Annotated in this window: 42 protein-coding genes, 4 tRNA genes, 3 rRNA genes, 1 pseudogene and 1 CRISPR repeat array (2 of these 51 running past the window's edge); of the genes and pseudogenes, 8 read left to right on the top strand and 42 right to left on the bottom strand. The window is 37.9% G+C overall.

The genetic code is table 11. The annotated features are described in order from the left end of the window. Both OZY43_RS01700 and OZY43_RS01695 read right to left on the bottom strand, forming a co-directional pair. Positions 1–736, bottom strand: partial view of a DeoR/GlpR family DNA-binding transcription regulator gene (locus OZY43_RS01700; RefSeq protein WP_277165383.1) — the 5' portion only. Its footprint begins 20 nt before the window's first position; only the first 736 of its 756 coding nucleotides appear in the window; the start codon lies at positions 734–736; its stop codon lies off the left edge, out of view. A gap of 249 nt (positions 737–985) precedes the next feature. After that, a complete protein-coding gene (locus OZY43_RS01695) occupies positions 986–3,730 on the bottom strand; it encodes a TIM-barrel domain-containing protein (protein ID WP_277165382.1) in 2,745 nt (914 codons plus the stop codon). 242 nt (positions 3,731–3,972) lie between these two features. Between OZY43_RS01695 and OZY43_RS01690 the strand changes: the two genes are divergently transcribed. Together OZY43_RS01690 and OZY43_RS01685 are read left to right on the top strand one after the other, a co-directional pair. Beyond that, a complete protein-coding gene (locus tag OZY43_RS01690; protein ID WP_277165380.1) occupies positions 3,973–5,742 on the top strand; it encodes an oligopeptide ABC transporter substrate-binding protein in 1,770 nt (589 codons plus the stop codon). 19 nt (positions 5,743–5,761) lie between these two features. Next, the gene (locus OZY43_RS01685; RefSeq protein WP_277165378.1) at positions 5,762–6,844 is read left to right on the top strand and encodes a PTS sugar transporter subunit IIC; all 1,083 of its coding nucleotides are present in this window, start codon (positions 5,762–5,764) and stop codon (positions 6,842–6,844) included. A gap of 54 nt (positions 6,845–6,898) precedes the next feature. Here the strand turns inward: OZY43_RS01685 and OZY43_RS01680 are convergent, their stop codons facing one another. The 3 genes from OZY43_RS01680 to OZY43_RS01670 form a co-directional block, all read right to left on the bottom strand. Next, the gene (locus OZY43_RS01680) at positions 6,899–8,665 is read right to left on the bottom strand and encodes an oligopeptide ABC transporter substrate-binding protein (protein WP_277165376.1); all 1,767 of its coding nucleotides are present in this window, start codon (positions 8,663–8,665) and stop codon (positions 6,899–6,901) included. 675 nt (positions 8,666–9,340) lie between these two features. Further along, positions 9,341–9,413: transfer RNA gene (locus OZY43_RS01675), tRNA-Thr, on the bottom strand. 58 nt (positions 9,414–9,471) lie between these two features. After that, complete coding sequence (locus OZY43_RS01670) at positions 9,472–10,230, bottom strand: NADPH-dependent oxidoreductase (protein WP_277165374.1); 759 nt, start codon at positions 10,228–10,230, stop codon at positions 9,472–9,474. A gap of 156 nt (positions 10,231–10,386) precedes the next feature. Between OZY43_RS01670 and galE the strand changes: the two genes are divergently transcribed. Beyond that, positions 10,387–11,379, top strand: coding sequence for a UDP-glucose 4-epimerase GalE (gene galE / locus OZY43_RS01665; RefSeq protein WP_277165372.1), 993 nt, complete (start codon positions 10,387–10,389; stop codon positions 11,377–11,379). Between the two features lie 42 nt (positions 11,380–11,421). On the opposite strand, the gene OZY43_RS01660 is transcribed toward galE, so the two are convergent. After that, the gene (locus tag OZY43_RS01660; protein WP_277165370.1) at positions 11,422–11,967 is read right to left on the bottom strand and encodes a GNAT family protein; all 546 of its coding nucleotides are present in this window, start codon (positions 11,965–11,967) and stop codon (positions 11,422–11,424) included. Positions 11,968–12,174: 207 nt separating this feature from the next. Here OZY43_RS01660 and OZY43_RS01655 point away from each other — a divergent pair, with 207 nt between their 5' ends. Next, positions 12,175–13,545, top strand: a complete 1,371-nt coding sequence (locus OZY43_RS01655) for an amino acid permease (RefSeq protein WP_277165368.1) — start codon at positions 12,175–12,177, stop codon at positions 13,543–13,545. 63 nt (positions 13,546–13,608) lie between these two features. Further along, complete coding sequence (locus OZY43_RS01650) at positions 13,609–14,970, top strand: amino acid permease (RefSeq protein WP_277165366.1); 1,362 nt, start codon at positions 13,609–13,611, stop codon at positions 14,968–14,970. A gap of 45 nt (positions 14,971–15,015) precedes the next feature. On the opposite strand, the gene OZY43_RS01645 is transcribed toward OZY43_RS01650, so the two are convergent. The 13 genes from OZY43_RS01645 to OZY43_RS01585 all read right to left on the bottom strand — a co-directional run bounded on the left by OZY43_RS01645 (position 15,016) and on the right by OZY43_RS01585 (position 26,759). After that, positions 15,016–15,375, bottom strand: coding sequence for a DUF956 family protein (locus OZY43_RS01645; protein ID WP_277165364.1), 360 nt, complete (start codon positions 15,373–15,375; stop codon positions 15,016–15,018). 6 nt (positions 15,376–15,381) lie between these two features. After that, a complete protein-coding gene (locus OZY43_RS01640; RefSeq protein WP_277165362.1) occupies positions 15,382–16,296 on the bottom strand; it encodes a PTS system mannose/fructose/sorbose family transporter subunit IID in 915 nt (304 codons plus the stop codon). 26 nt (positions 16,297–16,322) lie between these two features. Next, on the bottom strand, positions 16,323–17,129 hold the full coding sequence (locus OZY43_RS01635; protein ID WP_277165360.1) for a PTS mannose/fructose/sorbose transporter subunit IIC: 807 nt from the start codon (positions 17,127–17,129) through the stop codon (positions 16,323–16,325). Positions 17,130–17,146: 17 nt separating this feature from the next. Beyond that, complete coding sequence (locus tag OZY43_RS01630; protein WP_277165358.1) at positions 17,147–18,151, bottom strand: mannose/fructose/sorbose PTS transporter subunit IIA; 1,005 nt, start codon at positions 18,149–18,151, stop codon at positions 17,147–17,149. A gap of 117 nt (positions 18,152–18,268) precedes the next feature. Beyond that, a tRNA-Asn gene (locus OZY43_RS01625) sits at positions 18,269–18,341 on the bottom strand. 11 nt (positions 18,342–18,352) lie between these two features. Continuing rightward, positions 18,353–18,469, bottom strand: a 5S ribosomal RNA gene (gene rrf / locus OZY43_RS01620). An 83-nt stretch (positions 18,470–18,552) separates the two neighbouring features. Beyond that, positions 18,553–21,462: ribosomal RNA gene (locus OZY43_RS01615) — 23S ribosomal RNA — on the bottom strand. Positions 21,463–21,589: 127 nt separating this feature from the next. Further along, positions 21,590–21,662 (bottom strand) — tRNA-Ala (locus OZY43_RS01610). 41 nt (positions 21,663–21,703) lie between these two features. Next, positions 21,704–21,777: transfer RNA gene (locus OZY43_RS01605), tRNA-Ile, on the bottom strand. A gap of 138 nt (positions 21,778–21,915) precedes the next feature. Beyond that, a 16S ribosomal RNA gene (locus OZY43_RS01600) occupies positions 21,916–23,483 on the bottom strand. The 16S, 23S and 5S rRNA genes sit together here with 3 tRNA genes alongside, the layout of an rRNA operon. Positions 23,484–24,074: 591 nt before the next feature. Further along, complete coding sequence (serS, locus tag OZY43_RS01595) at positions 24,075–25,382, bottom strand: serine--tRNA ligase (protein WP_277165356.1); 1,308 nt, start codon at positions 25,380–25,382, stop codon at positions 24,075–24,077. Between the two features lie 232 nt (positions 25,383–25,614). Continuing rightward, positions 25,615–26,154 carry a GNAT family N-acetyltransferase gene (locus tag OZY43_RS01590; protein ID WP_277165354.1) on the bottom strand — a complete coding sequence of 180 codons (540 nt, stop codon included), beginning with the start codon at positions 26,152–26,154 and terminating at the stop codon, positions 25,615–25,617. Continuing rightward, positions 26,154–26,759 carry a TVP38/TMEM64 family protein gene (locus OZY43_RS01585; RefSeq protein WP_277165352.1) on the bottom strand — a complete coding sequence of 202 codons (606 nt, stop codon included), beginning with the start codon at positions 26,757–26,759 and terminating at the stop codon, positions 26,154–26,156. Before OZY43_RS01585 ends, OZY43_RS01590 begins: the two co-directional genes overlap by 1 nt. Before the next feature lie 444 nt (positions 26,760–27,203). On the opposite strand from OZY43_RS01585, the gene OZY43_RS01575 reads away from it, so the two are divergent. Next, complete coding sequence (locus OZY43_RS01575; protein ID WP_277165350.1) at positions 27,204–27,983, top strand: alpha/beta hydrolase; 780 nt, start codon at positions 27,204–27,206, stop codon at positions 27,981–27,983. 165 nt (positions 27,984–28,148) lie between these two features. Further along, on the top strand, positions 28,149–29,522 hold the full coding sequence (locus tag OZY43_RS01570; RefSeq protein ID WP_277165348.1) for an NAD-dependent succinate-semialdehyde dehydrogenase: 1,374 nt from the start codon (positions 28,149–28,151) through the stop codon (positions 29,520–29,522). A 58-nt stretch (positions 29,523–29,580) separates the two neighbouring features. Here OZY43_RS01570 and OZY43_RS01565 read toward each other — a convergent pair whose 3' ends face one another. The 18 genes from OZY43_RS01565 to OZY43_RS01480 form a co-directional block, all read right to left on the bottom strand. Beyond that, on the bottom strand, positions 29,581–30,597 hold the full coding sequence (locus tag OZY43_RS01565; RefSeq protein WP_277165346.1) for a zinc ribbon domain-containing protein: 1,017 nt from the start codon (positions 30,595–30,597) through the stop codon (positions 29,581–29,583). A 143-nt stretch (positions 30,598–30,740) separates the two neighbouring features. Next, complete coding sequence (locus tag OZY43_RS01560; protein ID WP_277165344.1) at positions 30,741–33,608, bottom strand: MMPL family transporter; 2,868 nt, start codon at positions 33,606–33,608, stop codon at positions 30,741–30,743. 15 nt (positions 33,609–33,623) lie between these two features. Continuing rightward, complete coding sequence (locus OZY43_RS01555; RefSeq protein ID WP_277165342.1) at positions 33,624–34,184, bottom strand: TetR/AcrR family transcriptional regulator; 561 nt, start codon at positions 34,182–34,184, stop codon at positions 33,624–33,626. Between the two features lie 124 nt (positions 34,185–34,308). Further along, positions 34,309–35,229, bottom strand: coding sequence for a serine hydrolase (locus OZY43_RS01550; RefSeq protein ID WP_277165340.1), 921 nt, complete (start codon positions 35,227–35,229; stop codon positions 34,309–34,311). Between the two features lie 12 nt (positions 35,230–35,241). Next, positions 35,242–36,159, bottom strand: coding sequence for a magnesium transporter CorA family protein (locus OZY43_RS01545; protein WP_277165338.1), 918 nt, complete (start codon positions 36,157–36,159; stop codon positions 35,242–35,244). 133 nt (positions 36,160–36,292) lie between these two features. Next, entirely contained in the window at positions 36,293–37,591 is a 1,299-nt protein-coding gene (locus OZY43_RS01540; protein ID WP_277165336.1) for an extracellular solute-binding protein, read from the bottom strand. Positions 37,592–37,860: 269 nt separating this feature from the next. Next, positions 37,861–39,366 carry a hypothetical protein gene (locus tag OZY43_RS01535; protein ID WP_277165334.1) on the bottom strand — a complete coding sequence of 502 codons (1,506 nt, stop codon included), beginning with the start codon at positions 39,364–39,366 and terminating at the stop codon, positions 37,861–37,863. 153 nt (positions 39,367–39,519) lie between these two features. Continuing rightward, positions 39,520–40,821, bottom strand: a complete 1,302-nt coding sequence (locus OZY43_RS01530) for an extracellular solute-binding protein (protein ID WP_277165331.1) — start codon at positions 40,819–40,821, stop codon at positions 39,520–39,522. 47 nt (positions 40,822–40,868) lie between these two features. Beyond that, on the bottom strand, positions 40,869–42,164 hold the full coding sequence (locus tag OZY43_RS01525) for an MBL fold metallo-hydrolase (protein ID WP_277165329.1): 1,296 nt from the start codon (positions 42,162–42,164) through the stop codon (positions 40,869–40,871). Next, on the bottom strand, positions 42,148–42,972 hold the full coding sequence (locus OZY43_RS01520) for a carbohydrate ABC transporter permease (protein WP_277165327.1): 825 nt from the start codon (positions 42,970–42,972) through the stop codon (positions 42,148–42,150). The genes OZY43_RS01525 and OZY43_RS01520 overlap by 17 nt, the downstream gene beginning before the upstream one ends. Beyond that, positions 42,973–43,839: a sugar ABC transporter permease gene (locus OZY43_RS01515; protein WP_277165325.1), complete on the bottom strand. Its 867-nt coding sequence runs from the start codon at positions 43,837–43,839 to the stop codon at positions 42,973–42,975. Continuing rightward, the gene (locus tag OZY43_RS01510) at positions 43,839–44,924 is read right to left on the bottom strand and encodes an ABC transporter ATP-binding protein (RefSeq protein ID WP_277165323.1); all 1,086 of its coding nucleotides are present in this window, start codon (positions 44,922–44,924) and stop codon (positions 43,839–43,841) included. The genes OZY43_RS01515 and OZY43_RS01510 overlap by 1 nt, the downstream gene beginning before the upstream one ends. Before the next feature lie 1,074 nt (positions 44,925–45,998). Further along, positions 45,999–46,862, bottom strand: coding sequence for a DNA/RNA non-specific endonuclease (locus OZY43_RS01505; protein WP_277165321.1), 864 nt, complete (start codon positions 46,860–46,862; stop codon positions 45,999–46,001). A 109-nt stretch (positions 46,863–46,971) separates the two neighbouring features. After that, positions 46,972–47,925, bottom strand: a complete 954-nt coding sequence (locus tag OZY43_RS01500) for an exonuclease domain-containing protein (protein WP_277165319.1) — start codon at positions 47,923–47,925, stop codon at positions 46,972–46,974. After that, positions 47,926–48,753, bottom strand: a complete 828-nt coding sequence (locus OZY43_RS01495; RefSeq protein WP_277165317.1) for a Sir2 family NAD-dependent protein deacetylase — start codon at positions 48,751–48,753, stop codon at positions 47,926–47,928. Between the two features lie 14 nt (positions 48,754–48,767). Then, positions 48,768–49,403: a DUF421 domain-containing protein gene (locus OZY43_RS01490; protein WP_277165315.1), complete on the bottom strand. Its 636-nt coding sequence runs from the start codon at positions 49,401–49,403 to the stop codon at positions 48,768–48,770. Between the two features lie 12 nt (positions 49,404–49,415). Continuing rightward, positions 49,416–49,865, bottom strand: coding sequence for a DUF3290 domain-containing protein (locus tag OZY43_RS01485; RefSeq protein WP_277165314.1), 450 nt, complete (start codon positions 49,863–49,865; stop codon positions 49,416–49,418). 98 nt (positions 49,866–49,963) lie between these two features. Next, complete coding sequence (locus OZY43_RS01480) at positions 49,964–50,710, bottom strand: PAS domain-containing protein (protein WP_277165312.1); 747 nt, start codon at positions 50,708–50,710, stop codon at positions 49,964–49,966. Between the two features lie 165 nt (positions 50,711–50,875). Between OZY43_RS01480 and OZY43_RS01475 the strand changes: the two genes are divergently transcribed. Continuing rightward, positions 50,876–51,790 carry a proline-specific peptidase family protein gene (locus tag OZY43_RS01475; protein ID WP_277165310.1) on the top strand — a complete coding sequence of 305 codons (915 nt, stop codon included), beginning with the start codon at positions 50,876–50,878 and terminating at the stop codon, positions 51,788–51,790. A 39-nt stretch (positions 51,791–51,829) separates the two neighbouring features. On the opposite strand, the gene OZY43_RS01470 is transcribed toward OZY43_RS01475, so the two are convergent. The 5 genes and pseudogenes from OZY43_RS01470 to tnpA all read right to left on the bottom strand — a co-directional run. Continuing rightward, entirely contained in the window at positions 51,830–52,498 is a 669-nt protein-coding gene (locus tag OZY43_RS01470; protein WP_277165308.1) for a type 1 glutamine amidotransferase, read from the bottom strand. A gap of 127 nt (positions 52,499–52,625) precedes the next feature. Next, positions 52,626–55,103: a CRISPR direct-repeat array (repeat unit 36 nt; unit sequence GTTCTAATCATCATTGATCTAACAACCATCTAAAAC). Between the two features lie 32 nt (positions 55,104–55,135). Then, entirely contained in the window at positions 55,136–55,804 is a 669-nt protein-coding gene (csn2, locus tag OZY43_RS01465; protein WP_277165306.1) for a type II-A CRISPR-associated protein Csn2, read from the bottom strand. After that, positions 55,801–56,106 (bottom strand): CRISPR-associated endonuclease Cas2, encoded by a 306-nt coding sequence (cas2, locus tag OZY43_RS01460; protein WP_277165304.1) that lies wholly within the window; start codon positions 56,104–56,106, stop codon positions 55,801–55,803. Before cas2 ends, csn2 begins: the two co-directional genes overlap by 4 nt. Further along, positions 56,084–56,995: pseudogene (cas1, locus tag OZY43_RS01455) on the bottom strand (type II CRISPR-associated endonuclease Cas1). The gene cas2 and the pseudogene cas1 overlap by 23 nt, the downstream one beginning before the upstream one ends. 321 nt (positions 56,996–57,316) lie before the next feature. Then, a protein-coding gene (gene tnpA / locus OZY43_RS01450) for an IS200/IS605 family transposase (protein WP_277165302.1) crosses the window boundary here: on the bottom strand, positions 57,317–57,671 show its 3' portion. Its footprint extends 110 nt past the window's final position; 355 of the gene's 465 nt are visible here — the last part of the coding sequence; its start codon lies beyond the right edge, outside the window; the stop codon is at positions 57,317–57,319.

The following is a 57,671-nucleotide window of genomic DNA, read 5'->3' as shown; positions in this document are numbered from 1 at the left end:
ATTGACTGTAATGCTTTTCTACATCTGATCCAACTTCGTGATTAGTAATTAACCCATCCACATTTCGTAAATCATAAAACTGATGAAAATCACTATGATCCAACTTTGAATAATCTGCGACAACAAATTTACTTTGTGAATGGTCTAGTCCTATACCCTCAGTCTGACCCTCTTCCAAATTAGCTGTTGTTATAGAAGTATTTTTAATCCCATTTGCCCCAACAAAACCAACTGAAAATGACATGGTCTTTAATTCATTGTTAGTAAGAGTTCCCAAAAAAGCACCACTAATTCTTCTATATGAACCACCAACCATAATTAACTCATAATCATTAAGATTGTTACGTGCTGCTTCAAAAACAGGCAGCGAATTAGTTACAATTCGCAGATGTTTAATCTTAAGATTAGCAACCATTAATTCCAAAGTGGTACCTGGGCCAACATAAATAGAATCATTTTCATGAATTAAATTGCAAGCTCGTTTAGCAATTTCAAGCTTTTCCTTACTATGAATTTCTCGCTTTTGCTGATAGCTCTTTTCATTTCTAATTTGATCTGAAATTAATTGTGCACCACCATGAATTCTAGAAATTTTACCCAACTTATCCAATTCATTTAGGTCACGTCTAATTGTCATATCTGAAACTTTCAGCGCCTGAGCTAATTCATCCACAGTAACAAATTTTTGGGTATTAATTACTTGTAAAATTGTTTTTAGTCTTTCACTTTTTAACATTGGTTACCTACTTTTTAAACTAGATTAAGCAACTAACTTAGTTCATCTTTAGTATAATTGTTCTTTTTTGTTTGTCAATGTTTGAACATGTTTAAATTATATAAAATGAACAAAAAATAATTGTAAATTATCGTCTTTTCTATGCTTTATCTTACTGATTAAATATTTTAAAATATTTTTTCATTTTATCAGCTATTCACACCAAACTAAACAGGAAGACTTTGATTAAAGCCTTCCTGCTTACAATGTTTAAAATAATTGCTGCCGGCTCCAAGCAGTAGCTCCCTTACTAGTAACGGTTTGAACTGCAAAAGAATGTTGCTGACCTGGCGTCAATCCCTGAACAACTAATTTGGGTTCTGTAATTCCAGTATAAAGCACACCATCCACCTTAACATTATAGGTAACACGGCCCAGCTTTTCATCAGCTAATTGCCATGACAAAGTAGTGGTTTGAACATTACTACTACTAAAATCAGTGGGCGCAGCACACGCGACCTGCTTACTTGGTAAACAATTTTGCGGTGTACTTGCTGTATCTACATTAGTAATTTGCAATTCAATCGCTGTTTGACTAACATCAACCGTTGCCAATTTTATTCGCAAAAAAGTTTGTGCTAATTCTGTACCAATATTAGCTAAATATGGATTAGGCAAATATTGCTTATCCAAGTAATAAACATTAGTTCTCTGCATAAAATCAGCAGCATTATCTACCTGCTTTAGTTCACATTTTTGCCCAGCCAATTTAGCCAAGACCGCTAACGGCTGCTTATTCAACTTAATTGCTAGTTCCGTTGACCGGTTTAAATTCATCTTGTCATAATGCCCAATAGTTGGAGCGATTTTAATTAATAATTTATCAGCTGCTAATTGTGCCATGATTGTTGTTTGCGCAAATGCACCATCAAGATACTTAGCAGAAATACCATCATCTTCATAAAGGGTAATTTGACTGGTTTTTGCCGGATAAATTTCAAATTGCCTTACTGATTTGACTTGCTCATATTCCTTAGGCGTATTCGTCGCTGGTGCCTTAGCAATAATTGCACCAGCCTTAACAAAGACTGGCAATTTCCAAAGCGGTGCCGCAAAATTATTCAATACTTGACCACCTTGATAAGCTTTTCCAGTATAGTAATCAAACCAAATTTGCTTCTTATCAGGCAAATAAATACCATTACGAATATCATTACCTCCGGCATCAGCAGCGGTATTCTGATAAATTGGGGCAATTAAAAATTCATCACCCCATAAATATTCATACTTTACTAAGTCAGAATAACATTCTGGTAAATCTGGATATTCTAAAAAGAGCGCCCGCACAAGTGGTTTACCAGCAGTTACTGCTGCCCGTGCAGCAGTATAAATATACGGCAATAACATTGTCTTTTGTTTTAGATAGGCGCGATTAATGGCTGTAATTTGATCCGAAAATGCAAACGGATTTTTCGGATTAGTTCCCCAGCCGTCCATATTTAGTTGAATTGGGGTAAAAGCTTTCCACTGATAGTCACGCGTATTCACAATCGGATTACTGCCAAGATAAATACCATCCATATCAGAACCAACATTTGGTTGACCAGATAGCCCTTCACCAATATAGGTCGGGATTTGAAAACGAATATATTCCCATTGACCACCTTTTTGATCTCCAGTCCAAACTGCTGCTGTATTATGCGTACCAGCCCAACCGTCCATCGTAATTATGAACGGACGTAAATTTTTACCCTTAATTTTTTTAATCATTGCCGCAGCAGTCTGTGTACCATTCAGACCAAAAGAGTAGCCTGCACCAACCCATGCCATATCAGTTTTCAACGCTGTAACGCCTGCTGCCAGTTCTTGTTCAAAATCACGATCGCTAGTTTGCGGATGAGCCGGATCAACAGGCTGTAAATTCTGCTGCGTCCATAGTCCTACTTCTACGCCACGGGAATTGGCATAACGAATAAAATTCCGCAAATTTTGTAAATTACCTTCTAATGTATCTGTTTGACCATAACCAGCACCATAGCCATCATTAGGTAAAAACCACCCTAATGGCAGATCGTTAGCCAAATATTGATCTAACATCCCACGTGCACTTAATAAATAAGCTGCCCCACCTTGCTCACCATTTAAAGTTTCGCGAATTGCCTTATCCTTTAGTTCTGGCGGTAATTCTTGCGGATGATATTCCCGATAGTAATTGCCATCAGGATATTTAATTGCACCTTTAGCTTGAGCCGAAGTTTTTACCCAGTAATCACGATTATAAGCATTCAAATGCGCCTCATAAAAGCCGAACACTGGCATTAACAACGGTAAACCTGTTAATTGCTGATACGTATGAAGCAACTTGTACGGCGTGGGCGCAAAGAAATAAATTGCATCAAAACGATTTTCCTCGTGCCAAGTAGTTACTACATTATTATTGCTAGCAAAATCATATTCACCACGCGTAAAAGTGTAACGTAAAACGCCATAACCAGCTGTTGACCAATAAAAAGGTGCTGGTGATGCTACTCCCTGATCAAGCCAATTATTAGTATTAGCAACAACAATTCGCTGGTGGGTTAAATTAAACCGGCCATTTTGTGTACCACCACCAAAATAATTAGCTTTAGCAGTTGCTTGCAAAAATTGCTTACTGCCATTATCACTAACAATAACCGGTTGCACTTCCTGCAAAATGGTCTTGCCGTTCACTTGTACATTCATTGCACCAGTATCTTTAGCAAAATTAATTACCATACCTGTAGTTACAATCGACCATGTAGTAGCAGTTTCTTGAATTTTACTACTAATTGAAGCCAGACCATATTCAGCAACATCTGGAGCTAAAATTTGTGCATGCAATCCTGATTGTGATTGCTCAGGTGCTTGGTATTGACCAGTTGGATCAATATAATAACGAAAAATATTAGGCGCAAGCAAATAAATACGTGCTACTAGACCACTAGAATAAGTTACTTTATAAAAATCATCCTGCTTTAATATATTGACAATCATTCTGTTCCCCTTCTAAAACTATTATTTATTATCATATTAATTGCTTTATAGTTATAAGCTAACTTTAAGCATTAACAAAGTTATATTTTCCTTTACATTTCAGCAATAATTATTATACCTTAGCACTATTAATAATAAAATTAAATTAAAAAATATATTGTATTTTAATTTAATCGCTGCTATGATTTATAACAATAGAAAATAGTTTTTACTAAAAGAACATGAAAATAGAAGGTATAAGTATGAAGAAAGGTAAATTTGTTAAATATTTGAGCTTGCTTGCAATGGCAGCTCTAACGTTAACTGCTTGTGGGAAAAGCAATAACACAAATAATTCAGCAACACCAAGTGTTAATAAGCTTAAAGAAGCGGTGCCAACCAAGCCAGTCAAACAAGGTGGTACCCTTAAAGTTGCTCTTGAAACAGACACACCATTTCAAGGCATTTTCTTAGATGAAATTTCAGAAAATACGATTGATTATTTGGCATCCCAATTTGGTGATGAAACTTTATTTTATTATGATAATCATTATAAGATTAATGATAAGGGTCCGGCTACACTTAAAATTAACCGGAAAAACAAGACGATTACAGTAACTACTAAAAAAGGTGTCAAATGGTCCGACGGTAAGCAAGTTAATGCTAAGGACCTAGAATATTCTTACGAAATTATTGCTAACAAAAAGACTAACTGCGACCGTTACACAGACCAAATGGCCAACATTATTGGTTTGAAAGCTTATCACGATGGTAAAAGTAAAACTATTTCCGGAATTACTTATCCAAATGGTGAAAATGGCCGCAGTATTGTAATTCACTTCCAGCGTATGTATCCCGGAATGTATAATGCCGGCAGCAACTGTTATAGCGAAACAGCAGCACCTTATCATTATTTAAAGGATGTTCCTTTCGATAAATTACAGTCAAGCAATCAAGTCAGAAAGGAACCATTGTTTTTTGGCCCTTATAAAGTCCAAAAAATTGTCCGTGGTCAATCAACTACTTGGGTACCAAACAAGTACTATTGGCGTGGTCGGCCAAAGTTAGATAAGATTGTAGCTTCAGTCGTTTCAACCAATTCTGCTTCCGAAGCAATTAAGAGTCACAAATTTGATGTTATTAACGTTATTAATACCCAATGGAACCAAGTCAAGAATACTAAGGGAGTTAACTTCGTGGCCCAAATTCCACTTGTTTACTACTATCTTGGCTTCAAAGTTGGTAAATGGGACAGCAAACAAGAAAAGAATGTTGTTGATAAAAACAACATTATGAATAATAAAGCTCTTAGACAAGCAATGGCTTATGCCATGAATGTCAGCGAGGTCGACAAGCGTTATACCCAAGGATTGAAATTCCGTATCCCTACTTTAATTCCTGCTGGTTTTGGCGATTACTTCGACAAAAATGCTAAGGGTTATAGCTTTAATTTAAATAAGGCTAACAAAATCTTGGACAAGGCTGGTTATAAGAAGAAAGGCAAGTGGCGTGTTCAACCTAACGGTAAACCACTTAAAATCAATTTCATGGCAATGAGCGGTAATGCTACCCAAGAGCCAATTATCCAAAATTATTTACAGCAATGGCACAAGATTGGCCTTGATGTTAAGTTATTGGGTGGTCGTTTAACCGAGCAAAACTCTTTCTATGATAAATTGCAAAAAGATAATCCTGATGTCAACGCTTATATCGGTGGTTTTGGTCTATCAACTGAACCCTCACAAGCCAATTTGTACAGCGAAAAATCGTTGGGCAACTTTTCACGATTTGCCACACCAGAAAATACGAAGCTAATCAATGAAATGGATGCACCTGCTTCTTTTAATCATCAACATCGAGTTCAAATCTTCCATGAATGGCAAAAATATATGAACGATGAAGCTTATATTGTACCGCTAGACAGTGCATACGAAATTACAGCTGTTAATAACAAATTAACTAACTATTCGGTTGCACCATCTAAGTGTGCCAACAAGCACCCAATCTGGTATGACATTGGCTTTACTAAATAAAAATTAAGGAAATGATCTTATGAATAACACCAAGCAATCAGTGACAGTAAAAGACTTCTTCAATAAAGTTCTGTCAGGAACCGCCACAGGAATTATTGTCGGCTTGATTCCCAACGCCGTTTTAAGTGCCATTTTAAAATTATGTGGCAATAATGCTTTTACACTCGGCTTGACTCACGTTTTGCTCGTCTTTCAAGTAGCCACCCCATTATTAATTGGCGCTTTAATCGCATATCAATTTAACTTTGCGCCAATTGATATTGCCATTGTTGCTGGTGCTTCATATGTCGGTTCAGGCGTAACTCAATTTAATGCCCAAGCAATTAATCCAGCAACTAAACAGGCAGGTATCTTTATCTCAGCCGGAACTGGCGATCTAATTAACACAATGATTACGGCTGCTATTGCAGTTTTCCTGACAATATTAATTGGTAATGCTTTTGGTTCCGTTAAGATTGTCCTAAGTCCAATTGTTGTCGGCGGCGGTTCGGCTTATCTTGGCTATTTAATATTGCCATTCGTAAGCAAAATTACTACGGGACTTGGCGCCATTATCGACTCGTTTACTAAGCTACAACCTGTCTTGATGTGTGTGCTAATTGCATGGATGTTTGCCTTATTAATTGTTACCCCTGTTTCAACCGTAGCTATCGGTATGGCGATTCAATTGAACGGCATTGCCGCTGGTGCAGCAGCAATGGGCGTGGCAGCAACAACAATTGTGCTAGTCGTTCATTCATGGAAAGTCAATAAGGCTGGTGTCACGATTGCTGTTGCATTAGGTGCCATGAAAATGATGATTCCTAACTTATTTAGACATCCAATTATCATGTTACCAATCATTATTACTGCCACTGTTTCCGCACTGCCCGTCGCTCTGTGGCACATTTGCGGCACTCCAGCTTCTGCAGGCTTTGGTCTTGTAGGAATTGTTGGCCCATTAGCATCACTTAATGCCGGTCCAAATAGCATTAGCTGGTTACTTGCTCTGCTTGCCTGGTTGATTATTCCTGCTGCGGTTGCCTTAGCCTGTCGCTTTATTTTAGATAAAATGTTACATGTTTATGATGAAAAAGTTGCCTTTGCTTACTTAGGTGAATAATTTATCAGCAATTAAAAATACGGTTTTGGTTTTTACCAAAATCGTATTTTTCGTTTACTTAACAAAACCAACTTGATACCACAATTGGTGACCACTGGTATTATCTGCTGGCTTAAGACTATAACCAGTTAACTTATTGTTAACTGCATAAACCGAATACGAATTATACTCAGGAATTGCATAAGCTTCATCATTCATGTACTCTTGCCATTCGTGGAATTTTTGTACCCGATATTTATGGTTAAATGCTTTTTCAGAATCAATTGCATTTAACAAGTCTGTATTCTTCTTAGTGACAAACCGCGTATAATTCATCGGTGCATTTTCTGAATATAGACTACTTGGAGATGGCTCACTGTCCAAGCTCCAGCCTAGTTCAAACATATCAAATGCGTGACTATCATTTTGCAAATTATTCACATAAGAATTAAATTCGGTTAACCGCCCACCGAGAAATTTTACATTCAAGCCAATTTTATGCCACTGCTGCAAGTAATTTTGTTGAATTGGATTTTGTGTTGGATCTCCCTGACGTGCCATATAGTGAATTGTCAATGGTTTCCCATTCGGCTGTACCCGCCACTTGCCCTTTTTCTTATAACCAGCTTTATCTAATAATTCGTTGGCCTTTTTCAGATTATAAGAATATCCTTTAGCATTCTTATCAAAATAATCACCAAACTGGGCCGGAATTAAGGTTGGTACATGGAAGCTTAAGCCGTGTGTATAACGCTGATAAACAGCCGAGGTATTCATTGCGTAGCCAATTGCTTGGCGCAAAGCCTTGTTATTCATCTTCGCATTAGGATCCATGACATTTTTGCCTTTTTGAGCATCCCATTTACCAACCCGAAAGCCGACAAGGTAGTAACTCAATGGCACCTTAGCAACGAAGTCAACTCCCTTAGTATTCTTGACCTGTTCCCATTGCGAATTAATTACTTTAGTAACGTCGAACACCTTACTTTTAATTGCTTGCGATGCGGAATTAGTAGAAACAACGGAAATTACAATCTTATTCAATTTTGGCTTGCCGCGCCAATAGTACTTATTAGGTACCCACGTTACTGATTGCCCGCGAACCAACTTTTTCAACTTAAAAGCACCGAAATACATTGGGCTTTTCCGAATTTTATCAGATGACTGCAGTTTGGCAAAAGGCACATCTTTTAAATAATGATATGGCTCCGCCTTTTCCCAGATAAAACCATTTCCTGAATAAAGCATTCCCGGCTTTAATTCTTTAAAATGAATTACAAGTCGGCGGCCATTCTCACCGTCAGGCATTTCCAAACCTGTAATGGTCTTAGTTTTACCCTCATGATATTCTTTCATGCCCAAAATGTTTTCATAAGAACTAGTATAATTTTGCGATTGTGTTGCTTTATTAGCTAAAATCTCATAGGCATACTCCATATCTTTAGCCACAACTTGCTGACCATCGGACCAGCGAACTCCCTTTTTGATAGCAATTGTAGCAGTTTTAGCTTTTCTATTTAATCTTAAAGTTGCTGGCCCATGATCATTAATCTTATAGTGATTATCAGTATCAAAAAGGTTTTCTTCACCTGGACTTGCAACGTCCTCATCGACAACGGTCGTTTTTAATTCATCAGCAAAGATACCAGTAAATGGTGTATCTGTTTCTTCAGCAACCTTTAATGTTCCTCCTTGTTGAGCTGTTTTAACCGGTGTTTCTTCAGGGAATTTTTTATTTACCTTCTGATTAGTATTAGCATTATTTTTGCCACAACCAGTTAATGTCAGCGACGCTGCAGCCAATAAACCAGTCGATAGCAATAATTTTTGTTTCAACCTCATTTTTTTCTCCTTATAACTTAAAACACCCCATTCAACTTAATGAATGGGGTGTTAGTTATTAGTTAAGTCCCAATCATCAAGATGCAAATAAGGACTTAACCTGAAAAAATTACTTAAAGTAATTAATGTAGTCGAGTCCATCGGGGAACCAAAATAATAACTAAATTTTGCATAGCGGACATTTTAACAGTTGCTTGATTAATTAATTTATTCATTTTCATTAAAATATCCTCCTTAAAATTTAATTTATGTTTAATACTATAAATGGCAGTAATCTTTTTGTCAAGTGCTTTTACACAAGACTTCTACTTACAATTATTAATAAATATGTAATGTCACTAACGTAATCATTATCGTATTGACACTGAATAAAAATAATCTAACTAAAAAAGTTATCAAATTGCCTGCTTTGGATACTAGTAATCTTTAACATAGATATTCAAGGAAAGACATTTTCGGTATCCTATTTTTTTGTTTTTATACAGAAAAATATCCTGTTAATAGGGACACCATCAGGTATTCGCCAATAGAATAAACTTACCTTTTAGCACCAAATTTTATTTTCTGGTGCCATTTTGGGTGCCAAATATCTATTATTAAACAAAAATCAACCTTAACTTATCTTTGAAAAACGTTGATAAATCAAGGTTGATTACTTTGAATTACTATTAAAAATGCTGATTGCCAGAATCGAACTGGCGACCTTTTCTTTACGAGGGAAACGCTCTACCGACTGAGCTAAATCAGCAACTCGCAACGTTTAAATTATACCAAAAGACCCAACGTCACGCAATAGCCCTGATTATTTATTTCCAATCAAGGCACAGACCCTGCTTGTGCAGCAACTCTGGCAGTTCATCACGGTCAATTGAATGCTTGTCCAATTTAGCTCCCGTAATCTGTTTAGTAAAAGAATCAATACGGCGATTAGAATCCCGCAAATCATAATACTGGGTCACAATTTGATCATAATCATCTAAGTCACTAACCTTAAAGTCACGCCGATATTTATCTTCAAAGACTGTAAATTTTTGTGGCAGGCGCGGCTTTAATTGTGGCTCTTGATCAGGCACACCAACTTGCATCCCAAGAGCTGGGAACGTCAATTCTGGTAAAGCTAAAGTTTCCAGCATTGCTAGTGGATGATCATTAATTGTTCCTAATGGCACATAGCCCAAGCCCATGCTTTCCACAGCGTTGGCTACATTTTGCCAGGCCAATAATGTATCATCCATTCCCTGCATGAACAAATCCGTCATGTGCAGCCGGCCGTCATCCTTACCTAATTGCTGACGAATCTGTTGGTTACGGTATAAATCTACTACAAAAATAAACAAATCGCCTTCTGCACCAACATAATTTTGGTTGCATAATTCTCTAATTTTAGCCTTTTTAGCTTCATCAGTAATATGCAGTAAAGATGTATTCTGCATGAACATGCTCGTTGCCGTGTGTTGAAAAACTGTATATAAAGTTTGTAACTGGTCAGCACTTAATTCTTGATCTTTAAACTTACGGATCGAACGGTGATTAATTTGACTATCAATTGTTGTATTATGAATCATTTTGATACTTCTTTCCTATTTGCCTTACTAAAAGTAAGTATATTGCAGAATAACATCACTGTCAATTAGCAGCAATGCTCCCAAAAATAATCAGCATTTCCCTTCAGCTTGTGCTAAAATTTATTTGATTATATCTATATATTAATGGAGGAAATTATGCGCGTATTAGTTGTAGGTGGCGCTGGTTATATCGGCTCAATCGCTGTTAAAAAGTTAATCGAACACGGCAATGACGTTGTTGTGCTTGACGCTTTATATACTGGCCACAAAAAAGCCATTGATCCCAAAGCCAAATTTTATCAAGGCGATATTGAAAATAAATTCTTAGTTAGTCAAATCTTGCGTAATGAAAAAATTGATGCCGTAATGCACTTTGCTGCTTACTCATTGGTGCCTGAATCTGTCAAGAAGCCACTTAAATATTACGACAACAACGTTGTTGGTATGATTGCTTTGCTTGAAGCCATGAACGATGTCGGCGTTAAATATCTTGTCTTCTCATCAAGTGCCGCAACCTATGGTATTCCCAAAAAACTCCCGATTACCGAAGATTCACCACTTGAACCAATCAATCCTTACGGTGACACTAAGGTCATGATGGAAAAAATTATGCACTGGGCTGACAAGGCTGATGGTATTAAGTCAATTGCTTTACGTTACTTTAACGTTGCTGGAGCTGCTAGTGACGGTTCAATTGGCGAGGACCATGATCCTGAAACTCACTTAATTCCTAATATTTTAAGAAGCGCTATTTCAGGAGATGGTAAGTTTACTATCTATGGAAATGATTACGATACTAAAGATGGCACTAACGTCCGAGATTATGTTCAAATCGAGGATTTAATTGACGCTCACCTGTTAGCCCTCGATCATTTACTCAAGACTAACAAGTCTGATGTCTTCAACTTAGGAACAGCTCATGGCTATTCCAACCTAGAAATTTTACAAGCAGCACGGAAAGTTACGGGAATTGACATCCCCTACACAATGGGACCAAGACGTGGCGGCGATCCTGATTCACTTATAGCCGACTCAACTAAGGCAAGAACCATTTTGAATTGGCAGCCGCAACACGAAAGCGCTGAAGAAGTAATGACTAGTGCTTGGAAGTGGCACCAAACTCATCCTAATGGTTACAATGATAAATAACAATAAAACAGCTTGCTAGTAGGTAACTGGCAAGCTGTTTTATTATGCTTCATTAATAATTGTGTACAGATCCATATCTCGAAATTCACCATGATACTTAACTTCATCATGCAAAAGTGCTACATGCGTTAACCCCGCACGCTGGGCAACTGCTCGACTAGCATTATTTTCGTGATCAGCCAGCAAATTAAGACGATGCACCTTCATTTTAGTAAAAGCAATTTTAATTAAGTGAGCAACCGCTTGTGTCATTATCCCTTGCTTTTGAAATGCTGAGCCTAGCCAATAACCAATTTCACCGCATTGATTTTTAGAATTAAGATTGTGGATATCAATCATCCCCGCAACTTGTTCATTAACCAAAATCACCAATTCTAACATCGTATAATCCGCTGTTTTTTGTCGCACTAGCTTAATAAACTCTTCTTCATCCGTAACCTTTTGCATACTTTGAGCCCAAGGCAGCCATCGCCCTAATTCAGCGCGATCTTTGGCAATTAAGTTTAACATTGCTGATGCCTGATTTAATTCTGGCAAAACTAATTTTATTTTTAAAGCATTAATCATAAATTCATCTAAAACAAACATTTTCCACCTAACCTAATTATTTCTTAATAATTTTCATATTAACATATTACTTAATAAAGTACTAATACTGTCAATATCAATCTTTACTGTAAAAGTTATGATTTAGCAAAGTTTTCATCTATTAAGGCAAAACTCATTAAAAAATGATAAAATTATCTACAATGTAACATTAATGTAACATTGTATCTTAAAATTTGGAGTGATTTAATGAGTAAGAAAGACTCAACTACCAATTCTGGATATGAACGTACACTAACTAACGCTCATATCCAGCTAATCGCGCTTGGCGGCACGATCGGCACTGGTCTTTTTTTGGGTGTCGGCAACAGTATTCATCAGGCTGGCCCCAGTGTAATTTTAATCTATATCATCGTCGGTATTTTTCTTTATTTCCTAATGCGAGCGTTAGGTGAATTAGTTCTTTCCGACTTAAAAAAGCATACATATATCGAATTTATCGAAAAATATTTAGGTAAAAATATCGGTTTTGTCACGGGCTACCTGTATTGGATTAGTTGGGTTAGCTTAGGAATGGCAGAAATGACGGCTTTAGGAATCTATTTCCAGTATTGGTTCCCCCATTTACCAACTTGGGTACCTGGTTTAGTTACCATTGTGGTTTTATTGGGTATTAACCTATTATCAGCACGGCTATTTGGTAATCTAGAATTCAGTTTTGCGATTATTAAAATTGTGACAATTATTGCCTTTGTCCTACTGATTGCCTACCTCTTAGTTACGGGCGGCAAAACCAGTTTTGGTCCTGTTGGTTTCAGTAATTTAACTAAGAATGGCGGCTTTTTTGCTACTGGTGGTAAAGGCTTTTTAGGCGGTTTTCAAATGGTTATTTTTAGTTTCGTGGGTGTTGAATTAATTGGTTTAACTGCTGCTGAAGCACAAAATCCAAAAGTTACCATTAAAAAAGCGATTAATGAACTACCATTAAGAATTATTCTTTTTTATGTGATGGCAATTTTAGCAATTTTGCTAGTTATTCCGTGGAACAAGATTGCCACTAATTCCAGTCCCTTTGTTCAAGCACTAGGGGCAACAGGAATTCGAAATGCTGGCTCAATTATTAACTTCGTTGTTATTTCTGCTGCAGTATCCTCAACTAATAGTTTCCTTTATAGTGCCGGTAGATTATTATTTTCGGTTACTTACAATGGTAAGGGCAAATGGAATCAAACTTTTGGCCATTTAAGAAGACAGCTGCCGCAAAATGGTTTGATTTTATCAGCTTGCTTAATGGGACTAGCTCCGGTAGTTATTATCCTAATTGGTAACCAGGCCTTCAACTTTATTTCATCAACATCAACTAGTATGTTTCTTATTATCTGGTGTTTAATGATCTTAACGCACCTGTCTTACCGCAAACAAACACCGGTTAATGAACTGCACGACTTTCAAATGCCGCAATATCCTTGGTTAGACTATATTACATTAATCTTTTTTGGTTTAATGATTATCCTATTATTAGCACTGCCAGCTAACAGATTGTCAATGATCAGCGCAATTCTTATTTTTGTGATTTTATGGGCTGTTAGCAAGTTATGGCACCGCGAACGAGCCAATTAGCTCAATGTGATGTAATAAAATTTATATTTATAAACTAATTTAATTTTAAATTGGAGTGACACGATGGAAAAAAATAATTCTTCTGAATATGAGCGTGCTCTAACCAATACGCATATTCAATTAATTGCTTTAGGTGGGACAATTGGTACTGGCCTCTTCTTAGGAGTTGGTAATAGTATTCAAAAATCAGGCCCTAGTGTAATCCTGATTTACCTGATTGTCGGAATTTTCCTTTTCTTCTTAATGCGTGCCTTGGGTGAATTAATTATTTCAGACCTAAGTAAGCATACCTATATCGAATTTATTGAAAAGTATTTGGGTAAAGACACGGGCTTTATTACGGGCTACCTATATTGGATTTGTTTAATTACTTTAGCAATGGCAGAAATGACGGCTCTAGGAATTTACTTTCAATATTGGTTCCCCCATTTACCAACTTGGATGCCTGGATTAATAACAATTGTAGTCTTGCTCTGCATTAACCTATTATCAGCACGACTATTTGGTAATCTTGAATTTAGTTTTGCAATTATTAAAATCGTTACGGTTCTTGCCTTTGTAGTATTAGTTCTCTACTTATTACTTACTGGTAAAAGTACCAGCTATGGTCCCGTTAGCTTCAACAATCTCTTTAATAACGGTGGCTTTTTTGCTAAGGGTAGCGTTGGTTTCTTATCTGGCTTCCAAATGGTTATCTTCAGTTTCGTAGGGATTGAACTGTTAGGTTTTACCGCTTCAGAAGCTCAGAATCCTAAAAAGACCATCAGTAAGGCAATTAATGAAGTACCAACAAGAATTATCTTATTTTATGTTTTAGCAATTATTGCTATCTTAGTGGTAATTCCGTGGAATAAAGTTTCGACTAGTTCCAGTCCGTTTGTCCAAACTTTAGCAGCAACAGGTATTCGCGATGCTGGTTCAATTATCAACTTTGTAGTTATTTCAGCAGCTGTATCATCAACTAACAGTGTTTTATATAGCGCTGGCCGTTTACTCTTTTCAATTACCTATAACGGCAAGGGTAAGTGGAATCAAACCTTTGGTCATTTGAGACGACAATTACCACAAAATGGCTTAATTTTATCAGCCTGTATGATTGAATTGGCACCTGTTTTAATTGTGATGATTGGTAATCAAGCCTTTACTTTTATTTCATCAACAACGACCAGTATGTTTTTAATTATCTGGTGCATTATGCTACTCTCACACGTTGCCTACCGTAAAGTTACACCAGAAGATCAGTTGACCAATTTCAAGATGCCAGGATTTCCTTACCTTGATTACGCAACTTTAACCTTCTTTATTCTGATGATTGTTCTCTTATTAATCTTACCGGATAATCGTGTTTCGATGATTTCAGCCTTACTAATCTTTATTATTCTTTCAGGAATTGCCAAATTATGGCACAAAGAAAAAGCTGAATAACAAAAAAACTTAGATCTAATTGGATCTAAGTTTTTTTTGCCTAAATTATGATTTAAACCGCTGTTTTAATTTTTGCCATAAGCCCAACGCCTGACGTAAATGACTAGCTGGCAAATACTGCCGAATTGCCCGCAGCGTCTTTTTATTATCACGTGTTGAAAAAATGAACGTACCACTAGTGCGTGTACGAATTTCAAACCGTGGAATATACCGACCATGAAAATGAACATCAGCTACAACATAAGTAACCTCAACCCACGGAATTTGTACATAATCATTTAAATTATGATCATTATAGAATTCAAAAGCACGATCGCCAACCATCGCTTTTCCATACGTTGCAATCCCACGAAACCAGGTAGCACTAGTAGTTAGGTCAACTTTGGTATTTCTTGATTTAACCATTTTAAATTAAAGTACATGTAAAACGTGTAAAACAACACCGACGATGAAGATACCAATAATGATTACAATTGGGGAAACCTTCTTCTTCAGCAACCACATACAGAAGAATGTTAACAATAAGCCAGCTAAGCCCGGAATCAAGCTATCAAGGTTATTTTGCAAGGTTGTTGTCTTAAATTTAGTCAATGCTAAACCATTACTTTGACCAATTAAGGCTTGTTGAATTCCTTTAGCACCAGCTGGTAATGAATTCCAATCAATATAGCCACCTTTTTGAACAGGTGTCTTAGAAACAGTCGGCGTAAATTTAATGTTAACCCAACGTTCAATTAGTGAACCCAAGACAAACATTCCCATCATTGAAGCACCACGTGTTACTTTTTGCAGTAAACCACCTGACATGTCATTGGTAATTGCCGAACCAGCTTTATAGCCAAACTCTTGTGTATACCACATAAACGCCAATCTAATAGCATTCCAAATAACAAAGAACAAGATCGGGCCTAAGATATTGCCTTGAATGGCCATTGAAGCACCTAGCGCACCAACTATTGGTCGCACTGTGTACCAGAAAACCGGGTCACCAACACCAGCAAGAGGTCCCATCATACCGACTTTAACCCCTTGAATAGCTTCATCTTCAACTTTAGCACCATTAGCCTTATCTTCTTCCAAAGCTAGGGTAACACCCAAAATCGGTGAAACTAAGTATGGGTGCACATTAAAGAACACCAAATGTCTTTGCAAAGCTTCAGACATGTCATCCTTATTAGGATACAATTTGCGCAATGCTGGAATTAGCGAATACGCAAAACCACCGTTTTGCATTCTTTCATAATTCCATGAAGCCTGCAAAAATTGTGAGTGCCACATAACTTTAAAGCGGTCGGCTTTTGTTAATTTAATTTTTTGATCAGCCATTATAAAATTCTCCTCTCAATATCACTTTAATAGTCATCAATGATATCGCCGAGTGGATCGCCGGTACCCTTATTACCTGAATTAGAATTATTGTTGCCGCCATTGGATTCAAGAGCTAAGTACATCAAAGCTAATGCCAAGCCAATTGCACCTAAAGCAATTAAGGTCAGATCTTTAATTGCAGCCAAAGCAAAACCAATTGCAAAGAACGGCCAAACTTCACGACTAGCCATCATGTTAATAACCATTGCATAGCCGACAGCAACAACCATCGCACCACCAATTGACATACCATCACTAAGCCAAGTTGGCATCAAGCTTAACCAATATTGCACCGTTGATGCCGGAATTGCTAATAATAGTCCTGCTGGAATCGCAATTCTTAATCCTTGTAAACAAACATCAATCCATTGCCACATATTAATTTTACGCCAATTACCTTGTTTAGCATCAGCATCCATAATATGGACAATCCCTGTTGAAATCGTCCGGACAATCATTGTCAAAAACAAGCCAGCAACAGCTAATGGCATCGCAATCCCTGTCGCCATACCTATTCCCTTAGTACCTTGACCACTTTCCACTAAAATAATAGCGGAAGCAACTGAAGCCAAAGCAGCATCAGGAGCAACCGCAGCACCAATATTAGCCCAGCCTAAAGCAATCATTTGCAATTGGCCGCCTAAGATAACTCCTAAATCTAAGTGTCCTGTAACCAACCCGATTAACGTACATGCAACCAAAGGTTGGTGAAATTCCCATTGATCCAAGATACCTTCCATACCTGCAAGGAAAGCAACCAGAACAACTAAAACCATTTGAATAGCGTTCATTTTTTTACTCCTATTTATTATTTATTTTGTTCATCAAGCAAATTTTGAGCTTTATTTAAAATCGCATCCATATTACCAGACTTATCAGTTGGTACTTTACGCACATCATATTTAATACCCATTTTTTCAAGTTCACGGAAAGTATCAACATCTTGCTGATTCATTGATAAAACATTATTTGCATTAACATCGCCCACTGAATATGACATTGAGCCCACATTAACAGTTTTAATGTCTACTCCTGCCTTGATTACTGTCAGCAGATCTTCTGGATTTTCAAATAGTAATAATGCGTGAGTATCACCAAAACGTGGGTCTTTAGCCAATTCGATCATTTTCTTTATCGGTACTGTATGTGCTTTTACACCGGCTGGAGCTGCTTCACGAATCATACTCTTACGCATTTCATCTTTAGCAACACTATCAGAAACAACAATTACTCGATCTGGATGCATTGTTGGAATCCAACCAGTTGCCACTTGCCCATGTAACAACCGTGAATCAATTCTAGCCAAAACTATTTTAAGATGACCATCACCAATTACTGTACCAACTGGAATTGATTTTTTACTCTCAGAAGGTTGTTCCTTAGCTACAACCGGATTTTCAGATTGTGGCATTAAGTCAACCGGTTTTGTCTTAACACCATCTTGGGCCGGCTTAACAATTGCCGTTGCAATTGCGTGAGCTGTTGCATCAGGATTAGTTAGACGTTGTGTTAGCGCCTCAACTACCATTGGCAAATTCATACCAGCAACAATTGCCCAATTCGCATGTTCTTCAATTAAGCTATTAGCTTGATTAAAGGGCGTTCCTCCCCAAAGATCTACTAAAAATAAAACTTCATTTTGATCAGTGAACGAAGATATCGCCTTTTCCATTTTGTCATGAATATCTTGTGGTCCCTCGTCAGGTGTCAAAATTACATGAGCAAAATTTTCTTGTTCACCGAAAAGCATTTGCGCAGATTGCGCAATTCCATCAGCAAACCCGCCATGGCTGGCTAACAAAATTCCTACCATGTTAATTCCTCCTTTAGATAAAATGTATCCGCTTCTAGTATATCATACGTTACAAAAATCTTCGTAAACCACAATACACAAAAAAGAGGATCCAATAGATCCTCTTTTCCTTGCTTGCTCCGGCTGTCAGACTCGAACTGACGACATCTTGATTAACAGTCAAGCGCTCTACCAACTGAGCTAAGCCGGAATATTAAAAAAGCACGGCAGCGTCCTACCCTCGCAGGCAGTCTCCCACCAACTACTCTCGGCGTGAAGAAGCTTAACTGCTGTGTTCGGCATGGTTACAGGTGTTTCCTTCTTGCTATTGCCACCGTACTTTTTCTGTTTGAGTTCTTACACTCAAAACTAAATATAATCTCTTAAAAAAAACTTACTTACAATCCCAGATTGCTCAAGCTCTGGTCAAGTCCTCGACTGATTAGTACTAGTCCGCTCCAAGTCTCACGACTCTTCCACTCCTAGCCTATCTACCTCTTAGTCTTTGAGGTGTCTTACTACTTTCGTATGGGAAATCTCATCTTGAGGGGGGGCTTCGCACTTAGATGCTTTCAGCGCTTATCCCTGCCATACTTAGCTACCCAGCTATGCCTTTGGCAAGACAACTGGTACACCAGCGGTATGTCCATCCCGGTCCTCTCGTACTAAGGACAGCTCCTCTCAAATTTCCAACGCCCACGACGGATAGGGACCGAACTGTCTCACGACGTTCTGAACCCAGCTCGCGTGCCGCTTTAATGGGCGAACAGCCCAACCCTTGGGACCTACTTCAGCCCCAGGATGCGACGAGCCGACATCGAGGTGCCAAACCTCCCCGTCGATGTGAACTCTTGGGGAGATAAGCCTGTTATCCCCAGGGTAGCTTTTATCCGTTGAGTGATGGCCCTTCCATGCGGTACCACCAGATCACTAAGCCCGACTTTCGTCCCTGCTCGAGTTGTCTCTCTCGCAGTCAAGCTCCCTTATACCTTTACACTCTGTGAATGATTTCCAACCATTCTGAGGGAACCTTTGGGCGCCTCCGTTACTCTTTAGGAGGCGACCGCCCCAGTCAAACTGTCCATCTGACACTGTCCTATATCTCGCTTAGAGATATTAGTTAGAGCAGCCATCAAACAAGGGTAGTATCCCAACATTGCCTCTGATAAGACTAGCGTCCTATCTTCTCTGGCTCCTACCTATCCTGTACATGTTTAACAGCTACTCAATATCAAATTGCAGTAAAGCTCCATGGGGTCTTTCCGTCCTGTCGCGGGTAACCCGCATCTTCACGGGTATTATAATTTCACCGAGTCTCTCGTTGAGACAGTGCCCAAATCATTACACCTTTCGTGCAGGTCGGAACTTACCCGACAAGGAATTTCGCTACCTTAGGACCGTTATAGTTACGGCCGCCGTTTACTGGGGCTTCAGTTCGAACCTTCGTCTTACGACTAAGCTCTCTCCTTAACCTTCCAGCACCGGGCAGGTGTCAGCACCTATACGTCGTCTTACGACTTTGCAGATACCTGTGTTTTTGATAAACAGTTGTTTGGGCCTATTCACTGCGGCTGGCTCTTACACCAGCACCCCTTCTTCCGAAGTTACGGGGCGATTTTGCCGAGTTCCTTAACGAGAGTTCTCTCGCTCACCTTAGTGTTCTCCACTCGACTACCTGTGTCGGTTTGCGGTACGGGTACGTTAGCTCTCACTAGAAGCTTTTCTTGGCAGTGTGACTTCCAAACCTTCGCTACTTTAATTTCGCTCCTCATCACGACTCATGATTATTAAAAGCAAGCATTTAACTCACTCTCTCACTTATCGCTTGAACATGGCTTCCAGCGCCATGCGTTCTTTGCCTCCTGCGTCCCTCCTTCGTTTTTAACGATCTAACGCAGTACAGGAATCTCTACCTGTTGTCCATCGGCTACGCCTTTCGGCCTTACCTTAGGTCCCGACTTACCCTGGGCGGACGAGCCTGCCCCAGGAAACCTTAGTCTTTCGGCGGATAGGATTCTCACCTATCTTGCGCTACTCATACCGGCATTCTCACTTCTAAACGCTCCAACTATCCTCTCGATTAGCCTTCACCGCATTTAGAACGCTCTCCTACCACGTGTATTACTACACATCCACAGTTTCGGTACTATGCTTAGCCCCGGTAAATTTCGGCGCAGCGTCACTCGACTAGTGAGCTATTACGCACTCTTTTAATGATGGCTGCTTCTAAGCCAACATCCTAGTTGTCTACGCAACTCCACATCCTTTTCCACTTAGCATAGATTTTGGGACCTTAACTGGTGATCTGGGCTGTTTCCCTTTCGACTACGGATCTTATCACTCGCAGTCTGACTCCAGTGCTTTGATATCTGGAATTCGCAGTTTATCTGAATTCAGTAACCCCTGACGGGCCCTTCGTCCAAACAGAGCTCTACCTCCATTATCATCCTCGCACCAGGCTAGCCCTAAAGCTATTTCGGAGAGAACCAGCTATCTCCAAGTTCGTTTGGAATTTCACCGCTACCCACAGCTCATCCCCGCAATTTTTAACTTACGTGGGTTCGGTCCTCCAGTGCGTTTTACCGCACCTTCAACCTGGCCATGGGTAGGTCACTTGGTTTCGGGTCTACATCAACTAACTATCTCGCCCTATTCAGACTCGCTTTCGCTACGGCTCCGTCTTTTCTGACTTAACCTCGCTAGTTAACGTAACTCGCCGGTTCATTCTACAAAAGGCACGCCATCACCCTTTAATGGGCTCTGACTACTTGTAGGCACACGGTTTCAGGTTCTCTTTCACTCCCCTTCCGGGGTTCTTTTCACCTTTCCCTCACGGTACTGGTTCACTATCGGTCACAATTTAGTATTTAGCCTTGCGAGATGGTCCTCGCTGCTTCAACCGGAATTCCTCGTGTTCCGGCCTACTCAGGATTCTGCTCAGCGTACTTTCAATTTCGCTTACGGGGCTCTCACCCTCTCTGGCTTATCTTCCCAGATAATTCTGCTATCTCCTGTACTACCTTCTTGCAGTCCTACAACCCCAATTGATAAATCAACTGGTTTGGGCTCTTTCCTCTTCGCTCGCCGCTACTAGGGAAATCGATTTTTCTTTCTCTTCCTGCAGCTACTTAGATGTTTCAGTTCACTGCGTCTTGCCCTAACTGACTATCTATTCATCAGCTAGTAATATGATCTCTCATACTGGGTTCCCCCATTCGGATACCTCCGGATCTCTGCGTACTTACCGCTCCCCGAAGCATTTCGCTGTTTGTCACGTCCTTCTTCGCCTTATTGTGCCTAGGCATTCACCGTGCGCCCTTCTTTTCTTGACCTTACTCAAGATACTCTCTCGGTCGCTCTTGCAATCTGTTTCTTTTCTTCAATGATTGTGTCTCGGTTTTTTTCTTGGATTATATTCAGTTTTCAATGTACTAACCATATGGATCTGTTACGATCCAATGGAGGCTAACGGGATCGAACCGATGACCTCCTGCGTGCAAAGCAGGTGCTCTCCCATCTGAGCTAAGCCCCCAAATACTCTTCTCTTCGACAGTCAAATAACTCTGATGTCAATGGGCCTAAATGGACTTGAACCATCGACCTCACGCTTATCAGGCGTGCGCTCTAACCAGCTGAGCTATAGGCCCGTCTCTTGCGTATCTGTTTCTTTTCTCTTTTTGAGGTACTACCCTCAAAACTAAACAATGTTCGCGCCTTTCGTGTGCTTCCGTTGCTCCTAGGCTTCCTCTAGTATCTCTACTCTCCACCTATTCGCTCTTCCTTAGAAAGGAGGTGATCCAGCCGCAGGTTCTCCTACGGCTACCTTGTTACGACTTCACCCTAATCATCTGTCCTACCTTAGACGGCTGACTCCCCGAAGGGTTATCCTACCGGCTTTGGGTATTACAGACTCTCATGGTGTGACGGGCGGTGTGTACAAGGCCCGGGAACGTATTCACCGCGGCGTTCTGATCCGCGATTACTAGCGATTCCAGCTTCATGCACTCGAGTTGCAGAGTGCAATCCGAACTGAGATTAGCTTTAAGAGATTCGCTTGCCTTCACAGGTTCGCTCCTCGTTGTACTAACCATTGTAGCACGTGTGTAGCCCAGGTCATAAGGGGCATGATGACTTGACGTCGTCCCCACCTTCCTCCGGTTTGTCACCGGCAGTCTCATTAGAGTGCCCAACTTAATGCTGGCAACTAATAATAAGGGTTGCGCTCGTTGCGGGACTTAACCCAACATCTCACGACACGAGCTGACGACAGCCATGCACCACCTGTCTTAGTGTCTCCGAAGAGAACTTCATATCTCTATGAATTGCACTAGATGTCAAGACCTGGTAAGGTTCTTCGCGTTGCTTCGAATTAAACCACATGCTCCACCGCTTGTGCGGGCCCCCGTCAATTCCTTTGAGTTTTAACCTTGCGGTCGTACTCCCCAGGCGGAGTGCTTAATGCGTTAGCTGCAGCACTGAGAGGCGGAAACCTCCCAACACTTAGCACTCATCGTTTACGGCATGGACTACCAGGGTATCTAATCCTGTTCGCTACCCATGCTTTCGAACCTCAGCGTCAGTTACAGACCAGAGAGCCGCCTTCGCCACTGGTGTTCTTCCATATATCTACGCATTCCACCGCTACACATGGAGTTCCACTCTCCTCTTCTGCACTCAAGAAAGGCAGTTTCAGATGCAATTCCCCGGTTGAGCCGAGGGCTTTCACATCTGACTTGTCTTCCCGCCTGCGTTCGCTTTACGCCCAATAAATCCGGACAACGCTTGCCACCTACGTATTACCGCGGCTGCTGGCACGTAGTTAGCCGTGACTTTCTGGTTGATTACCGTCAAATAGATAACAGTTACTCTATCTATCCTTCTTCACCAACAACAGAGCTTTACGATCCGAAAACCTTCTTCACTCACGCGGCGTTGCTCCATCAGACTTGCGTCCATTGTGGAAGATTCCCTACTGCTGCCTCCCGTAGGAGTTTGGGCCGTGTCTCAGTCCCAATGTGGCCGTTCAGTCTCTCAACTCGGCTATGCATCATCGCCTTGGTAAGCCATTACCTTACCAACTAGCTAATGCACCGCGGGTCCATCCTCTAGTGACAGCTCGAAAGCCGCCTTTCATAGCTAGATCATGCGATCTTACTTCTTATTCGGTATTAGCATCTGTTTCCAAATGGTATCCCAATCTAGAGGGCAGGTTACCCACGTGTTACTCACCCATCCGCCGCTCGCGCTTTTATCTTCCTACCCGAAGGTATTCTGTTAAAATTGCTCGCTCGACTTGCATGTATTAGGCACGCCGCCAGCGTTCGTCCTGAGCCAGGATCAAACTCTCATTTTTAAATGTTTGTTTGAATGTTTGCTCATTCGTTCCAAGATTTGCATCTCGGATTTATTTGCTTGCGAAATTGACTTCGCTTTTTTGTTTTGGGTTCTTACACCCGCACACTTTTTGCGAAAACATTGTTCAGTTTTCAAGGTACTACCCGCTGATGCATTAGCTGCACCAGCGCTTTTTTATTTTAACAGAAGCAATTTCTTTTGTCAAGAACTTTCTTCTGCAACGCTCTTGATGAATTCTCGCTTCACTCAACAGCGTTTATTATCTTACTAAACCTTTCACTCTTTGTCAACTGCTTAGCTTGATCTTTTTTATTTACACCTGATTAAGTAGTTAGCTCTCTCAAGCGCAAGTAATACTTTACCCTCTTTATTCGTTTTCGTCAAGTTTACTATTTTGTTCGGTATTTTAACGATTCTACCCCGCAATTAGTTTTAGCTAATGCCTGTTTTCCGCTTTCTTTTCTATTTATTAGAAATTATCTCTAAAAATTATTCGTAATTAAGCTGCTTTACGATCAAAAATCATTTAAAAATAATTTTATTTTTTTGGTAAAAAACTAAAAAAGAGACCCAAAAGGTCTCTTTTTCACTAAATTAAGCTCTGTTCTTTAGTAATTTTAGTCATACCATTCATATAAGGAACTAATGCTTCTGGAACTGTTACTGTACCATCCTCATTTTGATAGTTCTCTAAAATTGCCGCTACTGTTCTACCAACAGCTAAACCAGAACCATTCAGAGTATGAGCTAAATGCAACTTACCATCTTCACCGCGGTAGCGAATTTGTGAACGGCGTGCTTGGAAATCGGTACAATTAGAACAAGAAGAAATTTCACGGTACTTGTCTTGCGCTGGCATCCAGACCTCCAAATCGTAAGTCTTGGCACTGGTAAAACTAGCATCCCCAGTTGACAATGCAACAACATGATATGGCAAGTTGAGCTTTTGCAGCAAACTCTCCGCATTATGCGTTAAATTATCAAGTTCATGCCATGATTCTTCAGGCTTACATACCTTAACCATTTCGACTTTTCTAAATTCGTGCATTCTGATTAAGCCACGTGTATCACGTCCTGCAGATCCAGCCTCACTTCTAAATGCTGGCGATAGTGCTGTTACGTTGATTGGTAGCCGATCTTCATGGATGATTTCATCACGGAAATAATTAACCAATGGTACTTCAGCAGTTGGGATTAAGGTTAGATCAAGTGCCTTATCTGGATCATCATTATCCACAATCGTATAAACGTCCTCATGGAACTTCGGGAATTGACCTGTTCCTTGCATTGATTCATCGTTTACCAAATACGGTGGAATAATTTCCGTGTAACCAGCCTTTGTGTTCTCATCTAAGAAGAAGTTAAACACAGCACGCTCCAAAAGTGCACCGGCACCCTTGTAGTAGACGAAACGGGCACCGGAAACTTTAGCAGCTCGATCCCAATCTAAAATATCCAAGTCTGTTCCCAAATCCCAGTGTGCTTTAGGTTCAAAGTCTAACTTTGTTGGTTCACTCCATTTACGTACTTCTTGGTTGTAACTTTCGTCAGGACCAATTGGATCAGAATCATCAGGGAAGTTGGGCAAGCGTAACAAAATATAGTTTTGCTTATCGGTTAACTTATTAACCTTATTATCTAAATCTTTAATTTCGTCGCCGACTTCACGCATTTCTGCAATTGCACTTGCAGCATCTTCTTTGTTACGTTTCGCCTCCGCAATTTTCTTAGATACATCGTTACGCTTAGCCTTCAATTGTTCACTTTGATTTAAGCCTTCACGCCGTTCTTGGTCAATCTTAATCAACTCGTCCAATTGCTCTGGCTTAATGCCTCGCGTAGCAAGCTTATTCTTCGCCCAATCGAGATTCTCACGAATCACCTTAATATCCAGCATTGTTTTACCTCCATAAAAAAGAGCCAACTCATCCCTACACCTTGGGACGAATTGGCTCTTGCATAACTTCGCGGTACCACCCAGTTTCAGCTACTTTTTATTAAAAACAACTGCACTTCATTATTTGGCGATAACGGTGCCGCAAGCCGTGCAACTATTAATTACCCACATTAAAGGAATCCGGAAACGACCTCTATTCGCTCACACCGACCGCGAACTCTCTGAAATAGTCTTAAGACTCCGTGTTTGTCTTTATTTTAAGCCATTCTTTTCGTTCAAGCAAATAGTATTTTTCTTGATAGGAAAAAAGATGACTTATTTTACTTAAATCCACTTCGTAAACATATTTAAAACCCAAGCGCCGCAATAACTTCTGCGATTTGTAATTAGCCGCAAAAGTACCTGCCCAAATTTCTTCTTGCTTTAACTGATTAAAGGCATAATTAAACACTAAACCAAGAGCTTCTGTCATATAACCATGTCCTGAAAACTCCTTATCTAATAAGAAGCCAACTTCTTTGGTCTGCAATAAATCACGTTCATTGGTGCCGCGGTCATATAACTCAACTAAACCAATCAATTGTTGCGTTTTTTGCAGACACAGCGCATAACTATAAGGTCGAGCAGCATATTGTCCCGCTGCTTTTTCAGCTTGCATTAAATTTTGATAGCGAGCAAAACCAGCCAAGCGATAATAATCATCATCCTGACCCCATTTTAAAAGTAACGGCGCATCCTGCAACTTAAAAGACCGCAAATAAACCCGTGTCATTATTTACCGACCAATTTTAATAACCAATCCATACCAAACATTAAAGCAAAACTGTAAGCAGCAATTGTCCATGGCTTACCTAAGATAATAATCCAAAAGTATGTCCAAAACTTCATATCGGTTAGCCCCGCCAGCATGCATAGAACATCATCTGGTGCCATGGGAGCAACAATACAAATCGCAAAAAACCAGTTAAACTTCCGTTGATTTTTAGTCCACTTCATATATTTATCTAACGTTTTTTCGGAAACGATATGCAAGATAAACGGCCGCCCATAATAGCGCGCCAAAAAGAAGTCAATAATCGAACCGATACAAACACCGATATAATTATAAATAAACCCCGCTAGCGGTCCAAAGAACACTACTCCACCGAGCAGCGACACCCCGCCAGGAATAATAGGAAAGACAACCTGTGTAGTCTGAATTAACACAAAAATAACTGGTCCAATAATTTTTTTATTAGCCAAATATGCGTGCATCTTTGCTTGGCTAGTTAAAATTCCCAAACGATACCAATAGATACACAGCAAGATGATAATAATCCCGCTGACGACAGTTAAAATGTTAATTAACCGGCGACTAGCTTTAGGTGACAAGTGCATAATATTCCTCCATGTATTAAGGTCAATTCTACCAAAATTTTGCTCCCAATGATTGCTTTTTTAAATAATCAGAATAATAATTAAAATAATTTAAAATTATGTTCATTAAAAGAGGACAAAATGGATGTTTGGGAACAATTATATAAGAAAGCTAAAAAAGAATACAATCCCGGCGAAGTTTCGCCATTTATCTATCGCACGCACCGCTGTTTGTACTCTTGAAGCAAATAATGCAGCTTAACCAACAAAATAATCAGATTGAAATACTAGTTGATTATAAAGCTCGAACAACAATTACGTTAGCCGAGCTAATTCCTAATTGGTGGGGCAATGAACGCTATTATAAATAAAAATTATCATAATTTATAAATTTTTTACCGCAACTGGTACAATTTATTCTAAGATAGATAGTGATTAAACTTAATTATATTGGAGGTTAAATATATGGTTAAAATCAAAAATGATATTATTTATGACCAAAAACATAATCTGGCAGTTGATATTTACGAGCCAGACCAAGCCGCAGCTAAGACTAAAGTACTAATTTTTTGGCATGGTGGTGGCTGGATTCGCGGCGATAAAGGTGACGTTAAGGATTTATGCATCAAAATGACAAGTAAAGGGTTTACGGTTTTTGTACCAAATTATCGGCTTGCACCAGCTGATGCTTTCCCAGCAGCTCATGACGATACCGTTAACTTTGTTGAATGGTTACTCAAGTCTGATTACACTGGCAGCGACACTACAGGAATTACCCAAATTGGTGCTAGTTCTGGTGGTGTTATGGCACTATATATCGCTGGTAAATATGGCTTCCCAACAGTTACATGGTCAGCACCGGTTAATTACTCAGCTTGGATGAAAGAACACGAAAATACCCCAGCATCAATTGATGCTAAAGGTGAACTTGGTTTAACCGATCCTAAGGAAATCAATAATTCTTTCTATAAGTACTTTGGCCTTGCCTATGCTGGCTCAAGTGATGTAGCAACTCTTAAGAAATTGGACGCTGCCTCTTATGACTACAATAAGTTAGGTCATCTCTGGTTAATCAACTCAGCCGATGAATTATCCCCGTTGAAATATGTCCTAAGCTTTATTCAAACTTTAGCTACACAAAACCGGGGTGCAGAACTTACCGTTCTCCCGGGTCAAAAACATGCAATGGCTTACGCCAACGAATACGTTGACGCTTCACTCGCTTACCTTAATCAAATGATGTAAGCTTAATTAAAAACAGTCACAGGAAACAATTTTTTCTGCGGCTGTTTTTTACTTACAAATTAATTATTCATAAAAATTAGTTCAATTATTACATTTTTCGCTGGAACCGCTTTATAATGATTTTAGAACTATTTAGTTCGAAACAATTTTAAAAGAGGTAATTAAATGGCTAAATATCAATCAATTAACCCATATACAAATGAAAAGTTTGCCGATTATGACAATCCAACTGCTACTCAAATCGATGAAGCAATTAACTTGGCACACACACTTTATAAAAAATGGCAACATGAAAGTCCTACAAGTCGCGCTAAGATTTTGCATCAAGTAGCTGACAGTCTACGTAAACACGAAGACGAAATGGCTACAATAATGACACGTGAAATGGGCAAAATGCTTCACGAATCTAAAGAAGAAGTTGAAATTTGTATCAATATTTGTGAATATTATGCTGAAAAAGGTCCCGAAATGCTCAAACCGCAGCCAATTGAATCTAAATTGGGCCACGGCTACTACTTAAAACAAGCAACTGGCGTTATTATGGCCTGTGAACCATGGAATTTCCCACTTTATCAGATTATTCGAGTCTTTGCACCTAACTTTGTCGTAGGTAATCCTATGCTGTTAAAGCACGCCCATAATGTTCCAGGTTCTGCTGCTTTAGCTGCTAAGATTGTCAAGGAGGGCGGCGCACCTGAAGGTAGCTTCATTAACCTTTACCCTACTTATGATCAACTCGACGATATTATTGCTGATCCACGTATTCAAGGCGTTGCTCTAACTGGGTCCGAGCGTGGTGGATCATCCGTTGCCGCCAATGCTGGTAAAAATCTAAAGAAATCAACAATGGAACTTGGTGGTAACGATCCGTTCATTATCTTAGACGACGCTGATCCTGAAGTTCTTAAACAAGTATTAGCTACAGCCAGAACCTACAATGGCGGTCAAGTATGTACATCTTCAAAGAGAATTATTGTTGTCAAATCGCGTTATGATGAAGTACTACACGAATTAAAGAATGTCTTTACTAATTTAAAAGCTGGCGATCCTATGCTTGACAGCACAACTTTGCCGCCAATGAATTCCGTCGGTGCCCGCGATAAGTTAGCTAAGCAAGTTCAGGCTGCAGTTGATAGTGGTGCTAAGGTCTTCTACCAATATCCAGAAATCAAATCTGCTGGCGCCTTCTTCAGTCCCGTTATTTTAACTAATGTTGACCACAATAATCCTGCCTTTGATGAAGAAATGTTCGGCCCAGTTGCTGTCGTTTACCAAGTTGAAGACGAAGATGAAGCGATTGCCTTAGCTAATAACTCAAGTTATGGTCTTGGTTCTTCTATCATTAGTGCCAATGTTGACCATGCCCAAGAATTAGCTGCACAAATCGAAACAGGAATGACAGTAATTAATGGCACGTGGATTACTGCTGGTGAATTACCATTTGGTGGCGTGAAGAATTCTGGTTATGGTCGCGAATTAAGTGATCTAGGAATGATGGCATTTGTTAACCAACACCTTGTCATTGATGTTTCCAAATAAATAAAGTTAATGCCAAAACAAAAATGCTGAGTAAAACTCAGCATTTTTTATTGTCTTATTAAGAATGTTTTCTAAATAAGTTAAAGGCTGTTAACCCAGTTGTCATCACACTTGATAAAATCAAAAAGTAAGTTGATGCCCCAACTGAAACAGCGTACATTATTAATTGACTTGTCAGACTATGTAAAACTCCTGTATTAGCCCGCGCACTACTTGATAATCTAAAAACAAGATAAATTAAAAAAATGGTTTCGATTAATGATAAGACAAAAGACCAAATCTGACTCTGATGAGTGTTTTGCAGCGTTTGGTAGATAATTAGCAGTGGAAAAATAATTAGCAGCGCCCAAAAGATACATAACAGAATGCCTTGCAGCACTGTTGATCCTGAAGAAAATAACTGCCCTGCTAAGCTAAGCACCATCCGACTAATCGACAGCTTGCCTGCATAAGCAATATCGGAAACTTCTGCACCAGAACCCGTAAACAAAACTACTAGACTAATTAATGCCATCATCAAAATCGATAAGTTTAAATAACCGAAATGCTTTTTTTTAGTCATTGGAGCAGTTGCACTTTGCTCAGCCTGCGATGTTGGTTCTACTTGTGCATGTGTCTTCTGCACCCGCTCACTGTGTTCTTCAATTTGATTAAACATGTGTGAACCCCAATGGTTTACTTTTTCAGTTAACCGTCTATCAACCGTATAACGCTCAATCTTATCTTGCCGTAAACAAACAAAATAAAGCCAAATGATCAATAAGAAAAAGCTAAGCCAGCCTAAACCACGTGAGAAGCTCATCAAAATTAACAATAGAATCCCAACTAAAAAGACAATCATACTATTAACCCGAATCCACGTCAGCATTCTTGCAATAATTGTATTTTGCTTTTCAGGATAAAATTCCTGCCAACAAGCCTTGCGACTGACCTGATCATTTTTCTGTGTTTCTTGTTCTACTTCATTTTGTTTTACAAAAAAGGTCTGCCGATATTTTTGTAAATTAAAATGACAATTAGGACATATTTCGTCGTTAGCGGTAATTGTTCTGCCGCAGTTTGGACAAGTAGTCATTAACTACACTTCCTTATTTTTACCAGTTACTTTTAAGTTAATCATAGAACAAAATTGGCAGTTTACAACCAAAAATTGTTATTTTTAAGCAATTAAAAAGATTGCGCAGCTCTCTTATGAAAGTTACACAATCTTTTATTTTTTTAATTATTTACATGCTTCTTCTTGTGCTTCCAATGCAAACCCTCATACGTCAGTTTAACTGCGGCTGACAAAGTAATTGGCATAATAAAGATTAAAATGATTAAGCCAATAATTACAGCCAAAGCAACTTCAATTAAGGTTGGAATGCCTGAAGGAATTAATGCTGCGAAAGTACCGCCGAGAATAATTGCTGCCGAAACAACAACAGTTCCAATAATCCCACAAGCTTTCAAGATACGCTCACTCGGACTACCGTCCTCAAGTGCACGATACCGCGTCATAAGGAAGATACTATAATCAACACCTAGAGCAATCAACATGATGAAGCTAAAGAATGGTGTATTCCAAGTTAACATGCTATTGCCTAAAATTAATTTAACCAGCCATTCACTAATCGATAATGAACAGAAGTAAGCAATCAACAATGTTCCTAAAATATATAGTGGTTGCAATAATGATCTTGTCACCAAAATTAAGGCAATTCCAATACCAACTAACATAATTGCAGCAGTTCTAATAAAGTCACCATTAGCAACTTGCTTAATGTCAGAAATTCTAGAACTTTCACCACCCATAGCAACAGTTGCCTTATCTAACTTAGTACCTTGCAATGTCTTTTGTGCCATTTCACTAAGATCTTGCACACTGCGAGTTGCCTTGGTACTGCTTGGATTAACGTTAAAGACAATCATCAGCATAGCTGACTTCTTGTTAGGACTAAGGTAAGCTTTCATAGAATCTTGAAAAGTATCTGACTTGATAAATTCGGTTGGAATATAGAAAGTATCAGCTGCAGCTGAACTAGCTAAGCCAGTCAAATATGATGCTCCTTGACCCAAGCCGCTATTAACGCCATCAACACCAGAAGTTATTTTTGGCGTGCCACTAGCTAACTGACTAGCACCTGAACTTAACTTACCTGTATTAGAATTAAGTTGACCAATACCATTATTTAAAGTTGAAGCACCTGAACTTAATTGGTTAGATGCCGCGGCCAACCCGCCAACACTAGATTGTAATTGTCCCATTTGACCTGATGTATTAGGCGTATTAGAGGCAATACTTGCCCACGATTTTTCCAACGCCGCACCAGCTGCTTGCATTGCTGCTGCTTTTTGTTGTTGTGATAAACCTGGCAACCTACCAATGTTCTTTTGCAGGTTATGTTGGTAACTCTTTTGTAAGTTAGCCTGCATGTTCTGCTGTTGCACAGCTGCTCCCTGCGCACTAGATGAAAGTTGCGAGTTTAATTGGTTCAACCCTGAAGCAAGCTGCTGACTACCGCTTTGCAATTTACTTGCGCCGCCTTGCAGGCTGCTGGTTCCACTTTGCAGCTGGTCAGTTCCATTAGCTAATTGATTAGCACCAAGTGTTAATTTCCTGCTGGCCTTACTTAATTTACCCAAACCAGTCCGGGCTTGGTCGACACCATCATTCACTGTATTCAATTGATTATTAACATATAATTGTTGAATACTTTCACCATACGGCTGCGTTACAGAAGTTACAAAAGCAACATTCTTAGAAGCCTGCAATTGTCTTGTCAATTGATCCAATAATTTTAAATCAGCTTCGTTGTCAAGCCGATGGTTACTTTTAATGTACAAAGTTGTTGGTTCAGCCAAGCCCTTTGAAAAGTGCTTCTCAACCACTAACAAACCGGCCTTAGCTGGAACATTGTTGGCAATTTCATCAGTATCATCATAATTCAAATGACCTGAATACATTAACGCAAACGGTGTTACAACAACCGCCAAAATCAACAGATAAACAATTGGGTGCGCTAATGTACCCTTAGAAATACCATGCCACAATTTATCTTCATGTTCACCAGCAAACTTCTTGACTGGCCAGAACATTTTTTCACCTAAAACAGCCATAAAGAATGGATTCAACGTTAGCAAGACTACTAATAAGACAGCTACACCAACGGCAACGCCAACAGCTGATTGGTAAATCGAAAATTTAGCTAAACTTAAGGCCGTAAAACCAATTAAAATTGATGAACCTGAATACAAAATCGTTTTACCCGCGATTTTGATAGCCTCTTTCATCGCTTCATAACGGTTCTTTCCTAGGCCCAACTCTTCCTTAAATTTATCGTATAACAGAATATTGTAATCTGTACCAATCCCGAACAGGACAATAATCATAAAGACCTGTGTGAAGTTAGAGAATGGAAAATTATTATGTGCAACTAAATTAGTCACAATTGAAAACGCCGTAATAAAGGAAACACCGACAGTTAATAATGAAATTAACGGTACTATCGGTGACTTAAAGACAATCACTAACACAATGAAAATAAAGATGACCGTAATTAACTCTGTCTTCTTGATTCCCTCTTGAATTGAGTTAGTAAATGCATTCTGTAAAGCATCAGCACCAGTAACATAAGTATCAATCCCTGCAGTTTTAGCTGCGTTGGTTAATTGCGTTTCCACTTCATTAATTGGCGCATGCTTTTTAGCCACATTAACCTGCATGATCCAAGTGGTGCCATCTTTTGATTCCAGCTTTTTCTTAGTTGCAATGTTATCCTCAGGACCTAAGATTTGTTTAATTCCATATTGATCCTGATGATTCTTTAAATTATCAATGGTATTGTTGACAGCTTGCTTGTCATCCGCCGTCAATTTACCTTTTTCCTTGTTAAAAACAACCGCCATTTGGTAAGTATTCTTTTGTTTAGAACCCCAGCCATTCTGGATTGTTTGCGCAACTTCACTTTGAACATTGGCAGGTAAGGAAACATTGGAATGGTCACGTGTTAGTCCTGTAATATCAGGCAAAGCGACAACAGAAATAATTAAAATTAAAATCCATGCAATTAATGAAAATACATGATTTTTTAGTAGTTTTCGCACTCTCTTTTTTCCTCTCTAATTTTGTAAAATTTGTTTAGGTTGAACTAGTTGCAGCAGAAGTTGATGGTAACCTTGGTCTGCTTTTTGCTTAGTCTCATTTGTAAATGCCGAAACATCCAAAAAGACATAACCAAGTACAGCACCAATTAATCCATGAAGCGAAACCGAGCTATCATGACGCAAATTCAGCTTCTCAGCTAAAGCAATTATCCGCATAATCTCTTGGCTAATAGCATCATCCTGCTGATACTCATTTAAATGGTACAGAATACTGAGTAAAGCTGGATCATGTAGAATAAAGTTGCGAACAATGTCAGCAAACTTAAGCAATGCTTGATCACCTGAAAGTCCGATCAAATTTTCAACTAACTTCTTACCTAAGATTTTAATCCTACTCGCACCAACAAGTGACAATAACTGCTTACGACCTGTAACATAATGATATAGTGACTGCGAGCGCACACCCAGCGCTTTAGCTAAATTAGGCAAAGTTGTTGCAGAAAGTCCCTTCCGCTCAATTAATTCCGTTGCCTTCGCAATCACCTTATCCAAATCAAGGCTTCTTTTTTGAACCATTTAACGCCTCCTTCAACAATACGATGAATAATATAGCACTACACATTGAAGATTACAATCTACATGCTGTAAATTATTTGAAATCAAATAAAAAGACCTTTATTACAAGGTCTTGACTATCTATTTAAAAGAATTGATTGATCGTTCTTCCTAACTTAGCCATATTCTGATTACTACTACCCCAGAAACCAACACAATAAGTATGGCCCCGACTTTGTACCAAAGCAACAACTGACTTACTATCAAAGACTGAATAACTTTGCCCGTTAATTGCCCGCACTAATGGTGACTTCGCGTGAGTTAAATTAAGTGCTGTTAAAACCATCCCCACATACTGCCGATTCAAAGTTTTATTTTGACCTAAATTGGTCATCACTTGTACTAAATCAGCAGCAGTTGTCATGCTAACTGGATTAGCAGTAAACTTATTGCCAATTTTGGTATTTGTTGCCCCCATTTTGCTGAGCAGGCGGTTCACACGGCTTGGCCCAACTTTGCGCAATAAAACATTAGCAGCGGTCTTATTACCATGCATCATTGCCTGCTTCAAATAAGCAATTCCATATGAATAACCGACCCGCAGAAGCTTCTCACCCTTAACTCGATCTTTCTTATGAACCTTAATTGCTGTTCTAGCCGATAACTTACCATGCTGCTCCTGATAATAAACAGAGACTAACAAAAACAACCGACTAGTAGCAGTTACCCCATGTTGCTTAGTTGAATTGGCTATCCGCACAAATTTATGCGAATTTAAATCCTGCACACAAACCTGATAGGATTTTTCTTGGCCTAGAGTTTGTTCAATCTGCTTAGCCCAAGATTTTTCGCTTCCCCGCGCAACCTTAACATGATTGGCATATTCAACTTCATCAACATGCGGTTCACTGGGTTTGGATACTGCTTTTTTACCTTTAATTGTCTTACTTTGACGCGGTTCAACAACATGCAAATTAGCATTTTCAATCCGCTTTAAACTTGTCGAATAAAGCATAAAAGAGAAAAATGCCACAAGTAATGAACCAACCAAAATTTTATTTTTCATAATTAGCCTCAGCTAGAAGAAATGATGCCGTTTCATTAAAATAATTAGCCAAACCATTAACACAATGGCTAAAATTGTGATTGTAATCCAATCTGACGGCTTATGACCCACAGGCAAACTAACATTCATCCCGTAAAAGCCAGTCAAAATTGTTGGTATCGTCAGCACTAATGACCAAACTGTCAAAAATTTCATCGTATCGTTCAGGTTATTATTCATCATATTATTTGATGTTTGTGAGAGTGTCGCCGTGACCTGCTGAGAAATTTTTACCATTTCTGAAGCCTGATTAGATTCAATTAACACATCATCTAAACGTTCACTAGCATACTTAGTAAAACTCAACTTCGATAATTTCAAACTATGCAACATCATCAGATTAGTCTGAATCGAGCTGGCTAAATAAACCAAACTCTTTTCAATATTGGATAATTCAACCAAATCACGGTTATCAATATCATCTGACAACTTCTGGTCCAAACTATTACGCTCAACGTCTAATTGTGTAACTGCCCGTTGAAAATACTGTGATGAAAATAGCAGAAATTTCATTAAGAGCTCAGTAACATCCTGTGCTTGGGATAATTTACGTCGCATCGGCCGATCATTAAATTCATCAAACACATAACTAGTTGATTCCGTATGAAACGTAAAAATATTTTCGCCAGATACCAAAAAAGTGATTGGATGCGAGGTAAAATGCTTAACCGTTTTCGTTGGCCAGATAGGAACATCATAAACCAATAAGTGGATATTAGTATGGGTATCATAATCATAGTGCGGTCGTTCATGACGGTCAGAGATATAAGAAATCATATCCGGGGTAAAACTAAATTCATCCTGTAATCTATTACTATCTTCCTCACTTAAATTACTAATATCATACCATTTATAGTTAGTTTCCACAGGAAAATTCTGTTCTCTAATCACTATTCTCACCCCTGGCACCAAATTAATTAACTCATTGAGTCAACTTATACGCCTCCCTTATCTTACCATTCAAGTGAAAAATGATAAATAAAAAACAGACCTAGAAGGTCTGTTTTTCATTTATCATCTTTAATTATTGTTTCCACGCAGCATCAAACTTACTTTGACCTGTCTTAATTGCATTGTTGATATTCTGCTTCTTTTGTGCAGCTGCCAAAATTGACTGCATAATTGGTGTCAATTGACCATAAGTTGCACCCGAATCCTTGATTACCGGCACACTGTACATCGTGTTAGTCTTTAAAACGTCCTCTAACTTAGCTGGCAGTTTCAAATCCTTATTAGCCTTGTAACTCTTGGTCTTAGCAACATTCTCATTAACGGGAACATAACCAGTTTCCTTAGCCCACCTAGCTTGACTAGATTCTGAAGCGAGAAACTTCATATACATAAAGGCAGCAGACTTTTGCATTGCAGTTGCGTGATTGAACATGTAAATGTCAGTTCCTTGTTGCATCGTGTATTTACTTGGCCGCGGCGCAACATCATAAGTAAAACCCTTCTTAGCAGCTTGCTTAACCCAAGTTTCTGTTGATGAAGAGGTTACCATCATTGCTAACTTCTTGTTAGTAAATGGAATATACAGATATTTGTCTGAACCCGGCATTCTAAAGTAACCAGCTTTTTCACCATCAGCAAAGTAATTAATAACTTGCTTAGATTGTGAACCAGCAAAACTAATCTTGCTGGAGAAGTTTTGGCCAGCATTCTTCATGCCCAAAACATAATAGTTATCCAAAGCATCGAAGCCAGCACCAACTACCTTGTGATTACTCTTTTGGTAGATTGTTTGGGCTGCTTGCTTTAATTCAGCCATCGTAGTTGGCACTTTTTTTACACCATATTGCTTCAGCATTGCTGGATTATAAATCAAAATTTCAATTGACTTGTTAAACGGAATTCCGTATTGGGTACCGTTAATCTTGGCACCATCAAGTAAGTCTGCCTTAATTCCAGAAGCTTGACTGCCCCAACCAACATCCTTATTAGTCATGTAAGGAGTTAAATTAACCAGCATCTTGTTCTTAGCGGCACTTTCCAGCCAATCAGGGTATGCCTGCGTGATTGTTGGCAAATCTTTAGGTGACTGCAAAGTTGAGTTAATCTTAGATTGCAAGTCATTATAAGCACCTTGTTGTTCCAATTTAACTGTAATATTAGGATTCTTCTTCTCGAATTCTTTAGTTAAACTCTTCAAGGTATTCTCTTGAGCACCTTGCATTCCGTGCCAGAAAACGACCGTTGTTTTCTTAGTAACTTTAGGAATTTTAGTACTAGTTGAAGATGAAGAATTACTGTTTGAACAAGCAGCAGTCCCAATTAAAGCTAAGCCAGCTACTACAAGGGTGGCAAGCTTTTTACCGAATTTCATTTTGTCTTTTCCTCCAAAAATAATTGCTTTTAATCTGCAATAAAATACTAATTGATAATTCTCGTTAATTGTATAGCAAGCTCTGTAAAATTACAACTAAATTTTAAATAAAAATTCGGATTTTGTGGATATATTATATTTAATTATAATTAAAGTTCGTATTTTATTAATTAAAGATTTAAAAGAAACTAATTTGTTCTAATTTCGTTGAATAAAAATCACAGCAAAAAAGACCAATTGCAAGTTAAAGCAATCAGTCTTAAAATATTTTATTTTTCTACTTCCACATAATCTGCAATATTCAACTTGCCTACCTTAGTAGTTACAGCTGGATGAACTGTATAATCTGATAAATAAACATCTAATTCAGTATTATCAGCATTAAACCGCGCATTATAAAAATGATTAGTTGCTTTAGGATATTTATTTTGAATATCACTGTTAGCCAACGAAGTAATTGCTTTAGCTTCTTTAGCAGTTAAATGATTAATATCCTTAACTTTTACACGGTTTCCCTGATTAAGACTTGCTAGTGCCTGTTGCAAATCAGTTATTGCTTGTTGCACCTCGGCATCAGTACTAATTATGCTGTCATAGGTCATTTGACCTTGCTTTAAACAATACTCATATGTACTGCTACTCGAATTAGAATAACGATACTTTTCGCTGGCACGAACTGTTGGTGCTTGATCTAACAACTCTTTTAGTTCAGCTCTTTTAGCAGCTGAAGCAACAGGTTCATTATTTAGTGCAGTTTCTGGCGTATTAATTGGCGTCAATTTAATACCATACATATATTTAGTATCAGCGGCTTTAATTAAGCCATGACTACCATCTCTTAATGCAGAATTTACTTGATAAAACAACTCCGGTTTAGCTTGCCCCGGTAAATTCAAATATACAGCCTTGGTTGCATACTCAGTAGTACCCTTTTTATCAGTAATTACTTGAACAACTGAATTAGGCGTATTGTCAGGAACAATAATTAAGTTTGAATTAGGAACAACACTTTCAGTAGCTGGCTCACCCCTGTATGTATAAAAATCTGTATCCTTAGTTAACTGAATTTTCATATATTTACTACATGGTAACAATGCCAAATCTTTTTTACTATAGACTGCCGTTAAAACATCACCATCATCAAAATCTTCAGTTAAAAATTGGTTACTTCCCTTAATGCGGTACATTATTGAGTAGCCTTCATCAATTTGATAACCCTCATCTTCACCATCTACACTTGCATCCACGGTCACCTTTTGCCCCGGAGTAAAATGTCTGGCTACTTTTTTACCCTGATCTGCATCGTATACCAAAATGGTATCGGCTTTTTTATCGTCAAACATATTTTTAGTTAACTTAATTGCAGCTTGATTAGCTAATAGCTCTTGACCATTTATCTTGGTAACATTAGCAGCTTTAATATAGCCACCATGACCAATACTGTAAAAGACATTACCCTTAATCAACTTGTATGGTAAATAAAACCAATCCCAATTTTGATCATGAAAAGAATAACGTTTAGTTGCCGGATCAGTTACCGATGCAACTTGCTTAGCTATCTTAATTGACTTAGCAGTAATCAAGGAGCTTTTACCAAGATATGACCATAACTTTTGACCATATTTATTATAAACACGTGAATGATTTAATTGTAATTCAGTTTTAGTCGCTGCCACAGATTGCGCCTGCACAGGTTCATTATTGCCTTGCAAGACAGCTGGCACAGTTAGCACGACCGTAGCAAGTAATCCAATTAGCTTTTGCTTAACTTTCATAATTAATGCCTCATAATTAACTTATATGCCGCAATTATAAGCTTTGAAAATATAAACTGCAATCATAAATACTTGTACTTAATATGCACTTAAAAATGCCTGCCCTATAATTAGGACAGACATTTTTAATTATCGTAATTTGCTATTTAGTTTTTATTGTTTCCACGATGCATCAAATTTAGCCTTGCCAGACTTAATGGCATTAGCAACTGCCTGCTTTTTTTGTGCTGCAGACAGAATATTTTGCATAATTGGATTAAGTCCACTATAAGCAGCTCCAGCATCCTTAACAACTGGCACACTGTATAGGTTCTTCATCGCACTTTCTAGCTTAGCTGGTAACTTAATCTTCTTGCTAGACTTATATTCCTTAGAAGCAACCACTTCTTTGTTGACTGGAATATAACCTGTGGCATTAGCCCATTTAAGTTGGCTAGTTTTTGAAACTAGGAACTTAATATACATGAAGGCAGCAGCTTTTTGTTCAGCAGTCGCATGTTTAAACATATAAATATCGGTTCCTTGCTGCATGGTATATTTACCCGGACGTGGGGCAACATCGTAAGTAAATCGACTGCCAACACCTTGTTTGACAAAACCTTCACCAGCAGAAGTTCCAACAAACATGGCAACTTTTTGATTAGCAAATGGTCCTGACAAATAATGTTCTGAACCAGCAATTCTAAAGTAACCAGCTTTAATCCCATCTGCATAATAATTAATTACGCGTTTAGAAGCAGCTCCATTGAAGTCAATTTTGTTTGAAAAATCAACACCCTCATTCTTCATCCCCAATACATAATAGTTAGACAAAGAATCAAAGCCAGCACCGACAACTTGATGGTGACTCTTAGTATAAATTGTTTGCGCATCTTGCTTCAATTCTGCCATTGTTGCCGGCGCCTTTTTAATACCATATTTTTTGAACATATCTGCATTATAAGTCAATGTTTCAATTGACTTATTAAACGGAATTCCGTACTGCATACCATCAATTTTAGCGCCAGTAAGTAATGCCGGCGTAATTTTTGAGGCTTGACTGCTGCCCCAACCAACATTCTGGTTATTAATGTAAGGTTTCAAGTCAACTAACAGCTTATTTTTCGCTGCCGTATACAACCAATCAGGGTATGCCTGCGTAATCGTTGGTAAATTATTCGGTGATTGCAGTGTCGAATTAATCTTAGCCTGTAAATCATTGTATGCACCCTGATTTTCCAATTTTACTGTAATCTTCGGATTCTTTTGCTCAAACTCTTGGGTCAGCTTTTTCAGTTCATCCTGCTGTACACCCGGCATTCCATGCCAAAAGACAATACTAGTCTTTTTAGTAATCTTAGTGGGAATCTTTTCCGAGTTCGAACTTGAAGATGAACTACCATTAGAACAAGCGGCTGTCCCAATCAGTGCCAAACTGGCAACCAATACAGCAGCGAGTTTTCTACTAAACTTCATTAGGTAAACCTCCTAAAAACAAAAACTAAACAACAATCTTTGATTCACTAAAGCGTAATTGTCTGCTTACGCTTAGGTAAAATCCGTTCACCAAATGGGTTTTCCTCTAGCTCCGGATGCAATGTGTGCACCGGAATTAACGCTTGAGGTTGCACCTCCTGAATAATTTCTTTGAGCTCTTGCACATCAGCGTGACCAGAGCACCGCAAAGCTTTGAACTCAATCTTTTTAGCAGCAAATTGCTGAACAAAAGGTCGATATGTCGGATCAAATTCACCCAGCGGCTCCGCATTAGAATGCAGATACAATCCACCCTTCTGCAACTTTACAACGTCACCAACTACCTGCCACAAGTATTTACTTTTATCTAGCAGCAATTCTTGATAAGGGATTGCCAACTCTGGCCTTAGATCAGTAAACTTCGCTTCCTGCGGCAAGTAATAATAAGGATAATCCTTACCCAAGCTCTCCTTGAGCAAATGGGCCCTTGCCGCATGTAGTACCACTGTGCGCGGCGATGCAGCAATAATTTTAAGCAGACGCTCCACGTTAGTTGGATAAGTGTTAAAAGTTATTTGCCGCTGCGGATTTTCTTTTTGCAGCTGCACAATTTCTTGAGTTAATTCGCGTTCATTTTTAGGACCAGTAAATTCTTCACTGTTTTGATCATGTTGTTCCTCAGGCCAAGAAACACCGGTTCCCTCAATAATTAAAGCATCAGCTTTACGCGCCGCCGCTAAAAATTCATGTACCCACTCAGGATGATACCCGTGCAGACGAATATCACCAGTATAGGCAATTTTTTTGTCAGGTGTCGTTACTATTAAACCTGTGGCGCCATAAGCATCATGGTCACTTGGCCAAATTGTCAGCGTAATATCGCCAACTTTAATTGGCTGACGGTATGTTGCCGCAATAATCGGCCGCGTATAATTAGACGCGTGACCAACAGCTGGCAAGAGAAAATCCCCTCGTTCATTTAAAGCTGGCAACATCTTAGCCGTAATTGGCCCCGCATATAAAGGAATTTCTGGTGCTAACAAATTCATTGCCTTACTATGATCTAAATGCAAGTGTGACAGATATGCAGCCGCATGTTCCCAGCGCTCATGATCAATTACCTTACCAGTTACCTGCGGATCATAAAAGTTAGGCACATCGCCAATTAATTGATTGTCAATTAACGTCTGATAACTTTCATCCGGCAATTTCAACTCCGGTCGATATACCTCGCCTAAGTCAAACAGCACATGGGATTTGCCATAAGCCACTTCAATCATTGGACCGCCAATTGTCGTTAGTCCATTATAAAAAGTAATTGTCGTTTTATCCTTTAAGGTCATTACGCACTACTCCTTGGATAATTTGTTTTCTAAAAATAAAATACAAAATCAAAATTGGCAAAACTGTTAGCGTTGCGGCCGCCAGCTGTAATTGGGTTTCACTACCAGCATCTGAGGCAAAACTAGCCAAACCATTATTAAGCAAGCGCATTGTATCTTCGTTAGTTACTAAGAGTGGCCATAAGAATGAATTCCAACCCGAAATAAAACTAAGCAAGCCAACAGTAAACAAACCACCTTTAGACATAGGTACTAAAATCTTCCATATATATTCCCAATCACTAGCACCATCAATCATCGCTGCTTTATAAATAGTCGGCGAAATTGAGCCGAAATAACTCTGCAAGTAATACATATAGAAAATTGATGTCAAAAATGGTAACACTAACCCAACATAAGTATTGAGCAGTCCCAAATGAGCAATCGTATTGTAATTAGTAAAAATAATTGCTTCACCCGGCACCATTAACAGTGATAGTAAAATTATTTGTACAATGCCTTTACCTTTAAAACGCAAATTGACCATGGCAAAGGCACCAAGTAATGAGTTAAATAAACTAACAATTGTTGTAATACTAGCCGTCAATACTGTATTAAAGAAGTAGCGGGCAAATGGCGCTTGTGCAAAAACTTTTGCATAATTTCCCCATTCAAAATGATGTGGAATCAGCGTAGGCGGAATTGAGGTGGTTTCCTGAAAATTCATCAGGCCACCCAAGAGCATATAAATGAAAGGAAAAACAGTAATTACTGCGAAAATAAACAAAATAAGATAACTAAACAACATACCCAAACGTAGTTTTTTCATTTAATTTTCCCCAATCCTCTTCATCATCTTACGTTGGAAAAATGTCGCCAGCAAAATTATCAAGAATAAGACAACTGTCGCTGCCATGGCAACACCCGGTGTGCCAACAATCTGAAACTTGTTGTAAATATAGAATACTGCTGTCGTACCAGAGTTGCCCACCCCAGCTTGACCGTTAAATAGAGCATAAACCGAAGTATAGATTTTAAAAGCGCCGATAATATTCATCGTTAACAAAAAGGCAATCGTCGGTATTAACTCAGGCATAGTAATCCGCCAGAACTGATCCTTACTACTAGCGCCATACATATCTGCAATAGTGTAAAAGTTAGGATCAATATTACGTAACGCACCCATTAAAATTACAATATTAAAGGCTAGCGATGACCAAATACCGAAGATAATAATCGTCGTCAATGACATCGCAGGGTCGTCAATCCAATTTGGTGCTGGCAAATGCATACTGCGTAAAATAAAATTGAGCAGCCCGTAATCACCGTTAAAAATATAACGAAAGACAATCCCAATCGCGATTGTTGAAGTTACATATGGCATGAAAAACGTGGTTTCAAAGAAAGCTTGATGCTTAACTTTACTAAAAATAATCCAAGCCAACATTAGCGAAATTGCCAAGCCAACCGGTACCGAAATAACAGCATACAAAATCGTATTTTTGATTGCCAACCAAAATTCAGGATCATGAAAAAGATACTGATAATTACTTAGACCAGTCCATGAAAGATCAATCAGCGAACCTTTTTGTAAACTCATCCCAAACGCCCGCAAAATTGGATAAATACTAAATAATGTAACAAAAATAATTGTTGGTGCTAAGAAGAGCCACGCCTTTTTTTGATTTTGCTTCATTAATACACACGCTCCCCATCAGGTGTAAAGAGAAAAATCCGATCAAGGCGCAAGGCTAAATTAATCTGGTCACCGCGCTTTAACGGTGATTCTAAATCAACTAAACTTCGCGCCTGCACGTCATCATGCGTAAACTTCAAAATACGTTCACGCCCAATTAATTCCACATCATCAACCAACGTTTTTAAAATACCATCCTCTTGGGGAATAAGATTTTCTGGACGCACTGACAAGGTATATTCGCCATCTGGCAGTTTCCGCTTAAACCTTGTTTGGTCTAAATCAGCCAGCTTAATAGTAAAATCACTCGCCCGTAATTCATCAGCCACTTTAGTTACTTTAAAATTATCGATTACCGGATTACCAACAAAGTTAGCGACAAAATAATTATTGGGCTCCAGATAAAAATTCTGGCCCAAATCATCCTGCTGAATAACGCCGTCATTAAAAAGAATAATCTTATCACCAATTGATAAGGCTTCTTCCTGATCGTGCGTAACAAATAATGTTGTGATGCCCACAGACTTGACTAATGCGCGAATTTCCTCACGAATCTTCAACCGCAAACGCGCATCAAGGTTAGACAAGGGTTCATCCATTAACAAAATCTGCGGTTCTTGAACTAAGGCCCGTGCAATCGCCACTCGCTGCTGCTGACCGCCAGATAAATTACCCGGCTTTTGCTCTGCTAAATCCATAATTTGTGTTAATGCCATATATTTATGTGCAATTTGTTCAGCCTCAGATTTTGATTTTTTATTTTTTCCTACAACTAAGGGAAACATTACATTTTGCAATACCGTCATGTGCGGATACAAGGCATAGTTCTGAAAAACATAGCCAATTTGCCGATCTTTAGGGGCAATTTTGACGACTGACTTGCCCCCAAACAAAATATCACCTGCAGTTGGACTGAGTAGTCCAGCCAAAATATTTAAAATAGTTGTTTTTCCACAGCCTGATGGCCCTAACAGACAAACTAAATCCCCTTTTTTGACAGCAAAGCTGACATCTTTAATGGCCTCGTGGCCATTATCATAAACTTTTCTGAGATTCTTCACTTCAACGAACTTATTATCATCCATAAATTAGCACCGCTATATCTTGTATTATTTGTTGATTCACTTCCTTAATTTTAAGCTAAATTGTAACGTAGCACAACTATCTTTTCTTAATAAAAATTCGCGGTTTACTAAAAAATAGTTACTTATTAAAGCAATTGTTCAGCTTTTATTAGGTAAATTATTAATTATAATTAAATATATTTGGATAATGTTCGAATTTAATCATTTAATATAACATGAGAAAAAGGCGATAATTCTTACTATCACCTTATTAACAACTATTATTTAATAATTAATTTAATTAACCGAACATTAGTTAAAATATTATAATTTTCAATATAATTATCATTCTAAAATTCGCAACTGCTTATTCTAATACTTAACTATTTTTAACATCACTAGAAATTAACTTTATTCTTAATAAAACCCTTCTTGGTATGGAACATCTAAACTTCACTAATGCAATTCCTAACTTAAGCAAAATATTGCCGCTCATTAAACATACTTTTCGTTATAACAAATTATTTTTAGCTCAAAGTTACCTAGTTTTTTGCCAGCAAGAGGTTTTTCGTTGCTTGCATGTCTTAAAAAAACACGAGCAACTGATGTTTATCAAGCGTTAAATCAAGAAATAATTATGTTCGCTAATTAATTTAAAAACACGTGTACACTAAAAAGGCTACCCTAATTACGGTAACCTTTTTAGCTAGTATATTTATTATTATTCTTCCAACAGTCAATTTGCAAACTGTCAATTAACATTTTCAACGCTTTTAGGAAAAGCGACAATTTTTTCATTCTGGCGCTTTTTTCTGTAATTAATAATGTTGCGGTTACCACCCACTTTCATATACAGTTAGCAGTTAAAAAGCGCTAACCACAAATAAAGCTGCAATTATGCTTGCCATATCGAGCTTGATGAGCAGGCACTTCAATTTTTTAGTTTCCTTCTTAACTTCTTTTGGTAAGTTCAGAATAACTTTTGCTAACAGGTTTACAAATTCCTCCTCCTTCTTCTTAATTGTATTATATATCTAATACACTATTATACCTCACAAAAAATGTCATTGAGGATTATCCCCCCAATGACATTTTTTATTCTATAACTTGTAACTCATGATCCACCTTTGCCCGACCATCATGATAGTCAAAGACATAATCAGGCTGCACGTTAAACAAGTAAACATTGAAATCAAGACTACCATCAGTTGCCACAGCCTGCAAGTTAATTCCGCGGGCCATCAATTCATTAGCACGAAAGACTGGCGTTGCTTGATAGATCACATGTTTATCTGCTATTAAAGCCGCTCTAATTTTACTTTCAAAAATTGTCTGAATTTTTTGGTTAGAAAAGGCAGTCTGCGTAAATAAATTTTTCGGGTTATTCTGGTCACCTGATTGATTATCAGGATTATAATTACCCTCTTGATCAATTCCAGCAGAAACAGAATACGCAATCATATGACCACGATTATACAGTTGAGTGCTACCACGATGATTATAATGCCATGCTGTTGGTTCAACAAACTGCCTTACCCGCAAGCTATCGTTAGCCACGTTGCGCTTTTCTAAAAAAGCAGTGTTAGAATTCGAAGTTCTATTCAAACTATCTAAGTCAGAATAAATAACCCGATTGACCTTCCATGCATGCTTAATTAATGTTGATTGATCATGATTTACTGTGATATAAGCATGACCGCCACTCTTAAAATCCAGCTTGGCTAACTTATCATAATCCCTTTGTGCTAGACCACCGTAAGCCTTAGCAGCTACCTGTGCCTTACCAACATCGCTAGTTTTGGCATGTTGACCTGTTAGTTGATTAACTAAATTATTACCGCTAGAATCGCTGCCACCCTTAGTTGAAACACCCCAAATTAGGGCAAGCAAGATGATAATCGCTGACCAAAAATTACTACTGCTCTTCTTATTAGTTCGTCTTCTGCGCCTACGTGCCATAAAACTTGCTCCTTAATTAATCTTAATTAAGTATAGCTAATCGAACTCTTGTTTGCAATAAAGACAAGAAAAAAGCACGACACTTTGGTCATGCCCATCTTTTTACGAACTAACTTCGCGCCCACTCAGCAATCATATTAAGGAAAAAGCCTTCAGATAAGCGTTTGATTTTACCACCTTGCCTGTTATACTCTATTGCCTTCAGTCTGGCGTCATTATTGCGATCAAAGAAGTCATGATCACCCATAATCAAGTAATTTGTCATCGGACTAACGGTTTCCTGAGCTTCACCACCAAGATTATTAATCATTTGGGCCGCTTCATCTTCAACCATATCTAAGTTACCCGCAAATGCAAATTTCTTATGAGTAACCGGATTATGAAAACCTAGCTGCCAAGACGTTAATTCATCTGCCAATAAGTTTATGTTCTTAATTTTATTCTGCGCCGCAGTTAACATATCCGGGGTAAAATGCTCACGAAAATCATCATAAACTTTTTTGGTATCAAGCGAGTCCGCAAGTCCATGATGCTGCTCAACTTGAGCAATCCCTGCCCGCTGAATGCAATCAAGCAACCGGTTATGCTGGCGCGGATAATATACCCGTGCCAAGCGTAAAACATCAACATAATCATTATTAAGTTCTGGCAATTTGAATTTCTTGGTTAAGTCATACAAAAAATTAAGATCAAAATTGACATTGTAGCCAACAATCACGTCATCCCCAATAAAGTTGCGAAATTCTGTAATCGCTTGTTGCACTGGTACTCCTTCGGCAAGTAACTGCTGCTCCGTAATTCCGTTGAGCTTAGTAATAAAGCTGGGTACCCGATTAGATCGCGGATAGACAACCAGACTACTATATTGATCAACTACCTTATTATTTCGTACTTTAACTCCACCCAGTTCTGTAACATGGTCACGATATGGACTGAGGCCCGTTGTTTCAATATCGAGCATTGTATAATCGGCAATAAAATCCGGATGTTCCTGGCCTTTACCACGTAATTTTTCCTGTGCACCAGAAACGTGCAATACCCCATTTTTTACAAAAATACTCATTTAACTTCCTAGTTCTAATTCTTTCAGCAAGGCAGCCGGACCCACAGTAGTAACCACACTGCGCTGCTTCAAGGTTACCGGTAACTGCTCCTGGCTCATATCTGCAGCTACATATGACCATTGCGGAAACTGTTGCACCAGATGAATGACAGGTTCGCGCAATTGCGGACTCGTTTCATCAACTCCTAATTCCAAAAAGACAACCTTATTATCTTCATTTCCTGTTAAAAACCACCGAAACCGGGTATTAGCATCCGTATCTGGATAAAAGTGTGCAGTTAATGGCAAATTAATTTCCATTGGTCTACCACAAACATGACACTTAGGTATTAAGTCAGCTGTAATTTTGCCTTTTTTCTGCGCTGCAAGCAAATTTCTTACTTCACTAACATCATCCCTTTGACCATGGTTAATTCCGCTCGAACACTGCATCTTAGTCCAATCACCAAAAACGTTAAAAATTCGCTTTTCATTAAAACCAGCTTTTTCAAAAAAATGACCAAACGTTGCTGTTGCAATAAAATATTTTTTTCTTCCTATTATATTAGCTAATTGCAACATCGCTTTACTCGGATGATAATCAAGTGAATACTTCTGAATTAATACACTCCATAACAGCCACTGCTCTTGCCAAGACGAAAACTTCTTGTCTAATGCATCACCAACTGTCAAGATATTCTCTTTTTGCACTAACATGGGAAAGTTGCATGCAAATTGCTCCTGCGATAACATGTCCAAGCCTTCAACCTGTGCCATTCCATTACCAGCAGTCACAATAATCGCATCAGCATCAGCCAACATCTTTCGTGCCTTACTAAAATCTTCCATGTACTACTCTTTCTCTAATCATCATGGTAACCAGTAAAAGAAAGCTGACCATGATTAAAGTCAGCCAAGAAAATATCGCTGACATTCTGATAGCCAGCTTTTTCTACCTGCTTCTTAACCCAATCATTGTCCTTATGAATTAATTCAAGCACATCTTGGTTCACTTGACCATCATTAATTACAGGGAAACGGACATTGGTTTCATCTTTTTGTATCACCGTCAATTGACCGTTTTTTTCAAAAATACAATTTTTCACCTTTTCGGCTGAATAAATCCCCTGACTGCGTAATTTAAACATCAACTCATTAGCTGAAATCCCTGCAGTTAAGCAATTTCGTACTAGCACCTTGCCATTCTTAATTACTTGAATTGGTTTACCATCAATCATGTTGCGAATCCAATTGTTGTGCTCCCGCGCAAATTTTAAAATAAAAACTACTAACGTCCACACAACTAAAACAAGCAAAAATTGTAAAACAGAAATATTAGCATTATAGATAACTCCACCGATAATACCACCAAGGACGTAATTCTGAAGCTGATCAAGCGCTGTTGTTGGTGCTAAGTTGCTCTTCCCAAAAACATTAATTTGAAAAATCAGGGTTAACACACCAAGCGCAAATTTAATAAAAAGTTGCAAATAATCCATGCTTTTATCCTCCTAATTCTTCACATTAACATCATGATTGATTACATGGGCTTTTTTCAAAGTATAACTATTATTATCGCCGTTCAAATTAAGCTGGTAATCAATATCCTTTGACTCTAAGCGCACAATAATTCCATCTTGCAGTGAGGTTGAATTAACTAACACATCCGAATCTTTCACATTGTGATCACGAGCAACTGACTTAATAAACGGAGCAATCTGGGCAGATTGCGATTTCACCAGATTAGTTTCAACATATTTTTCATATTGCGTACCAACAAATAATAACAAAAATAATAGCGCAATAATTCCTAAATCCCGGTAACGAGTATCAAACCGATGTCGCAAATATAACAGAGTAAAAACAATCATGGTCAATGCTGCTGACGCAATTAAGACATAAAGGATTGTTTTGCTTGTATTTTGATTTTGCTCAATATATTTAAGCGTGTAAAAAGTCATAACATTGTCATCCTTTACCCTAGCAAATTCAAAATTACTTTGTGCCTTTAGTATAACAAAAAGTAGTCAGCTAATAGCTGGCTACCACTTATAAATATTTAGTTTTCTGAAGCACTACTTGTGGTATCCGGTTCTGGTTCTGCTGGCTTTTCTTCTGCAGCAGCTTCAGCCTTAGTTGAAGCACCACTTGCAGCATCTGGATCAGAATTACGTTTGTAAGTTGCACCTGTTGTGGCATCTTCATCAAGTACTAATTTTTGACCAGTAGTTTCACAAAAATATTTTACTAGTGGATATAAATCTTGTACCCATTCATAAATGCCAGCATAATTACCCTGATCATCAATTACCCGTTTGTAATAGTGCAGGACTAATTCCTTTAGATTACCTGTTGGTACCGGCATATAAACATCGTCATGGCCATCTTGATTAACGCGCAAGGCATGGACAACCTTTTTAGCTTCTGGAATAACATCTGCAACATGTGGATGAACGTCACTCATCGTATTACCAACTTGCTCAGGTACTCGCTTAGCTTTCATTTTTGCCTTAGGATCAGCTGGTCGGTTATACCATAAAAATTGATTATTATCATCGACAAATGACAATTCACCAATGGTACTACGAAGCATCCAATTAATCTGATTAACGGTTAGTAAGCCGCTATCGAGCTTAACGTAATCATCACCTTCTGCCGCATTAACTTTTTTAGCAGCTTTTGCTAACCAGTTAGGATCTTTTTTGTCTAATCCGGTAACAGTGTAACGACTTGTGCCTTTTGCATCAAAGTCTTCTTGCAGATACTCATCTGCATTCATTTTCTTCAACCATTCTGGTTCTGCCATATTAGTTCTCCTTGTTAGTAATATTACTATCTTTTAATATAAGTATATTACAAAAACGTTTTAACAGCGACACTAATTAATAATTTCTATAATTAATTACATCATTTTTCTTTCATTTAATTATGAGCTAAAATATAAGATATAAATACCGCAAAGGAGAAAACAATGAAAACTGGTACTAAAATTATTACTTTAGACAACGGCTACCACCTATGGACTAACACCCAAGGTCACGGTGATATTCACCTTTTGGCCTTACATGGTGGCCCCGGTGGCAACCACGAATATTGGGAAGATACCGCTGAACAATTAAAAAAGCAAGGTTTGGACGTACAAGTAACAATGTATGACCAACTAGGCTCATTATATTCTGATCAACCAGATTATTCTGACCCAGAAATTGCTAAAAAATATTTAACTTACGAATATTTTCTAGATGAAGTTGATGAGGTTCGAGCTAAATTAGGATTAGATAATATCTACTTAATTGGTCAAAGTTGGGGCGGTTTGCTTGTTCAAGAATATGCCGTTAAGTATGGTCAACACTTAAAGGGTGCAATTATTTCTTCAATGGTTGATGAAATTGACGAATACGTTGCTTCAGTTAATCGGCGCCGGCAAGAAGTATTGCCGCAAACCGAAATTGATTTCATGCACAAGTGTGAAGCAAATAATGATTACGATAACGAGCGCTACCAAGCAGACGTCAATATTTTAAACATTAACTTTGTTGATCGTAAGCAACCGTCTAAACTCTACCACTTAAAGGACATCGGCGGAACCGCCGTTTATAATGCTTTCCAAGGTGATAATGAGTTTGTCATCACTGGTAAATTAAAAGATTGGCACTTCCGCGATCAACTCAAAAACATCAAGGTGCCAACGTTATTGACTTTTGGCGAAAACGAAACCATGCCAATTGCTACTGCTCAAACGATGCAAAAGGAAATTCCTAATTCTCGCCTTGTTACAACACCAGAAGGTGGTCACCACCACATGGTTGACAACCCGGCTGTCTACTACAAACACTTAGCTGACTTCATCAAGCAAGTTGAAGCTGGTACATTCAAAGGTGAATAAAAGTAAAAATGCAATATGCTTTTCAGCATATTGCATTTTTTATTTACCAGTAATGTAATCTAAGAGTTTAAACATGACTGTTTTATTTTCTTCCGGTACTGGTTGACGTAAAACATCAGCCGCGGTCTGCTTTAGAACAGAACCTTTAAGATAAGAAAAATCATTAACTACCATTTCACGAACATTATCAGCTTTCGGCTCAAAATGAAATTGTAAACCAAGCACACGATGATTTAAGACAAAGCCTTGATTTTGATGGTACTGACTAGAGAACAATAATCGGCTGCCCTGTGGCAATTCAAACATTTCTTCATGCCAATGCAGTGCTAACAGCTTAGCTGGCAAATCAGAAATTATTGGTGTTTCCAAATAAACTGGAGCCCAGCCAACTTCCTTAACTGCTGCTTTTTTAATTGTTGCTCCCAGTGTTTTCGCAATCTGCTGTGCACCAAAGCAGGCACCAAAAATTGGTTTATTTTGCGCCAATAACTCCTTAATTAAACTTCGTTCTTGCTTAATCCACTGTAAATCATCATTTGGACTCATTGGGCCACCCAAAATGATTAACATCTCTGTTTCTTTAGCAGTTGGCAAGTACCCAAACTGATAGGGATGGTATGTATAAACTTCGTGTCGGCGGCTTTCAGCCCAATCTAAAATTGATCCCGGTCCTTCATTAGGAGTATGTTGCAAAATATTAATGCGCATTTTTGTAGCTTCCTTTTTTTATTTTTTGTTATAACAGAAAATAAAAAGGCTAGCAACCTATAAAGATTGCTAGCCTTAATTAATATTCAACTAAAACCTTGCATGACAATTCTTGACACGATCAAGAGTTCTAATCATCATTGATCTAACAACCATCTAAAACTTTATCCTTGGTAAATTTAGTTAGTGAATTGTTCTAATCATCATTGATCTAACAACCATCTAAAACTATGTTATTAAGCTAAATAACAAATCTTTTGTTCTAATCATCATTGATCTAACAACCATCTAAAACGTGTAATATATAAGTTTAAAATAATTAAAAGTTCTAATCATCATTGATCTAACAACCATCTAAAACTTGTATCGTCAGCATACTCAAAAGCAATGCGTTCTAATCATCATTGATCTAACAACCATCTAAAACAGATGTCGTTGGCATAGCTGGCTGGCTGATGTTCTAATCATCATTGATCTAACAACCATCTAAAACATACATTTGACGGTGTTGTAAATCATATTCGTTCTAATCATCATTGATCTAACAACCATCTAAAACTGTTGCTCTCTATATTCTTTTCTAGTCATTGTTCTAATCATCATTGATCTAACAACCATCTAAAACGCATTTGCGAGCTAGTTGCTCGCAATTCTCGTTCTAATCATCATTGATCTAACAACCATCTAAAACGTAGAAGTAAGCGACTTGAAACTATTTATTGTTCTAATCATCATTGATCTAACAACTATCTAAAACTCGGTGTCTAGCTTGCTTGCATCAAGCTTTGTTCTAATCATCATTGATCTAACAACCATCTAAAACCAACATACTTGCACGAGCAGATTCTGGGACGTTCTAATCATCATTGATCTAACAACCATCTAAAACGTCATAGTGTCCGTATCATACATTGCAAGAGTTCTAATCATCATTGATCTAACAACCATCTAAAACTAGTGTAAGCAAATTAGTTAGAGCCTTACGGTTCTAATCATCATTGATCTAACAACCATCTAAAACTACCTCGCAAGCATTTTTTAATCTATTAACGTTCTAATCATCATTGATCTAACAACCATCTAAAACTATACGCAAGTATAGCACTTTCTACTTTAAGTTCTAATCATCATTGATCTAACAACCATCTAAAACCTCGGGTACGACGACGAGCTGCTTAAAGTCGTTCTAATCATCATTGATCTAACAACCATCTAAAACCACTAGTATATGAGACTGAAGACGGTAGCGGTTCTAATCATCATTGATCTAACAACCATCTAAAACAAGTGAAGGGGTAACCTTAACTATTTGTGAGTTCTAATCATCATTGATCTAACAACCATCTAAAACTTATGCAGTGCATTCTCAACTTTTGCGTCTGTTCTAATCATCATTGATCTAACAACCATCTAAAACGTATTCCAATTTTGGTTTGGGACGGTCAAAGTTCTAATCATCATTGATCTAACAACCATCTAAAACGTTAATATAAACAGCATTAAAGAAATCGAAGTTCTAATCATCATTGATCTAACAACCATCTAAAACTGCTAAAGTGTGAAAATGCGTTCGGGAAAGGTTCTAATCATCATTGATCTAACAACCATCTAAAACCCCTGAATGAATGCCAATGCAGCTCTAGCTGTTCTAATCATCATTGATCTAACAACCATCTAAAACAACTCGATCAGGAGAATAACCAAGCAATGTGTTCTAATCATCATTGATCTAACAACCATCTAAAACGAATTAACGATGTAACTGGCATTAACTATTGTTCTAATCATCATTGATCTAACAACCATCTAAAACTCTGACTAGGGCTTAATCCAACCTGCATAAGTTCTAATCATCATTGATCTAACAACCATCTAAAACTATCTTTCCAGCCTTGATAGTTATTAATCAGTTCTAATCATCATTGATCTAACAACCATCTAAAACCCACACTTGACCGGCAACAAAGTCATCATTGTTCTAATCATCATTGATCTAACAACCATCTAAAACCTGGACTTGCAATTCTAGCATTCACATCATGTTCTAATCATCATTGATCTAACAACCATCTAAAACAATGGCTGGTTAAAACGTACAGTAATGATAGTTCTAATCATCATTGATCTAACAACCATCTAAAACTATAAGCGAGGAGAAAAAATAATGGTTGAAGTTCTAATCATCATTGATCTAACAACCATCTAAAACACATACAATTCTTGACTTCTGGTAAATCAGGTTCTAATCATCATTGATCTAACAACCATCTAAAACAGATCTTGAAAAGCAAAATGGGATGTCCCCGTTCTAATCATCATTGATCTAACAACCATCTAAAACCGTTATACCAGTTGCGTAACTCTCTAACTAGTTCTAATCATCATTGATCTAACAACCATCTAAAACTCTGACTAGGGCTTAATCCAACCTGCATAAGTTCTAATCATCATTGATCTAACAACCATCTAAAACTCTTGTATGGCACCTTTTTAAGTGCATGCAGTTCTAATCATCATTGATCTAACAACCATCTAAAACGAGGAGATAATGTAAATGAATAAGATAAGAGTTCTAATCATCATTGATCTAACAACCATCTAAAACCGATATTTTATCATATAATTTTAATATAGTAGTTAATACCAATCGACTAGATCCTTATCAATATAATAAAATTGTACATCTTCAGGCACAACCAATAAATCTGGAGTTGAAAATTCTATTAAAATCAAAGTTATATTCATTTGCTTAACAAGTTTAGATAATTCCTTTAACTCCTGATCACTTATATAACTAGCTGCATTACATATCACAGGAATTGTTTTTAGATCACAAGTTTGATGTATCCTTAAAACTGTTTCTATTATAGCATACGGATCAAGCAAAATTTTTTGATCTAAATGTAATTCCGTAATTTTAAGTAATTTTTTTAGGTCTTCATCAAAATTTATTTCTAATGGTAAATCTTCTAATAATAATGAATCTTGTAACACTAATTCTAAATCATGAAAAGCAGTAAATATTTTATCACGATTTGCTTCATCTAAATTAGTAATATAATGTTTAGCAATTTGTAATAAATACTTTTTAGTAATATCACCACTAAGAAGTGGATCACCTATAAAATCAAAACTTTTAGTAATTTCAAGCGGTTGATAATCGTCATCCGTACAGACTAACATTTTATTGATTCCTTGAAAGCTTTGAATTAAATCTCGATATACAATTTCACTTTGTGTAGTAATCAACTTAATACCATTATCAGTAAAAGACCACTTTTTGTGAGTTAAATACGATAAAATCATAAAATCACCGTCCTATCTGACGTATTACGTACATCGTCAATTGGATTACCTACAAGAAAATGCATATCATTATATTGCTTTTCAGTAACCATTAAAGATTGGACAATTCCACTATGTGGTAAAAATTTCCTTACTCGATTTTCTAAAAATTTAGCAGTTTGTCTAGTTACACATACTCGTGCATAAACAGAATACTGAATCATTAAAAAGCCTTCATTAATTAATTTTTTTCGAAATTGTCGATATTCTTTTCTTTCTTGAGCTGTTTCCATTGGTAAATCAAACATTATCACTAAGCGCATTATTCGGTACCTCATTAGTTAAACTCATCTCCATTTCAGGAATATTTTTACTCTCACCACTTAAATAATATAAGCAATCATGTGTATAACTTGCGATTGCATTAGTTAAAATTGTTTTTTTACCATTAAATTGAATTTCAAGACTTAACAATTCTACTAATCCATATTTAATATCCGGTGTCAATTCTTTAATTTTTTCATGAGCTTTAACCCAATAATCGACTAAAGGACGAAAAGGTTCCATTAAATCTGAAGCCAAATTAAACTGATTTTCCTCAGAATGATGATGAACACCCCAATATGATAAATAACCATTTATAGCAATTTCACGATTAAAACTTGATAACAAAATACTATAACCATAATCCATTGCTGCATCAATAGCATTATCTGCACGCCGAACAAAATTCTTACCAAATAAGATCATAAAATATTTTCGTGCAGCAATTGCTTCTCGATTTGTCTTATCATCAATTTCTAATTGATCAAGCTCATCTTGAACACTTTGCCACTCTAATTTATAATTTTTAAGTACTGAAATTTGATTTTTAACCTTTTGATCAACAATCTTAGTCCACAACTTTTCCTTATATTGTTGTTCTCAATTAAATTGTTTTACCAATTTAGATGATTTCCTTGATCCTGGATAATAATCCACCGTTTCTGTTACAGGATTATCTTTTTCATCAACAAAAATCACTTTTGTTTGGTTTTGTGCTAACTTGCTAATCAATGCACTTGTAATTACAGCCTGTGTTGTTGAAACAAGCAATAAATTAATATCTTCAATTGGAATTTGATTAATACCATCGCGCGTTTGCACAATCATCATATTCATCGAATATGTAAGTTTAGCATGTTGCGTTATAATAACTGATCTCCACCCCATTATTTTCTCCTTGTTTATTTATTAAAAAATGATACAATGTAATTGTCGGGTAGCTCCCGATGAGATTTTAATCATTATTGATCTAACAACCAGATTTAAAATCAAGCAATGCATCTTTTAGATGCAGAGTTTCAACATTTGTCCCTTACCCTATGGCTGGGACTTTTTTATTACTTAAAATCATAACCACCCGTAAAACGGGTGGTTTGCTCAGGGCTATAAGCCCTCATGATCAGTCAGCGTCTCAAGGCGCTGGCTTTTTCCTTTCGTCAAAGCCAAAATACTTTTATTACTTCGCTGCCGCTTTAAGCGGCTTTTGTATTATTTGCTACCCTTAAAAGGGTCTCTATATTCTACCGCTGTCAACTTATCTTTCGCTATATCATGTTGTTTTTCTTGATCCCTAATATATTTCTGAATTGTTGCTTCATTTAATCCTACTGTACTCACATAATATCCTTCTGCCCAAAAATGTCGGTTGCCAAATTTATATTTTAAATTTGCGTGTCGATCAAACATCATTAGCGCACTTTTGCCTTTTAAATATCCCATGAACGATGCTACACTTAATTTTGGCGGTATGCTTACTAACAAATGAACATGATCTGGCATCATATGTCCTTCAATTATTTCTACACCTTTATACTTACAAAGCAGCTTGATATATTCTTCTAAA

This window comes from Lactobacillus sp. ESL0785, from assembly GCF_029395455.1.
In the GTDB taxonomy this organism is placed as follows: domain Bacteria; phylum Bacillota; class Bacilli; order Lactobacillales; family Lactobacillaceae; genus Lactobacillus.
The sequence above is the reverse complement of the archived record's forward strand: the minus strand, read 5'-3'. Positions and strand labels throughout refer to the sequence as shown.

Bases quoted from the DNA above. Each gene is read 5' to 3' on its own strand.
- OZY43_RS01695 (WP_277165382.1), bottom strand. From the start codon at position 3,730: ATGATTGTCAATATATTAAAGCAGGATGATTTTTATAAAGTAACTTAT.
- OZY43_RS01690 (WP_277165380.1), top strand. From the start codon at position 3,973: ATGAAGAAAGGTAAATTTGTTAAATATTTGAGCTTGCTTGCAATGGCA.
- OZY43_RS01685 (WP_277165378.1), top strand. From the start codon at position 5,762: ATGAATAACACCAAGCAATCAGTGACAGTAAAAGACTTCTTCAATAAA.
- OZY43_RS01680 (WP_277165376.1), bottom strand. From the start codon at position 8,665: ATGAGGTTGAAACAAAAATTATTGCTATCGACTGGTTTATTGGCTGCA.
- OZY43_RS01670 (WP_277165374.1), bottom strand. From the start codon at position 10,230: ATGATTCATAATACAACAATTGATAGTCAAATTAATCACCGTTCGATC.
- galE (WP_277165372.1), top strand. From the start codon at position 10,387: ATGCGCGTATTAGTTGTAGGTGGCGCTGGTTATATCGGCTCAATCGCT.
- OZY43_RS01660 (WP_277165370.1), bottom strand. From the start codon at position 11,967: ATGTTTGTTTTAGATGAATTTATGATTAATGCTTTAAAAATAAAATTA.
- OZY43_RS01655 (WP_277165368.1), top strand. From the start codon at position 12,175: ATGAGTAAGAAAGACTCAACTACCAATTCTGGATATGAACGTACACTA.
- OZY43_RS01650 (WP_277165366.1), top strand. From the start codon at position 13,609: ATGGAAAAAAATAATTCTTCTGAATATGAGCGTGCTCTAACCAATACG.
- OZY43_RS01645 (WP_277165364.1), bottom strand. From the start codon at position 15,375: ATGGTTAAATCAAGAAATACCAAAGTTGACCTAACTACTAGTGCTACC.
- OZY43_RS01640 (WP_277165362.1), bottom strand. From the start codon at position 16,296: ATGGCTGATCAAAAAATTAAATTAACAAAAGCCGACCGCTTTAAAGTT.
- OZY43_RS01635 (WP_277165360.1), bottom strand. From the start codon at position 17,129: ATGAACGCTATTCAAATGGTTTTAGTTGTTCTGGTTGCTTTCCTTGCA.
- OZY43_RS01630 (WP_277165358.1), bottom strand. From the start codon at position 18,151: ATGGTAGGAATTTTGTTAGCCAGCCATGGCGGGTTTGCTGATGGAATT.
- serS (WP_277165356.1), bottom strand. From the start codon at position 25,382: ATGCTGGATATTAAGGTGATTCGTGAGAATCTCGATTGGGCGAAGAAT.
- OZY43_RS01590 (WP_277165354.1), bottom strand. From the start codon at position 26,154: ATGACACGGGTTTATTTGCGGTCTTTTAAGTTGCAGGATGCGCCGTTA.
- OZY43_RS01585 (WP_277165352.1), bottom strand. From the start codon at position 26,759: ATGCACTTGTCACCTAAAGCTAGTCGCCGGTTAATTAACATTTTAACT.
- OZY43_RS01575 (WP_277165350.1), top strand. From the start codon at position 27,204: ATGGTTAAAATCAAAAATGATATTATTTATGACCAAAAACATAATCTG.
- OZY43_RS01570 (WP_277165348.1), top strand. From the start codon at position 28,149: ATGGCTAAATATCAATCAATTAACCCATATACAAATGAAAAGTTTGCC.
- OZY43_RS01565 (WP_277165346.1), bottom strand. From the start codon at position 30,597: ATGACTACTTGTCCAAACTGCGGCAGAACAATTACCGCTAACGACGAA.
- OZY43_RS01555 (WP_277165342.1), bottom strand. From the start codon at position 34,184: ATGGTTCAAAAAAGAAGCCTTGATTTGGATAAGGTGATTGCGAAGGCA.
- OZY43_RS01550 (WP_277165340.1), bottom strand. From the start codon at position 35,229: ATGAAAAATAAAATTTTGGTTGGTTCATTACTTGTGGCATTTTTCTCT.
- OZY43_RS01540 (WP_277165336.1), bottom strand. From the start codon at position 37,591: ATGAAATTCGGTAAAAAGCTTGCCACCCTTGTAGTAGCTGGCTTAGCT.
- OZY43_RS01535 (WP_277165334.1), bottom strand. From the start codon at position 39,366: ATGAAAGTTAAGCAAAAGCTAATTGGATTACTTGCTACGGTCGTGCTA.
- OZY43_RS01530 (WP_277165331.1), bottom strand. From the start codon at position 40,821: ATGAAGTTTAGTAGAAAACTCGCTGCTGTATTGGTTGCCAGTTTGGCA.
- OZY43_RS01525 (WP_277165329.1), bottom strand. From the start codon at position 42,164: ATGACCTTAAAGGATAAAACGACAATTACTTTTTATAATGGACTAACG.
- OZY43_RS01520 (WP_277165327.1), bottom strand. From the start codon at position 42,972: ATGAAAAAACTACGTTTGGGTATGTTGTTTAGTTATCTTATTTTGTTT.
- OZY43_RS01515 (WP_277165325.1), bottom strand. From the start codon at position 43,839: ATGAAGCAAAATCAAAAAAAGGCGTGGCTCTTCTTAGCACCAACAATT.
- OZY43_RS01510 (WP_277165323.1), bottom strand. From the start codon at position 44,924: ATGGATGATAATAAGTTCGTTGAAGTGAAGAATCTCAGAAAAGTTTAT.
- OZY43_RS01505 (WP_277165321.1), bottom strand. From the start codon at position 46,862: ATGGCACGTAGGCGCAGAAGACGAACTAATAAGAAGAGCAGTAGTAAT.
- OZY43_RS01500 (WP_277165319.1), bottom strand. From the start codon at position 47,925: ATGAGTATTTTTGTAAAAAATGGGGTATTGCACGTTTCTGGTGCACAG.
- OZY43_RS01495 (WP_277165317.1), bottom strand. From the start codon at position 48,753: ATGGAAGATTTTAGTAAGGCACGAAAGATGTTGGCTGATGCTGATGCG.
- OZY43_RS01490 (WP_277165315.1), bottom strand. From the start codon at position 49,403: ATGGATTATTTGCAACTTTTTATTAAATTTGCGCTTGGTGTGTTAACC.
- OZY43_RS01485 (WP_277165314.1), bottom strand. From the start codon at position 49,865: ATGACTTTTTACACGCTTAAATATATTGAGCAAAATCAAAATACAAGC.
- OZY43_RS01480 (WP_277165312.1), bottom strand. From the start codon at position 50,710: ATGGCAGAACCAGAATGGTTGAAGAAAATGAATGCAGATGAGTATCTG.
- OZY43_RS01475 (WP_277165310.1), top strand. From the start codon at position 50,876: ATGAAAACTGGTACTAAAATTATTACTTTAGACAACGGCTACCACCTA.
- OZY43_RS01470 (WP_277165308.1), bottom strand. From the start codon at position 52,498: ATGCGCATTAATATTTTGCAACATACTCCTAATGAAGGACCGGGATCA.
- csn2 (WP_277165306.1), bottom strand. From the start codon at position 55,804: ATGATTTTATCGTATTTAACTCACAAAAAGTGGTCTTTTACTGATAAT.
- cas2 (WP_277165304.1), bottom strand. From the start codon at position 56,106: ATGCGCTTAGTGATAATGTTTGATTTACCAATGGAAACAGCTCAAGAA.